The organism is Nocardiopsis halotolerans DSM 44410, assembly GCF_000341065.1.
GTDB lineage: Bacteria > Actinomycetota > Actinomycetes > Streptosporangiales > Streptosporangiaceae > Nocardiopsis > Nocardiopsis halotolerans.
The window spans coordinates 1-57,346 of sequence record NZ_ANAX01000027.1; the positions used below are offsets into that span (position 1 = coordinate 1).

At 71.4% G+C, this 57,346-nt stretch carries 56 protein-coding genes and 2 pseudogenes; 39 read left to right on the top strand and 19 right to left on the bottom strand.

What is annotated here, in order from left to right:
* Both D455_RS28900 and D455_RS0101690 read left to right on the top strand, forming a co-directional pair.
* Positions 1–938, top strand: a 938-nt coding sequence (locus D455_RS28900) for an NAD-dependent epimerase/dehydratase family protein (protein ID WP_017569028.1), incomplete at its 5' end; no start/stop codon positions are given.
* A gap of 67 nt (positions 939–1,005) precedes the next feature.
* Positions 1,006–2,037 carry a LacI family DNA-binding transcriptional regulator gene (locus D455_RS0101690; RefSeq protein ID WP_017569029.1) on the top strand — a complete coding sequence of 344 codons (1,032 nt, stop codon included), beginning with the start codon at positions 1,006–1,008 and terminating at the stop codon, positions 2,035–2,037.
* 167 nt (positions 2,038–2,204) lie between these two features.
* Here D455_RS0101690 and D455_RS0101695 read toward each other — a convergent pair whose 3' ends face one another.
* Positions 2,205–2,624 (bottom strand): DUF6069 family protein, encoded by a 420-nt coding sequence (locus D455_RS0101695; protein WP_017569030.1) that lies wholly within the window; start codon positions 2,622–2,624, stop codon positions 2,205–2,207.
* 323 nt (positions 2,625–2,947) lie between these two features.
* On the opposite strand from D455_RS0101695, the gene D455_RS0101700 reads away from it, so the two are divergent.
* The 3 genes from D455_RS0101700 (at position 2,948) to D455_RS0101710 (ending at position 5,464) form a co-directional block, all read left to right on the top strand.
* Positions 2,948–4,114 carry a sensor histidine kinase gene (locus D455_RS0101700; RefSeq protein ID WP_017569031.1) on the top strand — a complete coding sequence of 389 codons (1,167 nt, stop codon included), beginning with the start codon at positions 2,948–2,950 and terminating at the stop codon, positions 4,112–4,114.
* The gene (locus tag D455_RS0101705; RefSeq protein WP_017569032.1) at positions 4,102–4,764 is read left to right on the top strand and encodes a response regulator transcription factor; all 663 of its coding nucleotides are present in this window, start codon (positions 4,102–4,104) and stop codon (positions 4,762–4,764) included. The genes D455_RS0101700 and D455_RS0101705 overlap by 13 nt, the downstream gene beginning before the upstream one ends.
* 118 nt (positions 4,765–4,882) lie before the next feature.
* Positions 4,883–5,464, top strand: coding sequence for a class I SAM-dependent methyltransferase (locus D455_RS0101710; RefSeq protein ID WP_017569033.1), 582 nt, complete (start codon positions 4,883–4,885; stop codon positions 5,462–5,464).
* 145 nt (positions 5,465–5,609) lie between these two features.
* Here D455_RS0101710 and D455_RS0101715 read toward each other — a convergent pair whose 3' ends face one another.
* From D455_RS0101715 to D455_RS0101740, 6 genes are all read right to left on the bottom strand, one after another.
* Complete coding sequence (locus D455_RS0101715; protein WP_017569034.1) at positions 5,610–5,999, bottom strand: DUF2784 domain-containing protein; 390 nt, start codon at positions 5,997–5,999, stop codon at positions 5,610–5,612.
* A 137-nt stretch (positions 6,000–6,136) separates the two neighbouring features.
* On the bottom strand, positions 6,137–7,225 hold the full coding sequence (locus D455_RS0101720) for a mandelate racemase/muconate lactonizing enzyme family protein (protein ID WP_017569035.1): 1,089 nt from the start codon (positions 7,223–7,225) through the stop codon (positions 6,137–6,139).
* Positions 7,226–7,227: 2 nt separating this feature from the next.
* Positions 7,228–8,133, bottom strand: a complete 906-nt coding sequence (locus D455_RS0101725) for a 5-dehydro-4-deoxyglucarate dehydratase (protein ID WP_017569036.1) — start codon at positions 8,131–8,133, stop codon at positions 7,228–7,230.
* Positions 8,134–8,185: 52 nt separating this feature from the next.
* Positions 8,186–9,154, bottom strand: coding sequence for a sugar phosphate isomerase/epimerase family protein (locus D455_RS0101730; protein WP_017569037.1), 969 nt, complete (start codon positions 9,152–9,154; stop codon positions 8,186–8,188).
* Complete coding sequence (locus D455_RS0101735; RefSeq protein ID WP_017569038.1) at positions 9,151–10,311, bottom strand: dihydrodipicolinate synthase family protein; 1,161 nt, start codon at positions 10,309–10,311, stop codon at positions 9,151–9,153. The genes D455_RS0101730 and D455_RS0101735 overlap by 4 nt, the downstream gene beginning before the upstream one ends.
* Positions 10,308–11,462 carry a Gfo/Idh/MocA family protein gene (locus tag D455_RS0101740; RefSeq protein ID WP_017569039.1) on the bottom strand — a complete coding sequence of 385 codons (1,155 nt, stop codon included), beginning with the start codon at positions 11,460–11,462 and terminating at the stop codon, positions 10,308–10,310. Before D455_RS0101740 ends, D455_RS0101735 begins: the two co-directional genes overlap by 4 nt.
* Before the next feature lie 424 nt (positions 11,463–11,886).
* Here D455_RS0101740 and D455_RS28905 point away from each other — a divergent pair.
* Positions 11,887–17,369, top strand: a pseudogene (locus tag D455_RS28905) (ATP-binding protein).
* Between the two features lie 70 nt (positions 17,370–17,439).
* On the opposite strand, the gene D455_RS0101750 reads toward D455_RS28905, so the two are convergent.
* On the bottom strand, positions 17,440–17,895 hold the full coding sequence (locus D455_RS0101750) for an HIT family protein (RefSeq protein ID WP_017569040.1): 456 nt from the start codon (positions 17,893–17,895) through the stop codon (positions 17,440–17,442).
* A 111-nt stretch (positions 17,896–18,006) separates the two neighbouring features.
* On the opposite strand from D455_RS0101750, the gene D455_RS0101755 reads away from it, so the two are divergent.
* The 5 genes and pseudogenes from D455_RS0101755 (at position 18,007) to D455_RS32415 (ending at position 22,365) form a co-directional block, all read left to right on the top strand.
* Entirely contained in the window at positions 18,007–19,011 is a 1,005-nt protein-coding gene (locus tag D455_RS0101755) for a DUF2804 domain-containing protein (RefSeq protein WP_026122218.1), read from the top strand.
* 65 nt (positions 19,012–19,076) lie between these two features.
* Entirely contained in the window at positions 19,077–20,123 is a 1,047-nt protein-coding gene (locus D455_RS0101760) for a pirin family protein (RefSeq protein WP_017569042.1), read from the top strand.
* 132 nt (positions 20,124–20,255) lie between these two features.
* Positions 20,256–20,570: pseudogene (locus D455_RS32410) on the top strand (helix-turn-helix domain-containing protein); the annotation flags it as partial.
* Positions 20,571–20,704: 134 nt separating this feature from the next.
* The gene (locus tag D455_RS0101765) at positions 20,705–22,252 is read left to right on the top strand and encodes a sodium-dependent transporter (RefSeq protein ID WP_017569043.1); all 1,548 of its coding nucleotides are present in this window, start codon (positions 20,705–20,707) and stop codon (positions 22,250–22,252) included.
* Complete coding sequence (locus D455_RS32415; RefSeq protein ID WP_017569044.1) at positions 22,252–22,365, top strand: methionine/alanine import family NSS transporter small subunit; 114 nt, start codon at positions 22,252–22,254, stop codon at positions 22,363–22,365. The genes D455_RS0101765 and D455_RS32415 overlap by 1 nt, the downstream gene beginning before the upstream one ends.
* Positions 22,366–22,455: 90 nt before the next feature.
* Here D455_RS32415 and D455_RS0101775 read toward each other — a convergent pair whose 3' ends face one another.
* Positions 22,456–23,001 carry a type 1 glutamine amidotransferase domain-containing protein gene (locus D455_RS0101775; RefSeq protein WP_017569045.1) on the bottom strand — a complete coding sequence of 182 codons (546 nt, stop codon included), beginning with the start codon at positions 22,999–23,001 and terminating at the stop codon, positions 22,456–22,458.
* Positions 23,002–23,148: 147 nt separating this feature from the next.
* On the opposite strand from D455_RS0101775, the gene D455_RS0101780 reads away from it, so the two are divergent.
* Entirely contained in the window at positions 23,149–23,775 is a 627-nt protein-coding gene (locus tag D455_RS0101780; RefSeq protein WP_017569046.1) for a histidine phosphatase family protein, read from the top strand.
* 100 nt (positions 23,776–23,875) lie between these two features.
* Here the strand turns inward: D455_RS0101780 and D455_RS0101785 are convergent, their stop codons facing one another.
* Positions 23,876–25,258 carry an FAD-binding oxidoreductase gene (locus D455_RS0101785; protein WP_017569047.1) on the bottom strand — a complete coding sequence of 461 codons (1,383 nt, stop codon included), beginning with the start codon at positions 25,256–25,258 and terminating at the stop codon, positions 23,876–23,878.
* Between the two features lie 143 nt (positions 25,259–25,401).
* On the opposite strand from D455_RS0101785, the gene D455_RS0101790 reads away from it, so the two are divergent.
* Positions 25,402–26,166 carry an SDR family oxidoreductase gene (locus D455_RS0101790; RefSeq protein ID WP_017569048.1) on the top strand — a complete coding sequence of 255 codons (765 nt, stop codon included), beginning with the start codon at positions 25,402–25,404 and terminating at the stop codon, positions 26,164–26,166.
* A 46-nt stretch (positions 26,167–26,212) separates the two neighbouring features.
* On the top strand, positions 26,213–26,638 hold the full coding sequence (locus tag D455_RS0101795; protein ID WP_026122219.1) for a hypothetical protein: 426 nt from the start codon (positions 26,213–26,215) through the stop codon (positions 26,636–26,638).
* Between the two features lie 77 nt (positions 26,639–26,715).
* Here the strand turns inward: D455_RS0101795 and D455_RS0101800 are convergent, their stop codons facing one another.
* Positions 26,716–27,258: an MOSC domain-containing protein gene (locus D455_RS0101800; protein WP_017569050.1), complete on the bottom strand. Its 543-nt coding sequence runs from the start codon at positions 27,256–27,258 to the stop codon at positions 26,716–26,718.
* A 107-nt stretch (positions 27,259–27,365) separates the two neighbouring features.
* Positions 27,366–28,214, bottom strand: coding sequence for a helix-turn-helix transcriptional regulator (locus D455_RS0101805; protein ID WP_026122220.1), 849 nt, complete (start codon positions 28,212–28,214; stop codon positions 27,366–27,368).
* Between D455_RS0101805 and D455_RS34060 the strand changes: the two genes are divergently transcribed.
* From D455_RS34060 to D455_RS0101815, 3 genes are all read left to right on the top strand, one after another.
* Complete coding sequence (locus D455_RS34060) at positions 28,213–28,428, top strand: hypothetical protein (protein WP_160167826.1); 216 nt, start codon at positions 28,213–28,215, stop codon at positions 28,426–28,428. The two genes, D455_RS0101805 and D455_RS34060, sit on opposite strands and share 2 nt — an antisense overlap.
* Positions 28,428–29,438: an aldo/keto reductase gene (locus tag D455_RS0101810; protein WP_017569052.1), complete on the top strand. Its 1,011-nt coding sequence runs from the start codon at positions 28,428–28,430 to the stop codon at positions 29,436–29,438. The genes D455_RS34060 and D455_RS0101810 overlap by 1 nt, the downstream gene beginning before the upstream one ends.
* Positions 29,439–29,555: 117 nt before the next feature.
* Complete coding sequence (locus D455_RS0101815) at positions 29,556–30,281, top strand: Mut7-C RNAse domain-containing protein (RefSeq protein WP_026122221.1); 726 nt, start codon at positions 29,556–29,558, stop codon at positions 30,279–30,281.
* A 47-nt stretch (positions 30,282–30,328) separates the two neighbouring features.
* Here D455_RS0101815 and D455_RS0101820 read toward each other — a convergent pair whose 3' ends face one another.
* On the bottom strand, positions 30,329–30,925 hold the full coding sequence (locus tag D455_RS0101820) for a helix-turn-helix domain-containing protein (protein WP_017569054.1): 597 nt from the start codon (positions 30,923–30,925) through the stop codon (positions 30,329–30,331).
* 80 nt (positions 30,926–31,005) lie between these two features.
* On the opposite strand from D455_RS0101820, the gene D455_RS0101825 reads away from it, so the two are divergent.
* From D455_RS0101825 to D455_RS0101850, 6 genes are all read left to right on the top strand, one after another.
* Positions 31,006–32,031 (top strand): NAD(P)/FAD-dependent oxidoreductase, encoded by a 1,026-nt coding sequence (locus tag D455_RS0101825; RefSeq protein WP_026122222.1) that lies wholly within the window; start codon positions 31,006–31,008, stop codon positions 32,029–32,031.
* Between the two features lie 17 nt (positions 32,032–32,048).
* Positions 32,049–32,678, top strand: a complete 630-nt coding sequence (locus D455_RS0101830) for a class I SAM-dependent methyltransferase (RefSeq protein ID WP_026122223.1) — start codon at positions 32,049–32,051, stop codon at positions 32,676–32,678.
* Positions 32,679–33,055: 377 nt separating this feature from the next.
* Entirely contained in the window at positions 33,056–33,463 is a 408-nt protein-coding gene (locus D455_RS0101835) for a YciI family protein (protein ID WP_017569057.1), read from the top strand.
* A 6-nt stretch (positions 33,464–33,469) separates the two neighbouring features.
* Positions 33,470–34,615 (top strand): RNA polymerase sigma factor, encoded by a 1,146-nt coding sequence (locus D455_RS0101840; protein ID WP_017569058.1) that lies wholly within the window; start codon positions 33,470–33,472, stop codon positions 34,613–34,615.
* A gap of 70 nt (positions 34,616–34,685) precedes the next feature.
* The gene (locus D455_RS0101845; protein ID WP_017569059.1) at positions 34,686–35,699 is read left to right on the top strand and encodes a MerR family transcriptional regulator; all 1,014 of its coding nucleotides are present in this window, start codon (positions 34,686–34,688) and stop codon (positions 35,697–35,699) included.
* 250 nt (positions 35,700–35,949) lie between these two features.
* Positions 35,950–37,179: a serine hydrolase domain-containing protein gene (locus D455_RS0101850; protein WP_017569060.1), complete on the top strand. Its 1,230-nt coding sequence runs from the start codon at positions 35,950–35,952 to the stop codon at positions 37,177–37,179.
* 20 nt (positions 37,180–37,199) lie between these two features.
* On the opposite strand, the gene D455_RS28910 is transcribed toward D455_RS0101850, so the two are convergent.
* Positions 37,200–38,063: a helix-turn-helix domain-containing protein gene (locus D455_RS28910; protein ID WP_051064562.1), complete on the bottom strand. Its 864-nt coding sequence runs from the start codon at positions 38,061–38,063 to the stop codon at positions 37,200–37,202.
* Positions 38,064–38,258: 195 nt separating this feature from the next.
* Between D455_RS28910 and D455_RS0101860 the strand changes: the two genes are divergently transcribed.
* Positions 38,259–39,035: an SDR family NAD(P)-dependent oxidoreductase gene (locus tag D455_RS0101860; protein ID WP_017569062.1), complete on the top strand. Its 777-nt coding sequence runs from the start codon at positions 38,259–38,261 to the stop codon at positions 39,033–39,035.
* Between the two features lie 362 nt (positions 39,036–39,397).
* On the top strand, positions 39,398–39,958 hold the full coding sequence (locus D455_RS0101865; RefSeq protein WP_026122224.1) for a DUF1062 domain-containing protein: 561 nt from the start codon (positions 39,398–39,400) through the stop codon (positions 39,956–39,958).
* Between the two features lie 728 nt (positions 39,959–40,686).
* Here D455_RS0101865 and D455_RS0101870 read toward each other — a convergent pair.
* The 3 genes from D455_RS0101870 to D455_RS35765 all read right to left on the bottom strand — a co-directional run bounded on the left by D455_RS0101870 (position 40,687) and on the right by D455_RS35765 (position 42,669).
* Entirely contained in the window at positions 40,687–40,878 is a 192-nt protein-coding gene (locus tag D455_RS0101870) for a hypothetical protein (protein ID WP_017569064.1), read from the bottom strand.
* Between the two features lie 354 nt (positions 40,879–41,232).
* A complete protein-coding gene (locus D455_RS0101875) occupies positions 41,233–42,009 on the bottom strand; it encodes an SDR family oxidoreductase (protein WP_017569065.1) in 777 nt (258 codons plus the stop codon).
* An 81-nt stretch (positions 42,010–42,090) separates the two neighbouring features.
* A complete protein-coding gene (locus tag D455_RS35765; protein ID WP_017569066.1) occupies positions 42,091–42,669 on the bottom strand; it encodes a TetR/AcrR family transcriptional regulator in 579 nt (192 codons plus the stop codon).
* Between the two features lie 564 nt (positions 42,670–43,233).
* Between D455_RS35765 and D455_RS0101885 the strand changes: the two genes are divergently transcribed.
* The 6 genes from D455_RS0101885 (at position 43,234) to D455_RS0101910 (ending at position 48,598) form a co-directional block, all read left to right on the top strand.
* Positions 43,234–44,379 (top strand): hypothetical protein, encoded by a 1,146-nt coding sequence (locus D455_RS0101885; protein ID WP_017569067.1) that lies wholly within the window; start codon positions 43,234–43,236, stop codon positions 44,377–44,379.
* Positions 44,376–45,125, top strand: a complete 750-nt coding sequence (locus tag D455_RS28915; RefSeq protein WP_017569068.1) for an L-threonylcarbamoyladenylate synthase — start codon at positions 44,376–44,378, stop codon at positions 45,123–45,125. The genes D455_RS0101885 and D455_RS28915 overlap by 4 nt, the downstream gene beginning before the upstream one ends.
* A gap of 206 nt (positions 45,126–45,331) precedes the next feature.
* The gene (locus tag D455_RS0101895) at positions 45,332–45,637 is read left to right on the top strand and encodes an inositol monophosphatase family protein (RefSeq protein WP_241480135.1); all 306 of its coding nucleotides are present in this window, start codon (positions 45,332–45,334) and stop codon (positions 45,635–45,637) included.
* Positions 45,638–45,994: 357 nt separating this feature from the next.
* The gene (locus tag D455_RS0101900) at positions 45,995–46,924 is read left to right on the top strand and encodes a ribonuclease Z (protein WP_017569070.1); all 930 of its coding nucleotides are present in this window, start codon (positions 45,995–45,997) and stop codon (positions 46,922–46,924) included.
* Positions 46,925–47,072: 148 nt separating this feature from the next.
* Positions 47,073–47,846 carry a putative protein N(5)-glutamine methyltransferase gene (locus tag D455_RS0101905; protein ID WP_017569071.1) on the top strand — a complete coding sequence of 258 codons (774 nt, stop codon included), beginning with the start codon at positions 47,073–47,075 and terminating at the stop codon, positions 47,844–47,846.
* A gap of 44 nt (positions 47,847–47,890) precedes the next feature.
* Positions 47,891–48,598: an ArsR/SmtB family transcription factor gene (locus D455_RS0101910; RefSeq protein ID WP_017569072.1), complete on the top strand. Its 708-nt coding sequence runs from the start codon at positions 47,891–47,893 to the stop codon at positions 48,596–48,598.
* 60 nt (positions 48,599–48,658) lie between these two features.
* Here the strand turns inward: D455_RS0101910 and D455_RS28920 are convergent, their stop codons facing one another.
* On the bottom strand, positions 48,659–49,759 hold the full coding sequence (locus tag D455_RS28920) for an FUSC family protein (protein ID WP_241480136.1): 1,101 nt from the start codon (positions 49,757–49,759) through the stop codon (positions 48,659–48,661).
* 162 nt (positions 49,760–49,921) lie between these two features.
* Between D455_RS28920 and D455_RS35010 the strand changes: the two genes are divergently transcribed.
* The 8 genes from D455_RS35010 to D455_RS0101950 all read left to right on the top strand — a co-directional run bounded on the left by D455_RS35010 (position 49,922) and on the right by D455_RS0101950 (position 56,288).
* The gene (locus D455_RS35010; protein WP_241480137.1) at positions 49,922–50,062 is read left to right on the top strand and encodes a hypothetical protein; all 141 of its coding nucleotides are present in this window, start codon (positions 49,922–49,924) and stop codon (positions 50,060–50,062) included.
* 311 nt (positions 50,063–50,373) lie between these two features.
* Positions 50,374–50,859, top strand: coding sequence for a MarR family winged helix-turn-helix transcriptional regulator (locus D455_RS0101920; protein WP_017569074.1), 486 nt, complete (start codon positions 50,374–50,376; stop codon positions 50,857–50,859).
* Positions 50,860–51,196: 337 nt separating this feature from the next.
* A complete protein-coding gene (locus D455_RS0101925; RefSeq protein ID WP_017569075.1) occupies positions 51,197–52,231 on the top strand; it encodes an aminotransferase class V-fold PLP-dependent enzyme in 1,035 nt (344 codons plus the stop codon).
* 95 nt (positions 52,232–52,326) lie between these two features.
* On the top strand, positions 52,327–53,061 hold the full coding sequence (locus D455_RS0101930; RefSeq protein ID WP_017569076.1) for a class I SAM-dependent methyltransferase: 735 nt from the start codon (positions 52,327–52,329) through the stop codon (positions 53,059–53,061).
* Positions 53,062–53,328: 267 nt separating this feature from the next.
* A complete protein-coding gene (locus D455_RS0101935; protein ID WP_017569077.1) occupies positions 53,329–53,760 on the top strand; it encodes an Rrf2 family transcriptional regulator in 432 nt (143 codons plus the stop codon).
* 260 nt (positions 53,761–54,020) lie between these two features.
* A complete protein-coding gene (locus D455_RS0101940) occupies positions 54,021–54,437 on the top strand; it encodes a nuclear transport factor 2 family protein (protein WP_017569078.1) in 417 nt (138 codons plus the stop codon).
* 109 nt (positions 54,438–54,546) lie between these two features.
* Positions 54,547–55,113, top strand: a complete 567-nt coding sequence (locus D455_RS0101945) for a TetR/AcrR family transcriptional regulator (protein ID WP_017569079.1) — start codon at positions 54,547–54,549, stop codon at positions 55,111–55,113.
* A complete protein-coding gene (locus D455_RS0101950; RefSeq protein ID WP_017569080.1) occupies positions 55,110–56,288 on the top strand; it encodes an FAD-dependent oxidoreductase in 1,179 nt (392 codons plus the stop codon). Before D455_RS0101945 ends, D455_RS0101950 begins: the two co-directional genes overlap by 4 nt.
* A gap of 119 nt (positions 56,289–56,407) precedes the next feature.
* On the opposite strand, the gene D455_RS28925 is transcribed toward D455_RS0101950, so the two are convergent.
* Positions 56,408–57,133: a transglutaminase domain-containing protein gene (locus tag D455_RS28925; RefSeq protein ID WP_017569081.1), complete on the bottom strand. Its 726-nt coding sequence runs from the start codon at positions 57,131–57,133 to the stop codon at positions 56,408–56,410.
* Positions 57,134–57,346: the final 213 nt, after the last annotated feature.

Sequence of the window (57,346 nt, forward strand, 5' to 3'; positions counted from 1 at the left end):
GACGACTCGGCCGCAGCGTCGTGACCGTCCTGGCCGACCGCGGACACCAGGTGACCTCCGCCGACACCGCCACGGCCGACCTCCCCGAAGGCGTCGAGGCGATCACCGCCGACCTGCTGGACCCCGCCGCGCTGGAGGAGACCTTCACCCGGGCCCGCCCCGAGGCCGTCATCCACCTGGCCGGAATCGCCGTACCCTTCGCCCGCCCCGACGTGGAGACCCTCCAGGTCAACACCGGCCTGGCCTGGGCCGTGCTCTCCGCCGCCGTCGCCCACGGCGCCCACTCGGCCGTGGCCGCCTCCAGCCCCACCGTCTACGGGTACAACACCCCCTCCTGGGCCCCCCGCTACCTGCCGCTGGACGAGGACCACCCGGTCGCGCCCTGGCACGCCTACGGCCTGAGCAAGGCCATCATCGAGGACACCGTGCGCGCCCTGGCACGCACCAGCTCCACCTGCGTCCTGTCATGCCTGCGCCCCGGATACGTGGTCGCCCCCGAGGAGTGGGAGGGCGCCCCCACCCAGCTGGGACACACCATGGCCGAGCGTCTGGCCGACCCGTCCCTGGCCGCCACCTCCCTGTTCAACTACGTCGACGCGCGCGACGCCGCCGAACTGTTCGCCCTGGTCGTCGAGAACCCCGCCAAGGTCAGCGGCGGCCAGGTGTTCAACGCCATGGCCCCCGACCCCCTGGCCCCCGGCCCGGTCGACACCCTGCTGCCCCAGCACCACCCCACCACCGCCCCGGTGGCCGCCGCCCTGGCCGACGGCCGCGCCGTCTTCTCCTCCCAGGCCGCCCGCACCGCCCTGGGCTGGACCCCCACCCGAACCTGGCGTGAACAGCTGCGCACCCAGGGCGACCCCACCAACGACCACGCCACCGAGCCCACCGCCCGGACCGGTACCGACGACACCCGTGAGGCGTCCGGGCGTCCGTGAACGGACCCGCGACTCCGCTAGGCTAGGAAAGAGTTTTCCCATGGGCCGAGGCAGACGAGGGAGCGGTGTGGAGTCCGGTTACGTGACGCTGGAACAGGTCGCCGAGCACGCCGGGGTGTCCCTGGCCACGGCGTCCAGGGTGATCAACGGCAGCACCCGCCAGGTCAGCCAGCGCCTACGCGACAAGGTCACCGCCAGCGCCCAGGAACTCGGCTACCTGGCCAACGCCTCGGCCCAGACCCTGGCCCGCAACAGCAGCTCCCTGGTCGGACTGATCGTCCACGACATCTCCGACCCCTACTTCTCCTCCATCGCCTCGGGGGTCACCCGCCACACCGAGGAACAGGGACTGGTCCTGGTCCTGGGCACCACCAGCCGCTTCGCGCAGAGGGAGGGCCGCATCCTGGCCACCCTGCGCGCCCACCGGGCCCGCGCGGTGGTACTGGTCGGCTCACGCTCCACCGACGAGGAGAGCAACCGGCGCCTGTCCGAGGAGATCCGCATGTTCCGCCGCCAGGGCGGACGGGTGGCGTGCGTGTCCCAGGAGGGACTACCCGCTGACACGGTCACCCCCGACAACCACACCGGAGCCGCCGACCTGGCCCGACGCCTCATCGCCCAGGGCCACCGGGAGTTCGCCATCCTGGCCGGACCCACCGACCTGCGAACGGCACGCGAACGCCTGGACGGGTTCCACTCCGCCCTCTCGGGCGCGGGCCTGGAACTGGCCCACCACAATGTGGTGCACGGCGCCTTCACCCGCGACGGCGGCTACGAGTCCACCCGCCGCCTGATGGCGGTGGGCACCGACGCCACCTGCCTGTTCGCCGTCAACGACGTCATGGCCACGGGCGCGATGGCCGCCCTGCGCGACCTGGGGCTACGTGTGCCCACCGACCTGTCGGTGGCCGGGTTCGACGACATCCCCACCCTGCGCGACCTCACCCCCGCGCTGACCACGGTGCGCCTTCCCCTGGAGGACATGGGCGAACAGGCCGCCGCGCTCGCCCTGGACGGCGAACCCAGCGACCAGCCACGCGTGGTCACCGTGCGCGGCGAGGTCGTCGAACGCGAGAGCACCGCGCCGCCCACCCGCTGAGCACCCGACCCGGAACGAGGAGCCGGTCACCGTGCCCCCCCCCGGGGGGGCGTTCCGGGATCGCCACGGCACCAGCGACCGATGACTCGCTTCGAACACCTCACGCGGGCACCCGACGGGGTGAACGGCCGCCACCCTCACGGGGCCCGCTTCCGAGGAACACGTGCTCAGGAACGGGCCGAACGGCCCAACCCCACGATCAGCACCACCCCGACCAACACGTGCATCCCCTCCAGCACCAGCAGAACCACCGGACCGCCCCCGGCGGTGGCCGGACCGGCCAGGGACAGCACCAACACCACGCACGCGATGACCGTCCACACCCGCCCGGGCCTGCGCACCGTACGCTCCAACACCACGAGCAACAACCAACCCGCCACAGCACCGACCAGGCCCGCCACCGCCACCGCAACCGGCCCCACGGTCCGGGCCCGCCCGCCGGGGAAGGCGGTCAGATCCACACCCAGCAGCGGAACCGCCAGAGCCCACAGGGCCAAAGGCGCCAGCACCGCGGCGGCCACGGTCAGGGCCCGCCGCGGCGCGGTACGGGAGGAGGTGCTGGGAACGCGGCTTTGGGTGGGGGCCATGAGGTTCTCCGTAAGGTGTGAGGCGGCCCAGGAGGGCCGGACGTGGCCGCCGAGGCCCGCTTCGGGTGGCTCGGAAGGAACGGCGGCCGGATTCGCCGGGGCGCGGCGCGGGCGTCGCCCGACCAGACCCCGGGGCCCGAACCCGCCGCCGGGGACACCGTGACCCGCCCCTCGGCGCGTTCTCCGGCGTCCCACCCCCACACTCCCCGCCCGGACCCGGCCGCCGCATCGGTCCCACGGCGACGCCCCGACCAACCGGAGACGGGGCCGTGTCCGACTTTGGTCGGTGTCGGCCCCACACCTGACGCGGCTAGGCTGACCGGATGCCAAGCCGGACCGACGACACCACCCCGTCCGCGCGCAGGACCTCCCCCTGGGCCCCGGCCCTCGTGGTCGCCCTGGTCTGCGCCCAGGTCGCGGCGACGGTCTGGGCCCGCTGGGACGCCCACACCGTCCCCTGGCAACACTGGACGGACCTGGTCGCGGGCATCGTGGTCTGCGCGCTCTCCCCCACCCTGCTGCGCTGGCCGCTCCCCGCGGCACTGGGCGCGTCCGCACTCGCCGCCCTCTTCCCCACCGCCACCCCGGCGGCAGCGGTGGGCGCCCTCCAGGTCGCCCACCAGCGACCCCTCCCCCTCGCCGTGACCGTCGCCGCGACCGGGATCGCCGCCCACACCGTTCAGGGACTCCTCCACCCCAGCACCCCCATCCCCCACATCTGGTGGCTGGTCCTGGTCACCATCGCCTACGCCGCGCTGGTGGGCTGGGGCGCCCTGGCCAGGGCCCGCCGCGCACTGGTGATATCACTGCACGAACGCGCCCGCCGCGCCGAGGCCGAACAGGGACGCCGGGTGGCCGAGGCACGCATGCTGGAACGCACCCGCATCGCCCGCGAGATGCACGACGTGCTCGCCCACCGCCTGTCCCTGCTGGCCACCTACGCCGGAGCCCTGGAATACCGCCCCGACGCCCCGCCCCAACAGCTCTCCCGCGCCGCCGGGGTGGTGCGCACCGGCGTCCACCAGGCCCTCGACGAGCTGCGCGAGGTCATCGGCGTCCTTCGCGAGGAGGACACCGAGACCGACAGGCGCCCCCAACCGGTCCTGGCCGACCTTCCCCGACTGGTGGAGGAGGCACGCGCGGCAGGGGAACACGTCGACCTCCACGACACGGTGGTCGCCCCCGCCGCCCTGCCCGCCGCCACCGGCCGCACCGCCTACCGGCTGGGGCAGGAAGGGCTGACCAACGCCCGCAAACACGCCCCCGGCCAACCGGTCCGGGTCCGGGCCGGGGGCGGACCCGGCGACGGCCTGACCATCGACCTGCACAACCCCCCGCCCCGAAACCCCCCACGAAGGACACCCCCGCCCGGCAGCGGAACCGGCCTGGTCGGACTGACCGAACGGGTACGCCTGGCCGGGGGACGGCTCGACCACGAGCTCACACACGAGGGCTTCCACCTGAAAGCCTGGCTACCATGGCCGCCATGAACCCTGCGCCGCGCGTGCTCATCGTCGACGACGACGCCCTCGTCCGAGGCGGACTGACCATGATGCTCGACGGAGTCCGGGGCATCACCGTGGTCGGCGAGGCCAGCGACGGCGACGAGGTCCTGGCCGCCGCCGACACCCACCACCCCGACATCGTCCTGATGGACCTGCGCATGCCCCGCGTGGACGGCATCACCGCCACCCGCAGGCTGCGCGCGCGCACGCCCCCGCCCGAGGTCGTCGTGCTCACCACCTTCGACACCGACGACAACATCGTGTACGCGCTGCGCGCCGGAGCCAGCGGCTTCCTGCTCAAGGACACCCCGCCCGCGCGGATCGTGGACGCGGTCCTTCGGGTGGCCGAGGGCGAACCCATCCTGTCCGCGTCCGTCACCCGGCGCCTGATGGACCGCACCGCCACCCAGGCGGACACGCACCAACGCGCCCGCGCCGCGCTGGACCGGCTCAGCCCCCGCGAACACGAGGTCGTCCTGGCCGTGGCCCGGGGCTCCAGCAACGCCGAGATCGCCGCCCAGCTGTACATGAGCGTGGCCACCGTCAAGGCCCACGTCTCCAACGTCCTCACCAAACTCGACCTGGACAACCGCACCCAGATCGCACTGCTGTCCCACGACGCCGGACAGACCTGACCCCGAACACACCACCCCCCGCACGTGCGGCGATGCCGCCCCGGCGACGGTCGACGGGGGCCGACCGGCACCCGCCCAGAGGCCGACCTACCGTGAGGCCATGACGAAATACGCGTGGATGTACCGTCTGGGCCTCACCCCCTGGGAACGCTACGGCCCCGCCGTCGGGGCGCAGCTCGGCGCCCTGCTCGACCGCGAGACCCGGGAGCGTCCGGGCACCCCCGGGCGGGCCCTGGACATCGGCTGCGGACGCGGACAGTTCACCCCCGAACTGGCCCGCCGCGGGTGGGAGGCGGTGGGCGTCGACGTCGTACCGCAGGCGGTCGAGGCCGCCCGCCGCAAGGGACCAGCCGAGGTCACCTACGCCGTGGGCGACGCCACCGACCTGGAGTCAGCAGGCCTGGGCACCTTCGACCTCCTGCTCGACATCGGCTGCTTCCAGGGCCTGGACCCGGACCAGCGGGCCGCCGAGGGGCGCGGCGCGACGGCCCTGGCCGCGCCCGGGGCCACCCTGCTCCTGCTCGCCTTCGGACCCTCGCGCTACCAGCGCCTCGTCGAGGGCGTCACGCAGGCCCAGATCGAGGCCGCCCTCCCCGCATGGGAACTCCTCACGGTCCAGGCCGCCGTCACCGACGGCCTGGGATGGCCGATGAACCGGACCGCACCCCAGTGGTACCGGTTCCGCCGCACCACCGGATGACACGGCCCCACACACGCCGGTGGTCCCGCCCGACACGGTCCAAGGGGTGGCCACCGGCACCGGCGAGGGCGCAAGGACCTCACGGCCCCCACCCAACGGAGCCTCAAACGCGGCTCCGCGGGATGGCCACACACCCGAACCGCTTCTACGAAGCGCCCACCACCGCGGCCCGCTCCCGCGGGCGGCGCCGCACACGCAACCACCCCGCGCCCGCCCAGGAGAGCGCGACGACCCCCGCCATGACCACGCGCGACGTCAACAGGTGCTCGGGCGGATACAGGGTCCCGGTCAGGTAGAAGTCGATGAAACCGTTCTCCATCACCGCGCGCCCGGTCACCGACCGCGACCAGTTCTCGACCTCGGTCAACAGGCACGGCCAGTCGACGATCACGATGCCCAGCGCGTAGGCGGCCACGCACAGGTGCACCCAGAACACGCGCGGCCAGCGCCAGGCCAGGAAACCACCGAAGACGACGAAACCGAGGAAGACGAAGTGCAGGGCCATCGCCGTGTGGCCCACCAGGAGGGAGAACATGCCCCCGAACCTAGGGACCGCGCCCCACCGCGCACATCGGTACGCACACCCACCCCGCCCTGAGTACCCGTACTCAGGACGGGGCCGGAGCGCCACAGCCACGAGACGCCCCGGCCCCCACCGATCGCGTCCCGGTGCTAGGGGGAAGCGTCCGCGACCGGCGTGAGCGTGTCGGCGAACACCAGGCCGTGACCTAGCCCGGTGTCGGCGCGCACCCGCCCCCCGTCGAACTCCACCCCGCTGGGGCGGGCCAACGCCCCCAGCGCGGCGAAGGAGGCCCGGTCGATGTCCTCGACCATGGCCACCCGGGGCAGGCACAGCGCCAGCTGCCCCGACAGCTCGGGCAACAGGTGCGGAGCCACCGGCACACCCCGGCGCGCCATCGACTCCGCGATCCGCAGGAACGGGGTGACGCCCCCCACCCGCACCACGTTGGGCTGGGCGACGTCACACACCCCCAGCTCAACGGCCCTTTCGAACTCGGCGACCGTACGCAGGTTCTCCCCCAGGGCGAACGCCACCCGCGTACGCCCACGCAGACGAACGTGCGCCTCCAGGTCCTCCGCCGGAAGGGGCTCCTCCACGAAGTGCGGATCCCACTCCTCCAGGGCCGCCAACGCGCGAGCGGCCCCGGCCACGTCCCAGCGCTGGTTGGCGTCCACCATCAGCAACCGGTCCGGCCCGACCAGCTCACGCACCGCCCCCACCCGCTCCACGTCACGGGCCGGATCGGGCGAACCCACCTTCATCTTGACCGCCGTGTGCCCGGCCTCCACCCACCCGCGCACCTGCTCCAGCAGGTCGGGCAGGGAGTAGTCCAGGTTCACCCCGCTGCCGTAGGCGGGCACCGAGTCCCGGCGCCGCCCCACCAGCTCCACCAGGCTCGACCCCGCCGCGCGGGCGCACAGGTCCCACAGGGCGATGTCCACCCCCGCCAGCGCCATCAGGGTGAGCCCGCTGGTCCCCGCCTCACGCAGGTGCCAACGCAGCTCGTCCCACCGGGACGGGTGGGCCGCACCACCCACCAGCACGGGCCGCAGGTCGTCGTTGACCAGCGCCTCCACCGACCGGGCCCCGATCAACGGGGTCCAGGCGAACCCCGTACCGACCAGCCCCGCGTCGGTGGCCACCCGCACCACCACGACGTCGTTGCGGTCCACACCCCCGTCCCAGGACCGGTGCAGCGGCAACCGGAAGGCCCGGGCGCCGACCTCGGTGACCCGCACGCTCAGGCCCCCTTGACCAGGGCCAGGCCGGTCTCGATCAGCTCGGCCAACGTCGTCTCCTCCTCCGCGGTGGGATCCACGAACGGGGCCCGCACCCCGCCCACGTCCACCCCGCGCAACCGGGCGCCCGCCTTGACCAGCGACACCGCGTACCCCGGCGTCCGATCACGCAACCGCACCAGCGGCTCGAAGAACTCGCGCGTCAACGTGTCGGCCAGCGGGTCACCGGAGTGGAAGGCGGTGTAGAAGGCCGTGGCGACCTCGGGCACGAACGCGAACGCCGCCGAGGAGTACAACGGCACCCCCACCGCCCGGTAGGCCGCCACCGTCAGCTCCGCCGTGGGCAGGCCGTTGAAGAAGGTGAACTCCCCGCCCCGGCTCTCGCGCACCGCCAACACGATCTGGTGCATCCGCCCCAGATCACCCACCCCGTCCTTGATCCCCACCACCGTCGGGATCCGGGCCAGCTCCGCCGCGCTCTGGGGGGTGAAGACCATCGACCCGCGCTGGTAGACCACCACCGGAACGTCCACGGCCGAGGTCACCGTGCGCACGTACTCCACCAGCCCCCGCTGCGGGGCACCCACCAGGTAGGGCGGCAGCAACAGCACCGCGTCCGCCCCCAGCTCCCTGGCCGTGCGCGCCTGCTCGATGGCGGTGCCCACACTGCCGCCAGCACCGGCCACCACCGGCACCCGACCCGCGGTGACCTCCACCGACCGCCGCACCACGGCGGCGTGCTCGGCCGCCGACAGGGCGTGCACCTCACCGGTACCGCAGGCCGCGAACACCCCGCCCGCGCCGTGCTCCACACCCGAGGCCACGTGCTCGGCCAGCACCGCCTCGTTCACCCCTCCCCCGGAATCGAAGGGGGTCAGGGGAAAGAACAGGATTCCGTCGAAGTTCATGCTCACTCCTTGAGCTCCGGGCCCGGGGGCGTCCTCACGCCCCCGGGACACCTCACAGGACGTACTGGACGTGGCGGCGGGCCAGGGTGGCGATGACGTCGTCGCCGTCGGCCGCCCAGACCCGCTCGTTGAAGATCTCCACCTCGATGTCGCCGTCGTAGCCCGCCGCGTCCACCGCACGGCGCAGGGCCCGCACGTCGGCGTGGCCGTCACCGACCATGCCCCGCCCCAGCAGGGCGTCGGCGGGGATCGGCAGCTCCCAGTCACAGGCCTGGAAGGAGGCGATGCGCCCGCCCGCGCCGGCGCGGGCGATCTGCTCCCACACCTGCGGGTCCCACCACACGTGGTAGGCGTCCACCACCACGCCGACGGCCGCCGCGTCGAAGCGTTCGGCCAGGTCCAGGGCCTGACCCAGCGTGGAGAGCACTGCGCGGTCGGCGCAGAACATCGGGTGCAGGGGCTCCAACGCGAGCCGGATCCCGCGCTGGAGGGCGTAGGGCACCAGTTCGGCGAGGGCGTCCGCCGCCCGCTCACGGATCCCGACCAGGTCGCGGTCACCGTCGGGCATACCGCCCAGGACCATGACCAGGCAGGGCGCACCCAGTTCGGCGGCCTCGTCGATGGCGCGCCGGTTGTCCTCCAGGGCCGCGGCCCGGTCAGGCCTGGTCAGGAACCCGGCACGGCAGTGGGAGGACACGCGCAGACCGGATCGGCGCAGCAGGCTGGCGGCCCTGGCCAGGCCCATCTCGGCGACCGGCTCGCGCCACACCCCGATGGCGGGCACTCCGGCGCGCAGACAGCCGTCCACGGCCTGGGTCAGGCTCCAGTACTTGACGGTGGCCTGGTTGAGCGAGAGCCGCGCCAGCCCCGGGTCGCCCGGCTCGGGCGTGGGTACCGCGGCGGGCCGCCCGGAGGGCACGTCCACGGCCCCGGGCACGACCGGCTCCACGGGCGAGGAGGAGGCGGGGGAGGCCGACGCCCGCGAGGCGGGCACGTCGGCGTCGTCGGGGATCGTGCTCACTGCTTCACTCCAGACACCTCGAGGAGCGCCCGCATGCGGGCCGCCGCCAGGTCGGGGTCGGTCAGGACCCCGGCGGCGTCGGCCAGGCACAGGGCCCGGGCCAGGTGGGGCAGATCGCGGGCGCTGTGCAGCCCGCCCACCATGTGGAACCCCGGTTGGTGGCCGTTGAGCCAGGCCAGGAAGGCCACACCGGTCTTGTAGTAGAAGGTGGGCGCCGCGAACAGGTGCCGGGCCAGGGGGACCGTGGGGTCCATCAGGGACCGGTAGCGCCCGGTGTCGCCCTCGTCCAGGGCGACCAGGGCGCGTGCGGCGGCCGGGGCGATCGCGGCGAAGATCCCGAGCAGGGCGTCGGAGTGGCCCCGCTCGTCACCCAGGACCAGATCGGGGTAGTCGAAGTCGTCGCCGGTGTACAGGCGCACCCCCTCGGGCAGCAGACGCCGCAGCCGCACCTCCAACGCGGCGTCGAGCAGGGAGACCTTGATGCCCTCCACCCTCGCCGCGTGCTCGGCGATCAGGGCCGCCACCGGCTCGATCGCCTCGGCCGGGTCGGCGAAGCCCCAGTACCCCTCCAGGGCGGGGTCGAAGGCGGTGCCCAACCAGTGCAGGATGACCGGCTGGTCGGCCTGGCGCAGCAGGTGGCCGTAGACCTTGGCGTAGTCGTCGGGTCCCGAGGCGATCGCGGCCAGGGCACGTGAGGCCATCAGGATGGGGGTGGCACCGGCGCCCTGGACGACGTCGAGCTGCTCCCCGTACGCGGTGATAACGCTTTCCAAGGTGGCATGCGAAGGATCGAGTTGGTCGGTGCCCACCCCACAGGCCAGGGCGGCGCCGCGCGCGGCGGCCTCCGCCCCCGACCTGCGGATCAGCTCGGCGGTGGCCGCCCAGTCCAGGCCCATGCCGCGCTGGGCGGTGTCCATGGCGTCGGCCACGCCCAGGCCCTGGTCCCACAGGTGGTGGCGGAAGGCCAACGTGGCCTCCCAGTCCAGGCGGGCCGGGGCGCCGGGGGCGTTGGGCGCCAGGGGGTCGGCGACCACGTGGGCCGCCGCGTAGGCGGTGCGTGAGCGGGCGGGGGCGAGTGGGGAGGTGTCGACGGGGGTGCCGCTCAGGGTGTGGGGGGCGATCCCGCCGTCGGCGGTGGGTAGCAGGAGTGTGTTCATGCGAGGGTGACCTCGTCCAGTTCGATCGTGCGTCCGGTGCGCGCCGACTGAAGTCCGGCCTCGGCCATCTGCAGGCCGCGCGCACCCGAGAGCAGGTCGTGCGGGAAGGGGGCGCCGGTGACCACGTGACGCAGGAAGTCCTCCCACTGGGCGCGGAAGCCGTTGGGGAACTCGGTGTTGTCGGGCACCGGCTCCCACTGCTCGCGGTAGCGGCCCAGATCCTCCAGGTCGGGGTTCCACACCGCCTTGGGCGTGGCCGAACGGTGCTGGGCGCGGCAGGAGCGCAAGCCCGCCACGGCGCTGCCGTGGGTGCCGTCGACCTGGAACTCCACGAGTTCGTCACGGGCCACGCGCACGTTCCAGGAGGAGTTGATCTGGGCGATGACGCCGCCGTCCAGCTCGAAGATGCCGTAGGCGGAGTCGTCGGCCGTGGCGTCGTAGGGCTGGCCGCTCTCGTCCCAGCGGCGCGGGATGTGGGTGGCCACCTTGGCGGTGACCGCCCGAACCGGACCGAACAGGTGCTCCAGGATGTAGTGCCAGTGCGGGAACATGTCCAGCACCATGCCGCCGCCCTCCTCGGCGCGGTAGTTCCAGCTGGGGCGCTGCGCGGGCTGCCAGTCGCCCTCGAAGACCCAGTAGCCGAACTCGCCGCGCACCGACAGGATCCGCCCGAAGAAGCCGCTCTCGATCAGCCTGCGCAGTTTGAGCAGGCCGGGCAGGAACAGCTTGTCCTGGACCACGCCGTTGCGCACGCCCGCGTCGCGGGCCAGCTTGGCCAGCTCCAGGGCGGCGCTGAGCGTGCTCGCGGTGGGCTTCTCGACGTAGACGTGCTTGCCCGCGGCGATGGCGGCGCGTACGGCGGCCTCGCGGGCGTGGGTGATCTGTGAGTCGAAGTAGATCGTGATGTCGTCGTCGGAGAGCACGGTGTCCAGGTCGGTGGACCACCGCTCGATTCCGTGGTGTTCGGCGATCTCGCGCAGCTTGTGCTCGGAGCGCCCGACCAGGATGGGCTCGGGGACGATCCGGGAGCCGTCGGGCAGGCGTAGCCCGCCCGCCTCGCGGATGGCCAGGACCGACCGGGTCAGGTGTTGCCGGTACCCCATGCGTCCGGTGACGCCGTTCATGGCGACACCCAGCACGTGATCACCCATTGGTTGTTACCGCCTTTCCGTGTGAAAGCGCTTTCCAGCCTACGGCAAACCCACCCTCCACACCAGAGGCACCCCCGGACCTGGCACGACGTGACACGAATCGACGCCACCCGAGGCCACGTCACACTCCGTGGACGACCCGCCACGACCACGCACCGTCGGCTCCGGGTACCGGCACGAACCGGAAGGGACAAGTGTCACAGTCCACACACGCCCCACACGCCCGAAAACGCCGCCACACGCCCCGACACGCCCTGGTCACACGTGAGGAGCCACCGCCTTTTGGACGTTTCCCACAACAGGAACCGTGTAGCGTCCGTTGACTGCGACATGGCGCCGCCAGCCTGTGGACGAAAGGGTGGACACTACAGGGGGCCGCGTCGTCGCGGCACACATCGTCGGTTCGCAGAAGGGGCTCTGCCGGGTGTTCAGTCGTATCGCCATCGTCAACCGTGGTGAGGCCGCCATGCGGCTCATCCACGCCGTACGGGACATCGTCGCGGAGACGGGGACACCGATCGAGACGGTCGCCCTGCACACCGACGTCGACCGCACCGCGGCCTTCGTCCGCGAGGCGGACCTGTCCTACGACCTGGGGCCCGCGTCCGCACGCCCCTACCTCGACCTCAAGGCGCTCGAACGCGCACTGGTGGAGACCAGGGCCGACGCCGCCTGGGTCGGATGGGGCTTCGTCGCCGAGGACCCGGCGTTCGCGCAGCTGTGCGAGGACATCGGCGTCACCTTCGTCGGCCCCAGCGCCGACGCCATGCGCCAACTCGGCGACAAGATCGGCGCGAAGCTGATCGCCGAGGAGGTCGGCGTGCCGGTCGCACCGTGGAGCCGCGGAGCGGTCGAGAGCCTGGACGCCGCCCTGACCGCGGCCACCGAGATCGGCTAACCCCCGATNNNGGCTACCCGCTGATGCTCAAGGCGACCGCGGGCGGCGGCGGACGCGGCATCCGCGTGGTCACCAACGACACCGAACTGACCGACGCCTACGAACGCACCAGCCAGGAAGCCGCACGCGCCTTCGGCAGCGGCGTCGTGTTCCTGGAACGCCTGGTCACCGGCGCCCGCCACGTCGAGGTCCAGGTCATCGCCGACGGCGAGGGCACCGCATGGGCACTGGGCGTACGCGACTGCTCGGTACAGCGACGCAACCAGAAGATCATCGAGGAGTCGGCCTCACCGGTACTCGCCCCCGACCAGACCGCCGAACTCAAGGCCTCCGCCGAACGCCTGGCCGTCGCGGTCGGCTACCGCGGCGCCGCGACCGTGGAGTTCCTCTACCACCCCGGCGAGAAGATGTTCGCGTTCCTGGAGGTCAACACCCGCCTCCAGGTCGAACACCCCATCACCGAATCCACCACCGGCTTCGACCTGGTCAGGGCCCAGCTGTGGGTGGCCTCCGGCCACCGCCTGGAGGGCGAGCGGCCGGTGGAGCGCGGACACGCCGTCGAGGCCCGCCTCAACGCCGAGGACCCCGACCGCGACTTCGCACCCTCCCCGGGCCGCATCGAACGCCTGGACCTGCCCGCCGGGCCGGGCATCCGCGTGGACACCGGCGTCAGCGAGGGCGACACCATCCCCGCCGACTTCGACTCCATGATCGCCAAGATCATCGCCTACGGCCGCGACCGCGACCAGGCCCTGGGCCGCCTGCGCCGGGCCATGGCACAGACCACCGTGATCATCGAGGGCGGCGCCACCAACAAGAGCTTCGTGCTCGACCTGCTCGACCAGCCCGAGGTCATCGACGCCAGCGCCGACACCGGCTGGATCGACCGCGTGCGCGCCGAGGGCGGACTCGTCTCCCACCGCCACTCCGCCATCGCACTGGCCGCCGCCGCCGTCGAGGCCTACGAGGACGAAGAGCGCGTCGAACGCCAGCGACTGCTGTCCACGGCCTTCGGCGGACGCCCCCAGGTCCAGCACCAGAGCGGCCGACCCCTGGACCTCAAACTGCGCGGCGTCGGATACCGCGTGCGCGTCGCCCGCGTCAGCGCCCACCGGTTCCGCGTCGGCCTCCAGACGGGCGAGGACGTCCACACCGCCGACGTCGAACTCGACCGCTTCGACGCCCACACCGGACGCATCACCGTCAACGGCGCCCGCTACCGGCTCCTGACCGCCACCCACGGCCCCGTCCACCTGGTCGAGGTCGAGGGCGTCACCCACCGCGTCAGCCGCGACGAGGGCGGCGTCATGCGCTCCCCCGCACCCGCCCTGGTCGTCGCCACACCGCTGGAGATCGGTGCCGAGGTCGAGGCGGGCGCACCGGTCCTGGTCTTGGAGAGCATGAAGATGGAAACGGTGCTGCGGGCACCGTTCAGGGCACGCCTGAAGGAATGCGTGGTCTCCGTCGGCAGCCAGGTCGAGACCGGCGCCCCGCTGCTGCGCCTGGAACCCCTCGCCGACGACGACTCCGCCACCGAGGACACCCCCGGCGCCAACACCGTCGAACTGGACCTGCCCGCCGCGACCGCGGACACCCCGACCAGCACGCGACTCACCCGCGGCCAGGAGGACCTGCGCGGCCTGCTGCTGGGCTTCGACGTCGACCCGCACGACGAGCACCGCGCCCTCAACGACTACCTCGCCGCACGCGAGGCCGCCACCGACAACGGCCACCGCCCGCTGGAGGCCGAACTCACGCTCGTCAACGTCTTCGCCGACCTGGCCGAACTGAGCCGCAACCGGCCCGCGGGCGAGGACGGCGTCGACGGCAGCCACGTGCACAGCGCCCGCGAGTACTTCCACACCTACATGCAAAGCCTCGACGTCGAGCGCGCCGGACTCCCCGAGGCCTTCCAGACCAAACTCGCCAAGGCCCTGGGCCACTACGGCGTCACCGACCTGGAACGCACCCCCGAGCTCGAAGCCGCGGTGTTCAGGATCTTCCTCGCCCAACAGCGCGTGTCCGCCGACGCCACCGTCATGACCACACTGCTGCGCACGTGGCTGCGCGAACCCGTACCGGACGAAACGCTGCGCGAACCCGTCGGCCTCGCACTGGAGCGGCTCGTGGCCGCCACCCAGGTCCGCTTCCCCGTGGTCGCCGACCTCGCACGCGGCGTGGTCTTCGCCTGGTTCGGCCAGCCGACCCTGCGCCGCAACCGCGCCCGCGTCTACGCCGAGGTCCGCAAACACCTGCGCCACCTGGACACCCACCCCGACGCGCCCGACCGCGCCGAACGCATCGCCGCGATGGTACGCAGCACCGAACCACTGGTACGCCTGCTCGGCCAGCGACTGGTCCGCGACGACCTGGACAACACCGTCATGCTGGAGGTGCTGACCCGGCGCTACTACGGCAACAAGGGCCTCACCAGCGTCCACACCAGCCAGGTCGACGACCACACGTTCGTCGTCGCCCAACGCGAGGGCACACACCTGGTCTCCACAGCGGTGAGCTTCGACGCGCTGGGCGGCGCCCTGCGCGGACTCGCCCAGCTGGCCAACGGCGAGCAGAGCATCGACGCCGACGTCTACCTGTCCTGGGAGAAGCAGCCCGAGGACTCCGACGCGATGGCCACAGCCCTGCACGAGGCGCTGAGCGTGTACCCGCTCCCGGACCAGGTCCGCCGCCTCACCGCCACCGTCGCGGGCAGGAACGGCGCGGTCATGCACCACCACTTCACCTTCCGCCCCTCACCCACCGGGATGGCCGAGGAGCGCCTCATCCGCGGCCTGCACCCCCACATCGCGCAGCGCATGCAGCTGGAGCGGCTCAACGGGTTCGACCTCACCCGGCTGCCCTCCTCCGACGAGGAGGTCTACCTCTTCCAGTGCGTGGCCAAGGACAACCCCTCCGACGACCGCCTCGTCGCCTTCGCCCAGGTACGCGACCTGACCGAACTGCGTGAGCACGACGGCCGCCTGGTCGCGCTGCCCACGGCCGAGGACACCATCGCCACCTGCCTGGACTCGATCCGCCGCGCGCAGGCGCAACGACCCTCCAAGAAGCGCTTCAACACCAACCGGATCGTGGTCTACGTCTGGCCGCCGATCGACCTCACCCGCGCCGAACTGGAGACGATCGGCGCACGCGTGCTGCCTACGACCGCGGGCGCGGGACTGGAGGAGATCCTGTTCATCGCGCGTCAGCGCGACCGCGAGACCGGCGAACTGACCAAGGTCGCCATCCGCGCCTCCTTCGACGCCACCGGCGGCACCCAGCTGACCATCGAAGAACCCTCCGACGCCCCCGTCGAGCCGATCGACGGCTACCGGCAGAAGGTGCTGCGCGCCAGCAGCCGCAACACCGTCTACCCCTACGAGCTGACCGGCCTGCTCGGCGAGTTCGTCGAACACGACCTCGACGACGACCACACGCTGGTGCCGGTCGACCGGCCCAAGGGCCGCAACACCGCGGCGATCGTCGCGGGCGTGGTCACCACACCGACCGAACGACACCCCCAGGGCGTCACCAGGGTCGTACTGCTCGGCGACCCGACCAAGTCGCTCGGCGCGCTCTCCGAACCCGAGTGCCGCCGCGTCATCGCCGCCCTGGACCTGGCCGAGCGGATGCGGGTACCCCTGGAGTGGTACGCGCTGTCCGCCGGAGCCCGCATCTCCATGGAGTCGGGCACCGAGAACATGGACTGGGTGGCCGCCGCACTCAAGCGGATCGTGGAGTTCACCCAGGACGGCGGCGAGATCAACATCGTCGTCGCGGGCATCAACGTCGGCGCGCAACCGTACTGGAACGCCGAGGCGACGATGCTCATGCACACCAAGGGCATCCTGGTGATGACGCCGGACTCGGCGATGGTGCTCACCGGCAAGCAGTCACTCGACTTCTCCGGCGGCGTCTCGGCCGAGGACAACTTCGGCATCGGCGGCTACGACCGGGTGATGGGCCCCAACGGCCAAGCCCAGTACTGGGCGCCGAACCTGACGGCCGCCCGGGACGTGCTGATGGCACACTACGACCACGCCTACATCGCGCCGGGAGAGCAGACGCCCAGGCGGGCGAGCACCACCGACCCCGTCGACCGCGACGTCTCCGACTTCCCGCACACCGTGCCGGGCAACGACTTCACCACCGTCGGCGAGATCTTCTCCGCCCAGGCCAACCCCGACCGCAAGAAGCCCTTCGACATCCGCACCGTGATGCGGGCACTCTCCGACCAGGACCACCCGGTACTGGAACGCTGGGCGGGCATGGCCGACGCCGAGACCGCGGCGGTGCAGGACGTGCACCTGGGCGGCATGCCGGTGTGCCTGCTGGGCATCGAGTCGCAGTCGGTGGCCAGGCGGGGCTTCCCGCCCACCGACGGCCCCGACGCCTACACCGCGGGCACGCTGTTCCCGCGCTCGTCCAAGAAGGCCGCCCGGGCGATCAACGCGGCCAGCGGCAACCGGCCGCTGGTGGTGCTGGCCAACCTGTCGGGCTTCGACGGCTCACCCGAGTCGATGCGCAAACTCCAACTGGAGTACGGCGCCGAGATCGGCCGCGCGATCGTGAACTTCCGCGGCCCCATCGTGTTCTGCGTGATCTCGCGCTACCACGGCGGCGCGTTCGTGGTCTTCTCCAAGGCGCTGAACCCGAACATGACCGTGCTCGCCCTGGAGGGCTCCTACGCCTCGGTGCTGGGCGGCGCCCCGGCGGCCGCGGTGGTCTTCTCCAACGACGTCAACGCCCGCACCGCGGCCGACCCGCGCGTACGGGGCCTGGAGGAGCGCGTCGCCGCCGCCTCCGGCACCGACCGCGCCACGCTGACCGCCGAACTCGACGAACTGCGCTCCTCGGTCCGCGCCGAGAAGCTCGGCGAGGTGGCCGCGGAGTTCGACCGCGTGCACAACATCCAGCGCGCGGTCGAGGTCGGCTCCGTCGACGCCGTCATCAGCGCCGCGGAGATGCGCCCGCGCATCATCGAGGCCATCGAGAAGCACATGCGCTGACCCGGCCGTCGATCGAGCCCGGTGGCGCCGGCCCCCTCGGGGACCGGCGCCACCGGCGTATCCGGGGATCTCAGGGCAGCAGGGCGCGCAACCGGGCCGCGTGGCCGTCGAGCCGCGCACGCTCGGCCTCCTCCCAGTGCGCGTGCACCGAGAAGGCATCACCCGCAAAACGCGGGAAGACGTGCAGGTGCACGTGGAAGACCTCCTGGCCCGCCGCCTCACCGTCGGCCAGGAACAGGTTGACGCCCTCACAGCGCACCAACCCGCCGGAACCTTCGTCCGCGTTCCCCGTGTCCAGGGCGGCTCGGCGCAGGGCCTCACCCACACGGCGGGCCACACTCCACATCCGCCCGCCCAGCTCGTCGCCGACCTCACCCAACCCCACCAGGTGCTCGCGCGGAACCACCAGCACGTGCCCTGGCGTGACCGGGTACAGGTCCATGAACGCCAACACCCACTCGTCGCGGTACACGAGACTGTTCTCGGCCTCACCGTCCCGGATCGAACAGAACACACACGCGTCCACGGGGCCTCCCCTCCTTGGGAGGACCCAGCGTGACACGGCCCGCGCCGAGCGTCACCCGGTTTTCCCGGCCGGGCGCCCCCACGTGCGGCCACGCGCCCTATGCTGCCGCCCATGCCGACACACGAGCCGGAGATCACCGCACCCGTCGACCTGTGCACCCCCGACGGCCGCCTCAACCCCGAGGCCGTGGGCTGGTCCCGCCACCCGCTGCACCGCTGCGCACTGCCCGGCTGGGGCCGCTGCAAGAAGTGGGAGTACTGGTGCGTCACCACCCCCACCCACCTGATCGCGCTCACCCTCGCCGACATCGACTACCTCGGCCTGACCAGCGTCTACCTGCTGGAGTACGGCGGGCGGGAGGTCAGCCGCACCGCACTGCGCCCGCTCGCGCACGGCGTCCGCCTCCCCGACGGCCTCGGCACGGGCACCAGCGCCGCACTCGATCCGGTACGCGCCCTCATCCAGGAGGTCGACGGCGGCACCCGGCTCCGCTTCTCCTGCGACACATCCGAGGGGCGGCTCTTCGCCGACCTGACCGTCGACCTGCCCGAGAACCACGAGACCATGAGCGTGGTCATCCCCTGGGGCACCGACCGCTTCCAGTACACCTCCAAGCACACCGCCCGCCCCGCCCGGGGATCGGTGCGCCTGGGTGCGAGGACCCTGGACCTCACCGACGCCTGGGGCGTACTCGACCACGGCCGCGGCAAATGGCCCTACGACACCCGGTGGAACTGGGGCGCCGCCTCGGGCCGCACCGACGGCCGCACCGTGGGACTCCAGTTCGGCGGCCAGTGGACGAAGGGCACCGGCCTGACCGAGAACGCCCTGTGCGTGGACGGGCGCCTGTCCAAGATCGGCGAGGAACTGGAGTGGACCTACGACCCCACCAACCAGGACGAACCCTGGTGGGTGCGCACCCCCGACTCCGACCAGGTCGACGTGGTCTTCACCCCCTTCCACGAACGCGCCGACCGCACCAACGCCGGGCTGATCGTCAACGACATCCACCAGCTCTTCGGCCACTACACCGGCACGATCCGCACCGACCAGGGCGAGACCGTCTCCGTGGACGGCCTGCTCGGCTTCGCCGAACACGTCCACATGCGCTGGTGAGCCGCCCCGCTCCCCGGCGCGTCAGGGGCGTGCCGGGGCCAGAAGCCTCGACTATCTTCGCGAGGGTGAGCAACCTCGACACCCACCCCGCCGAAGCGCGCGTCTGCGGCGGGCGGATCACCCCGACCGACCACACGGACACCTCCGACACCGAACTCCTCACGCCGCGCGAGGTGCCGCTCGGCGGCCCGCGCGCGATGCTGGTCCGCCGCGCCCTCCCGGGTAAGAACCGCCGCATGATCGGCGCGTGGTGCTTCGCCGACGTCTACGGCCCCACCGACATCACCGCCGGTGCGGGCATGCAGGTGCCGCCCCACCCCCACATCGGCCTACAGACCGTGAGCTGGCTGGTCAGCGGAGCGGTCCACCACCTGGACAGCCTCGGCTCGGACCAGAGGGTACGGCCCGGCCAACTCAACCTCATGACCGCCGGACACGGCATCGCCCACTCCGAGCGCACCCCCGCAGACGCGCCGCCGACCCTGCACGGCGCGCAGCTGTGGATCGCCCTGCCCGAAGGCGACCGGGAGGGCCCGGCCCGCTTCGAACACCACGCCGACCTGCCCGTCCTCGACCTGCCCGGGGTGGACGCGCCGGGCGCCCGGGTGACGGTGATCGCCGGGCAGGTCAACGACGGGCGGGTTCACCGCTCCCCCGCACGCACCCACACCCCGCTAATGGGCGCCGAGGTCGTGCTGGAGGCCGGATCCAGGGTGCGGCTGCCGTTGGAGGAGTCCTTCGAACACGGTGTGCTGGCGCTGGACGCGCCCGTGCACGCCCTCGGACACCGCGTCGAGGCCGGTTCGCTGCTCTACGTGGGCGAGGGGCGCACACAGGTGGAACTGTACGCCGAGGAGGCCGCGCACCTGCTGGTCATCGGCGGCGAACCCTTCACCGAGGACCTGCTCATGTGGTGGAACTTCGTCGGCCGCGACCACGACGAGATCGTCCGGGCCCGCCACTCCTGGGAGCAGGACCGGACCAGCCCACACCAAGGCACAACAGGCGAGGGGGCACGGTTCCCCCTCGTCAGGGGCGACAGCGAGGAGTCACTGCCCGCTCCGGCGCTGCCCAACGCACGCCTGCGCGCGCGCCCGCGCCACCGCCCCTGAAGAGCACCCCTACCGGCCGCCGAACCGGGCGGATGCGCGCGTGCCCCTGATCAGGCCTTCGTCTGCTCGGGAGAGGATGTCGACACGTCCGCCCCTCCCACTCCGGCCGAACTCGGCAGACGGGGTGGAGCGGACGAACGGACCCTGTCCCGGCTCTTCCGCGACACCGTCGGAACGGGTTTTCCCGTCCGGCGCAACCAACTCCGACTCCCTCGGACCACACTGCCGCTGGCGCGGGGCCGGACCGTGACACAGGCCGCGGACGCGTGCGGGTCCTCCTCGTCGAGCGCGCCCATCGTCGCCTTCCACGCGGCCTTCGGCCCCACCCCGGCTCGCCGTACCGGTGAGTTCCGGCCCGACCTGGGCCGCCGCTGCCGCCACGCGCGTGCGCAAGCCCTCCTGAAGGTTTCCGGTAAGAGAGCCTTGAGTCTTTTGTCCGCCATGTAAGCCTAGACAAAAGGAGCTACAGGGCGCATGGTTGGGCGACAGAACGTGTAGCCAGCCCGCCCCACGATGCCGACCAGGCCAACTCCTGCTACCGTGCGGATCGCGAACTACGGGATGATTTAGGAGACCTGAACATGGTCCAACAGACTCGCGAGCAGTGGGGGACGCGCGCGGGCTTCCTGATGGCGGCGATCGGATCCGCCGTCGGACTGGGCAACATCTGGCGATTCCCCTACGTCGCCTACGAGAACGGTGGTGGCGCCTTCCTGCTGCCCTACCTCGTCGCCCTACTCACCGCCGGTATCCCTCTGCTGATCCTCGCCTACAGCATCGGGCACCGCTACCGCTCCTCCGCACCCCTGTCCTACCGGCGCATCGCCCGACCCGCCGAGGCCATCGGCTGGGGGCAGGGNTGGCAGGTGGCCATCTGCTTCGTGATCGCGATCTACTACGCCGTGATCGTGGCATGGGGAATCATGTTCGTCTGGTTCTCCGTCGGACAGCAGTGGGGAGAGGACCCCAACGCCTTCTTCTTCGAGGACTTCATCCAGGCCAGCGAGGGACCCGGAATGGTCTCGGGCTACATCCCCGGTGTGGCCTGGCCACTCATCGCCGTGTGGGTCGTGGTGCTCGCCATCCTCGCGCTCGGCGTCCGCAACGGCATCGAGAAGGCCAACAAGGTCTTCATCCCGCTGCTGGTGGTGCTGTTCCTGGTCCTGGTCGGACAGGCACTCACCCTGGACGGAGCCACGGCCGGCCTGAACGCCCTGTTCACCCCGGACTGGAGCAAGATGCTCAACGGCGAGGTCTGGATCGCCGCCTACGGACAGATCTTCTTCTCCCTGTCCATCGGCTTCGGCATCATGGTCACCTACGCCTCCTACCTGCGCCGCAAGGCCGACCTGACCGGCTCGGCGATGGTGGCGGGCTTCGCCAACAGCTCCTTCGAACTGCTCGCCGGCATCGGCGTGTTCGCGGCCCTGGGCTTCATGGCCACCGCCTCCGGCGTGGGAGTCGAACAGGTCGCCACCGACGGCCTGGGACTGGCCTTCATCGCCTTCCCACAGATCATCTCCACCCTGCCCTTCGGCGGCGCCCTGTTCGGGGTGCTCTTCTTCGGCTCCCTGGTGATCGCGGGCCTGACCTCGCTGATCAGCATCGTCCAGGTGATCGTCTCCGCGGTACAGGACCGCACCGGCCTGGGCCGCGTCCAGGCCGTGGCGATCGTGGGCGGCGCCACCGCGCTGATCTCGATCCTGCTCTTCCCCACCCCCGAGGGACTGCACTTCCTGGACGTGTTCGACCACTTCATCAACCAGTACGGCATCGTGTTGGCCGGATTCGCCATGATCGTGGTGTTCGGCTGGATCCTGCGCAAACTGCCGCTGCTCCAACAGCACGTCAACGCCGTCTCCTCGATCCGGCTCGGCCTGTGGTGGAGGATCACCCTGGGCGCCATCACGCCCGTCCTGCTCGGCTTCATGATGTACAGCAGCCTGCGCACGGAGCTGACGGAGAACTACGGGGAATACCCGGGCGGCTTCCTGCTGGCCGCCGGATGGGGCGTGGCCGTCGGCGCGATCGCCTTCGGCGTCATCGTCTCGCTCATCCCCTGGAAGCGCGCTGACGCCCTGGAACGTCAGGTCGAGGAGAACGAAGCCGCCAAGGAAGGAGACCGCTGATGAACACCAGCGCGATCATCATGATGGCCATCTCCATCATCCTGCTGTGGGGCGGCCTCGTCACGGCCGTCGTCCACCTGCGCCGCCACCCCGAGGAACCCGAGTCGGAGTAACCGGCGCGGCGGGTCACCGACACACGGGGCGGTGGGCACCAACCGGTGCCCACCGCCCCGTCCACGTGTACGCGCCCCCGACGGGCCCGCTCACCTCACGGCGATCTCCCTCACCACGCGCTCACAGAACGCGGGCAGATCATCCGGTTTACGGCTGGTGGTCAGGTTCTGGTCGGTGACCACCTCCTCATCCACCACGTTCCCGCCCGCGTTGCGCAGGTCGGTGCGCAGACTGGGGTAGGAGGTCACCGTGCGGCCCCGCACCACGTCGGCCTCCACCAGGATCCACGGCCCGTGGCAGATCGCCGCCACGGGCTTGCCCGAGGCGACGAAGTTGCGCACGAAATCCACCGCGTTCTCGTCCGAGCGCAGGTTGTCCGGGTTGACGGTCCCGCCCGGAACCACCAGGGCGTCGTAGTCGGCCACCCCGACCTCGGACACCACCCGGTCCACGTCGAAGGTGTCCGCCGGCGTGATGTCGCCGTTCATCGCCTGGATACTCCCGGACGCGAGCGAGACCAGGTCGATGTCGGCGCCCTCCTCTCCCAGCGCCTCCCGCGGTTGGACGAGCTCCACCTGCTCGACCCCGTCCGCCGCCAGAATCGCCACCCGGCGTCCGTTGAGCGTGTTGGCCATCGCTGCCCCCTCAGCTCGGCTTTCCGGCACCTGCGTGTGCCGCGTTGGCGCCCCTACCCGCGCGGGCCGCCATCTCACACGAACGGGCCCCGAACCGGGCCCGGCGGCCGGGGATCGGACCGACCACGTCCACCATGAGGAGAGCCCATGCCCGCCACCCGCCACCTGTACCTGGCCCGGCACGCCGAGGCCGACCGCGAACACGCAAGCCTGAACGCGCGGGGCCGCCGCCAGGCCCTCCGCCTCGGTCAGCTCCTACGCCAGCAGGGAGTGGAAACGCTCCACCACGGGCCCGCCCCACGCACCGCCCAGACCGCCCACCTGGCGGCCCGGGAGGTGGGGGTCGCACCGGTGGTCGCCCCCGAGGCGGGCGACTACGCGCCCCACCTGCCCACCCGCGCGGAGCTGCCACCCCAGTACGCCGACACGGTCATGGACTTCGTCGACTCCCTCCCCGCACACGAGCGGGCCCAGGGCCCCGAGCTGGGGCTCCGGGCACTGGAACGCTTCACCGGCCCGGCCCGGGGCGACCGGGAACGGCGCGAGGCGGTCATCACCCACGCCCACCCGGCCGCGTGGCTGCTGTGCGCCGCGCTGGAGGCCCCCGCATGGCGGTGGGTGACCCTCGCCCCCGCCAACGCGGCACTGACCGTGGTGCGCTACACCCCGGGGCGTCCGGCGTCGGTGCTGGCGTTCAACGACACCTCCCACCTGGCTGACGAACACCCCCGCCCCGCGGTGCCCCAACACCACCCCTGCACCACGACCAGGTGAGGTGGGCGGGCCGCCGCCGGGCCGGGGGCGTGCCCCGCTCCCACACGTCCCCGGTGCGAAGGAGGGGGCCGCTCCCCGCCCGCCCCGGGCGGGGAGTCCACTACGACGCGGCGAAGACCTTGCCCGGGTTGAAGATGCCCGCCGGATCCAGGGCGTCCTTGACCGCCCGGTGCATCCCCAGCACCTGCGGCCCCATCTCCCGCGCGGCGCCGCGCATCTTCAACAGGCCCACACCGTGCTCACCGGTGACCGTGCCTCCCAGGGCGATCGCCTCGTCCACGATCACCTCGAAGGCCTCCTGCGCCCGCTTCCTGGCGTCCTCGTCACCGGCCGGCACGATGAACAGGGGGTGGAGGTTGCCGTCACCGGCGTGCGCCACATTGCCGATACGGGTGTCGAAACGCTCCCCGATCGCCTCGATGCGCTCCAGCATCAAAGGCACCTTCGCCTTGGGCAGACACATGTCCTCGGTCAACAGCGGCCCCAACCGCTCCAACGCCGGGTAGGCTAGACGCCGCGCCTCGAACAGCGCCTCGGCCTCCTCCGCGTCGGTGGAACGCACCGAGTAGACCGCGCCCTCGGCCCGGAAGCACTCCAGGATGCGGTCGGCCTCCTCCCCACCCGAGGCCCCCGGCTGGTCACTGCGCGCCAGCAGCAGCACCTCCCCCTCGGCGGACAGACCCATGTTCTTCCACTCGTCCACCGCCTGGAGGCAGAACCGGTCGATCAACTCCATCGCCGAGGGCACCACCCCGGCGGCCGAGACCGCCGCGACCGCACGCCCGGCCTCCGCCAGGGAGTCGAAATACCCCACCACGGTGTGCTCGGTACCGGTGCGCAGCGGACGCATCCGCAGCGTCACCTCGGTGACCATGCCCAGCGTCCCCTCCGAACCCACCATGAGCCCGCACAGGTCGTAGCCGGTCACACCCTTGGCGGTCCCTCGACCCAACCGCACCACCTCTCCCGAGCCCACGACCGCCTCCATCCCCAGCACGTAGTCGCGGGTGACCCCGTACTTGACGCAGCACAGCCCGCCCGCGTTGGTGGCCACGTTCCCGCCGATGGTCGACCAGGGAGCCGACGCCGGATCGGGCGGGTACCACAGGCCCTCGCGCGCCACCCGCTCACGCAACGCGTCGTTGACCACCCCGGGCTGCACGGTGGCCGTCTGCTGGACCGGGTCGACCTCCAGCACCCGGTCCATCCGCTCGAAGGAGACCACCACCCAGCCGTCCGCCGCGTTGGCCGCCCCCGACAGTCCCGTACCCGCCCCGCGCGCGACCACCGGAACGCCCAACTCCGCGCACACACCCACCACGGCCGCCACGTCCCCGGTCCCGCGCGGGCGCACCAGCGCGGCCGGAAGCCCGTGGGGAGCCCACTCCGCCTCGTCGTGGGAGTAACCCCCCAGGACGGCCGGGTCGGTGACCACCTGCTCCGCGCCGACCGCTGCCGTCAACCTCTCGGCGATCTGGGACATGGGCACACTCCTCATCACTGCGTTCGGTCGCCCTGTCGCGCCGACACCGCCAGCACTCTAACCGGACACCCCGGCACCATCCACCCACCTCCTCGGGCGTACGCGCCGTAGCATGAGTCCTCCAGCCTTGCGAAGGAGGGCCCATGAAGACAGTCCTGGTCACCGGCGGCACGGGAACCCTGGGACGGCCCGTCGTACGACGTCTGCGCCAGGCCGGACACCAGGTACGCCACCTGAGCCGCCACCCCGACCCCCAGGACCCCGCCTCCTTCGCCGTCGACCTGCGCGAGGGCACCGGGCTGGCCGACGCCGTCCGAGGCGTGGACACCGTCGTGCACTGCGCCAGCTCACCCACCGGCGGCGACATCGAGTCCGCCACCCACCTGGTCCGCGCCGTCCGCGAGGCGGGCGTGGCGCACCTGGTCTACGTCTCCATCGTCGGCGTGGACCGGATACCGCTGGGCTACTACCTGACCAAGCACACCGTGGAGATGGCCCTGGCCGCCTCCGACCTGGGGTGGACGATCCTGCGCACCACCCAGTTCCACGACCTGGTACGCGACCTGTGCGCGAGCGCGGCCCGCCCACCGTTCATGCCCGTCCCGGACGTGGACGTGCAACCCATCGACACCGGCGAGGTCGCCTCCCGCCTAGCCCACCTGGCCGCCCAGCCCCCGGCCGGGCGCGTGGCGGACATGGGCGGCCCGCGCGTGGAGTCCTTCCGCGACCTGGCCGCCGCCTACCTGGCCCGGGCCCGAACCCCGCGGACGGTGCTGCCGGTGCGCCTGCCCGGCGCCACCTTCGCCGCCTACCGCCGGGGCCACCACCTGGCCCCGGGCCGGGCGGTGGGCCAGGTGACCTTCGAGGAGTTCCTGGACCGACAGAACAACGATGAAACAATCCGTTGAAAACAAGCTGTTGACAACATCTGTCGTGTCTCCCATGCTGGGAAACATGACCGAACACCCGCGCGAGGACGCCTTCACCCAACCCGACCCCCAAAACGCCCGCCGCACACGCACCCACGAGGCGCTCCTGCGCCTCACCGAACGGCACGCCACCGGCGAACACCGCCAGCGCTGGGACGAACAACGCATGCCCATGGCGCCCCTGGACGCCCTACGGCGCGTCGCCGACCTGGCCGCGGGCAGCGCCCAACCCGACCCCGACGCCCCGCCCGTGGACACCAACGACCTCACCGCCGCACTGACCCTGGTGCCCTGGGCACGCGCGGAGTTCGACCAACTCGAATCCGGGCTGCTCCAGATGTCCAAGGGACGCGGCATGACCTGGCAGGAGATCGCCTTCGGCCTGGGCCTGGGCTCGGCCCAGGCCGCCCGCCAACGCCACGAACGCCTCAGCCAACGCGCCGACACCTGAACGATCCCGCGCCCCCCGACAACCGGCCAGCCGGGCACGGCGCCGGCCGCGCCGGTGTGACGGGCCCCGGGCCGGGATCAGACCCGTTCCAGGGGCACGTGGGGACCCCGCGGCGCCTCCACCCGGATGGGCGCGCCCGGTTCGACCACGCCACTGACCAGCACCACACCCATGACCCCGGCCCTGCGCACCACACCGCCGTCCGCGCCCCGGTACAGGACCTGCTTGAGCAACCCCTGGGAGAAACCGTCGATCTGCGCGCACGGGTTACGCAGGCCCGTGACGCGGACACGGGCCCGCTCACCCAGACGCAGGACGGTACCGGTGGACAGGGACAGAAGATCCAGGCCACGGGTGGTGACGTTCTCACCCAACTGCCCCGGGGCGACCTCGAAACCGGCCCCGGCCAGCTCCTCCAGAAGCTCGGCCTGCACCAGGTGAACCTGGCGCAGGTTGGGCTGGGCGGGATCCGCGGCCACCCGGGACAGGTGCTGGACGGTGGTACCCAGATGCGCGTCACCCTCCACACCCAACCCCGCCAACAGACGGATACGCGGCAACGCGGCCTTGCTGAAGGTGTGTTCGGGATTGCTGCTGACCGATACCACCACCGGGTCCATGGACACCGTCCCCTCACGCGCGGATGTACCGCGCCACAGCCTAACCAGCCCGCCACCGGACCAACCGACCCGCTCCCCGCATCCGGGCCCCGTACCGCGCGAGACCCTCAGCCCGACACCGCACGCAGACCACCCCCATGAGACCGGACCAGATCCTCCAACGCGACCTCGGTGGCCTCATCCGAAGGCAGATAGACCACCAACTGCTGGCCTCCCGCGTCCAGGACCTCATAGGACAGGCGTAACTCCCCCGCCCGCGGATGGACCAGCCGCTCCACACCCGTGCGCCGGGGCACCACCGGCGCGTCCCCCATCCGGTCGACGAACGCGGCACCGGCCACCACCTCCAACTCCTCCACCAGACGGACCAGGTGCGGATCCTCGCGCGAGGACCCCGCCCTGAGCACGGCCACCCACTCGTCGGCCACCCGCTCCCAGTCCGGGTAGGCCCTGCGCGCCCGCTCGTCGGTGAACAGGAACCAGACCCGGTTGGGCGCCCCACCCTCCACCAACCCCACCGGGCCGGCCAGGCACGCGTAGGCGCGGGTGTGGGCCACCACGTCACCAACCCGGTTCAACAACACCGCCGGGGTGTCCGCCAACCGCTCCAACAGCGCCCGCATCGTGGGAGCCACCTCCCACTCGGGCGGTTGCCCACCCGGGCACAGCGCACCCATCCCCGCAGCCGCTTTGGACAGATTGCGCAACTGCACGCGCTCACCCACCGACAACAACAGGGCGTCCGCCAACGCCGCCAGGACCTGCGGCGACGGATTACGGTCACGCCCCTGCTCCAACCGGGTCAGATAATCCACGCTCACCCCCGACAGGGTGGCCACCTCCGCCCGCCGCAGCCCGGGCGTGCGACGACGCGGCCCCACGGGCAACCCCACCCGATCCGGAGTCAGCCCCTCCCTGCGGGCACGCAAAAACGCCCCCAACTCGCTCTCGCTCATGGGCGGTGAGTCTACGGCCGGGCGCCCCCCGGATCCTGGCCCCACCAAGGCCAGGATCACCACGGCCTTCCCCACGACCACCCCGCCCCCCACACTGGCCACCATGACCCTCACCACCAACGAGACCACCCGCGCCCACCAACAGGGCCGACCCCGCGCCGTACCGGTCAACACGGCCAACGCCCCCACCTCCCCTGTCGGGGGTGGACTCTGATGCGCTACCGGCTCCTGGGCCCCACGGGCCTGCGCGTCTCCCAGCTGTTCCTGGGCGCGATGGCCCTCACCGACACCGACCAGGCCCGCCGAATGCTCGACCTGTACGCCGACGCCGGAGGCAACGTCATCGACACCGCCTCGGCCTACGGCGACAGCGAACAGATCCTGGGCACACTGCTGCGCCAGCGCCGGGACCGGTTCGTGCTCGCCACCAAGTACACGCTCTCGCGCGACCGCTTTGACCCCAACGCGGGCGGCAACCACCGCAAGAACCTCACCCTGTCCCTGGAACGGAGCCTGCGCAGACTGGGCACCGACCACGTCGACCTCCTGTGGGTGCACGTGTGGGACGAGCACACGCCCGTGGAGGAGACCATGCGGGCCCTGGACGACGCCGTCCGCGCGGGAAAGGTCCTGTACGTGGGCGCCTCCAACCTGCCCGCATGGGTCGTGTCCCGGGCCAACACCCTGGCCCAGTGGCGCGACTGGACCCCCTTCGCCGGTGTGCAGGTGCCCTACAACCCACTCTCACGCGACATCGAACGCGAACTACTGCCCATGTCCGAGGCCCTCGGCCTGAGCGTGGCCACCTACGCGGGCCTGGCCGGGGGCGTGCTCTCGGGCAAGTACACCCGGCCGGGCGGGACACCACCAGGTTCACGCATCGACCCAGCATCACTGACCGAACGCGACCACCGGGCCGCGCGCACCATGGACCAGATCGCCCAGGAACTGGGGGCCACCCCCTCCCAGGTCGCGATCGCCTGGAACCTGGCGCGCTCACACGCGGTGCATCCCATCATCGGTGCGCGCGACGCCGCCCAGCTGGCCGACAACCTGGCGGCGGTCCAGGTGTCCCTGCCCCCGCGAGCCCTGGAACGCCTGAACGAGCTGGCCGGATCCGACCCCGGGTACCCCACGAGCGACATCACCGCCTCACGCCCCTGGATCAGCGGAGAGGCCGAACCCCGCCTGGAGGGCCGTCCGGTGCTGCGCGGCGGCCCCTGACACACCATGCGCACCCGCTCCCCCCAACACGAACGCCACCCGACGGGCACGCCCACTCCTCCACCGAACGAGGCCGTACCGTCCCCCACCCATGGCATGCTCAGGAACATGGAACGGATGCTGGCCCTGCACTTCGCGCCCGAACTGCGCTTCTTCCTGCCCCCGCGGCACCGGCACGAGACGGTACACCTGAAGGCGGACTCCACCTCCACCCTCGGCCACCACGTCCAGTCGCTGGGCGTACCCCTGACCGAGGTCGGCACCCTGCGCGTCGACGGCCACGACACCCCGCCCTCCCACATCCCCGCACCCGGCGAGACCGTCGACGTGCTACCCGTCCCCCACCCCCAACCCCTGCCCTTCGACCACACACGGTTCCTCCTCGACGTCCACCTGGGCACCCTGGCCCGCCGCCTGCGCCTGCTGGGCGTGGACACCGCCTACGACAACGACCGCGACGACCCCTCCCTGTACCGCCAGGCCAACGCCGAGGAACGCGTACTACTCACCCGCGACCGCGGGCTCCTCAGCCGCAGCGGCCTGCTCGCGGGCGGCCACGTACGCCAGGACAAACCCGCCGACCAGCTGCGCGAGGTACTACAGCGCTTCGCTCCGCCCCTGCGCCCCTGGACACGCTGCCTGGCCTGCAACGGCGAACTCTCCCACGTGTCCAAGGAGGAGGTGCGCGAAGGACTGGAACCGGGCACCCGCGCCAACTACGACGCGTTCGCGCGCTGCGACTCCTGCGGCCGGGTGTACTGGCCCGGCGCCCACCACTCCCGCCTGGCCCAGATCGTCCGCCAGGCCCAGGACATGGTCTCCTCCCGCCCCGACCCCACCTGAAACCAACCCCTGGTGCGGTGACCGAGCGGCCACCACACCAGGGGCACTCACCCGGGCGGGCGCCGCTCCCCGGGACGCGCACGCAGGTGCGCCCGCTCACCCTGCCTACCGAACAGGCTGAGGATCTCCACCGGTTCGGCGTCGGCGGAACCGAACCAGTGCGGCACACGGGTGTCGAACTCGGCCGCCTCCCCAGGAGAGAGCACCAGGTCGTGCTCCCCCAGAACGACCCGCAGCCGCCCGTTGAGGACGTAGAGCCACTCGTACCCCTCGTGGGTCTGCGGATCGGGCTCGGCCCGACCACCGCCGCCCGCGATCACCAGCTTGTAGGCCTGGATCCCCCCGGCCCGACGGGTCAGGGGAATCATGGTCATGCCGTGGCGGGTGACCGGACGCATGTGCACGCGCGGATCCCCGGTGGGAGGGGCGTCCACGAGCTCGTCCAGGGTGACACCATGCGCCCTGGCCAAGGGAAGCAGCAGTTCCAGAGTCGGCCGGCGAGCCCCCGACTCCAACCGGGACAGGGTGCTCACCGAGATACCGGTCACCGACGACAGGGCCACCAGCGTGGTCTCACGCCGCTGCCGCAACGCACGCAACCGGGGCCCCACCGCGTCGAGCGCCTGATCGAGATCACCATCCATACCTCCCACTTTGCCATAGCGGCAAAGAAGTTTGCGGCACTGAGGGAGAGGTTCGCATAGTGGTCGCGGAGGTGATCGAGGTGAGCGATCAACTGAAGGACGACTACGACGTGGTGGTCATCGGCGGTGGCGCCGCAGGCCTGAACGGGGCGCTGATGCTGGCCCGGGCACGACGCTCGGTGGCGGTGATCGACGCGGGCACCCCGCGCAACGCCCCCGCCGCGGCCGTACACGGACTCCTGGGACGCGAGGGCACACCACCGGACGAACTGCTCCGCCGCGGCCAGCAGGAGGTCCACGGCTACGGCGGCCACCTGGTCACCGGACAGGTCCAGGCCGCCTCCCGCGACAACGACCGCGACGGATTCACGGTGACCCTGACCGACGGGCGCCACACCCGCGCACGCCGCCTGCTGGTGACCACCGGACTGGTGGACGAACTGCCCGACATCCCCGGACTACGCCAACAGTGGGGCCGCGGCGTGGTGCACTGTCCCTACTGCCACGGCTGGGAGATCCGCGACCAGGCCATCGGCGTCCTGGCCAGCTCACCGATGTCGGTGCACCAGGCGCTGCTGTTTCGCCAGTGGAGCGACGACGTCACACTCTTCACCCACACCATGGCACCACCCACCAAGGAGGAGGCCGAACAACTGGCCGCACGCGGCATCACCGTGGTCGACGGCCAGGTGAGCGCCCTGGAGACCACCGACGACCACATCACCGGACTACGCCTGGCCAACGGCACGATCATCCACCGCCAGGCGGTGGCCGTGGCCCCACGCATGGTGGCCCGCGCCGCGTTCCTGGCCCCACTCGGGCTCACACCCGTCCCACACCCGTCCGGCATGGGCGAACACCTCCCCTGCGACGCGACCGGCCGCACCGACGCGCCCGGAGTCTGGGCCGCGGGCAACGTCACCGACCTGGCCGCCCAGGTCGGCGCCGCGGCCTCCTCGGGCGCGAACGCGGGAGCCCAGATCAACGCCGACCTGATCACCGAGGAGACCCGCCTGGCGGTCGCCGCCCACCGGGACCCGTTCTCGGCCGCCTCCGAGGCACGCGTGAGCGCGCGTGTGACCCACCCGGGCCGCCACGGCCTGTGAACGACAGGGAGACCACCATGTCCCACACCTTCGACCGGCACTTCTGGGAGGAGCGCTACCACGGCCACGGCGGCGCCCACACACGCCAACCCCACACCCACCTGATGGACGCGGCCCGGAACCTGACACCCGGCACGGCACTGGACGCGGGCTGCGGCGAGGGCGCCGACACCCTCTGGCTCGCCTCCCACGGCTGGCGGGTCAAAGCGGTCGACATCGCCTCGTCCGCACTGGAACGCGCCCGCGCCCACGCCCGCGACCTGGGAACCGAGGTCGCGGACCGGGTGGAGTGGGAACGCGCCGACCTGGCCGCGTGGGAACCGCCCGCAGCACGCTTCGACCTGGTCTGCTCCCACTACGTACACACCCACGGATCGGACCAGGCACTGTTCCAACGCCTGGCGGAGGCGGTCGCACCCGGCGGCACACTGCTCATCGTGGGCCACCAACCCACCCGGGAGGAGAACGCGGACCCGCACGGCCCGATACCCGGATCCCACGTACGGGCCGAGGAGACCGCCGCGCACCTGGACCCCGACCGGTGGGAGGTCATCGTGGCCGAACCCAGGACCCGCACGGTCGCCGCCTCCGACGGCCGCGAGGTCGTCCTGCACGACTCCGTCCTGTGGGCCCGCCGACACCGGTGAACACCACCAGCCCGTCCCGCGCCACCCGTACACCACGGCGCGGGACGGGCCCCTCCACCCCCAGCACCGCGCCCCCACGGCCAGCCGTCCTCACACGAGCGCTGCCGGACCACCCCCCAGTCGGCGACCACCACACCCACCCGTGACAGCGCCGACCAACCCTTGCGGGGACGCGGGGCCAACACCGACCATGGAAGGTCCCACGGCCGGACGAAGACGCCACCCCGCCACCAGGCACCGGGCCACACCCGGCAGCGGGACGAGCCCCGGAAAAAGTCCGCCGGAAAAATCCCGGAAGGACGTCGAGAACCCGCACTCGGCTCCGTCCCCGCAGTGAACACGGCCACGAGGGGCCGTACCGCACCGAGGAGAACACGATGGCCAAGTACCTGCTGCTCAAGCACTACCGGGGCGCGCCGACACCGGACAACGACGTGCCGATGGACCAGTGGACACCACAGGAGATCTCGGCACACGTGCAGTACATGCAGGACTTCGCCGACCGGCTCCAGGGCACCGGCGAGTTCGTCGACAGCCAGGCGCTCTCCCCGGAGGGCACCTTCGTCCGCTACGACGGCGAGGGGCGGCCGCCGGTCACCGACGGCCCCTTCGCCGAGACCAAGGACCTCATCGCCGGCTGGATGGTGATCGACGTCGACACCCACGAGCGGGCGCTCGAACTGGCCGGTGAACTGTCCGCGGCTCCGGGCGCGGGCGGACGACCGGTCCACGAATGGCTCGAGGTACGCCCGTTCCTGACCCAGCCCCCGACCATCACGGAGTGACACACGGTGGACGAAGCCCTGCCGCGGGCCCTCACCCCCACGGTGATCGGCGTCCTCGTCCGCCGCGGAGCCGACTTCGCGACGGCCGAGGACGCCGTGCAGGACGCCCTGCTCGAAGCCGTGCGCACCTGGCCCCACGACCCGCCACGAGACCCCCAGGGCTGGCTCGTCACCGTGGCCTGGCGCAGGTTCCTCGACGCCACCCGCGCCGACACCTCCCGACGACAGCGCGAGATACGCGTCGAAAGCGAACCCGCACCCGGCCCGGGCCAGACGGTGGACGACACACTCCAGCTGTACTTCCTGTGCGCACACCCGTCCCTGACCCCGACCTCGGCCGTCGCGCTCACACTGCGCGCCCTCGGCGGCCTGACCACACGCCAGATCGCACACGCCTACCTCGTACCGGAGGCGACCATGGCCCAGCGCATCAGCCGGGCCAAACGGACCCTCTCCGGCGTCCGGTTCCACCAACCCGGCGACGCCGCCACCGTGCTGCGCGTCCTCTACCTGGTCTTCAACGAGGGTTACTCCGGTGACGTCGACCTCGCCAGCGAGGCGATCCGGCTCACCCGCCAACTGGCGGCAGGGATCGACCACGAGGAGGTCGCGGGCCTGCTCGCACTGATGCTGCTCCACCACGCACGCCGCCCGGCCCGGACCGGCCCCGACGGCGGAATCATCCCCCTGGCCGAGCAGGACCGAGGCCTGTGGGACACCCGCATGATCACCGAGGGCGTCGACGTGCTCCAAAGGGCCCTCACGCGTGACCGCCTGGGCCAGTTCCAGGCCCAGGCCGCCATCGCCGCGCTCCACGCCGACGCCCCAACGGCCGAGGAGACCGACTGGACGCAGATCGTCGAATGGTACGACGAACTGGTGCGGCTCACCGACAACCCGGTGGCCCGACTCAACCGGGCCGTCGCGGTCGGCGAGGCCGACGGCCCGCGGGTCGGCCTGGCCGCCCTGGCGGAACTGGACCCCTCCCTACCCCGACACACCGCCGCCGCTGCCTACCTGCACGAACGTGACGGCGACCCGGTCACCGCGGCGCGGCTCTACGCCGAGGCCGCCCGGTCCGCGCCCAACCTCGCCGAACGCGACCACCTCACCCGGCAGGCCGCACGACTCAACACGCGACTGCGCGGCTGAGCGTTCCGTCCACGGACCCCGAGCCCACCGGTTTGCGTCTCAAGCGGCTTGAGGCACCACAGTGGCTCCCATGCACAACCAGGAGCTGTACCCCATCGGAGACGCCGCGCGCCGCAGCGGCCTGAGCGTCAGCGCCGTCCGGTTCTACGCCGACGAAGGGCTCGTCGAACCCACGCGCCTGAACGAGGCGGGCCACCGCCTCTACGACATCGACACCATCGCCCGACTGGAACTCGTCCGCACCCTGCGCGAGCTGGACACCGACCTGGGCGAGATCCGCCGACTGCTCGAAGGGGGAACGACCCTGCACGAGCTGCTCACCACCCACCTGGAGATCGTCGAACGCCAGGAGCGCACCCTGCGGGCCAGGAGGGCGGTGCTCAGGACCCTGATCACCCAGGGCGGCACGACCGCCCAAGCCGACCTGATGCACAAACTCGTCTCGATGACCGACGAGGAACGCGAGCAGACCATCGACGACTTCTGGAACGACGTCGGCGAGGGCCTCGACGTCCCCGACGGCTTCGTCGACCGGCTGCGCACGATGCGGCCGGTCCTGCCCGCGGACCCCACCGCCGCCCAACTGGAGGCGTGGATCGAACTGGGCGACCTGGTACGGGACCCGGCGTTTCGCGACGCGGTCCGCACCTACCTGTACCAGACCTACTCCACGGACGTGGGAAGGGAGGTGGCGAGCGCGCGGTTCCAGGACTTCATGTACGAGAGCGGGGTCCCGCTCGTGGAGGAGGTCCTGGCCGTCTACCGGGCCGGTGAACCCCCTCGTTCCCCCCGGGCGCAGCACACCGTCACGCGTTTCATGGAGGCGGCCGCGGCGGTGTCCGACACACCGCTCACCCCCCGACTCCGCGACCGGATGGCCGACGCCTACCGGCGGATCCCCGACCTCACGCGCCAGATCGCCGAGGAGGAGGCCGCTTCCGAGGACCCCGTGTACGGCCACACCCACGGCCGGTACCTGTCCCTGGTGGCGGCGATCAACGGTACCGAGTACGAGGAGCACGTGGAGGACTCCCTCTACGCCTGGATGGCCGACGCCATGCGCGCCCCGGCCACCGACTCCTGAACCCCTCCCCGGTGGGGCCGCCGTAGCGTTAACTCCAACTCAATGCAACGAATGAGGCGCCCTCCGTTGCGTTAGATTCACACCCTTCGCAACAAAACTGCCACTCTTGCCTGCGGAAACGCAGTTGATTCGCAGAGAACAAGTTGTGAGATCACTGAACACAACGTAGCGTTTCCAGCCTCGGAAACACCAGGTGTTCGGGGAGGACGCACCCCAGCGGCCACCACCCCCACACCGAAGGAGACGCACGATGGACCACGGCAACAACGGACTCCCCACCTCGGGACTGCGCAGAATACGCGACGTGCTCGCACGTCACGTCGACTCCGGAAGGATCCCCGGACTCGTCGCCCTCATCGACCGGGGCGGCCGGACACACGTCGAGACGATGGGAACGATGCGCCATGACGGCGGCCCCCCGATGCGCCGGGACACACTCTTTCGGATGGCCTCGACCTCCAAACCGGTCACGACCGCGGCGGCGATGATCCTGCTCGACGAGTGCAGGCTACGACTGGACGACCCGGTGCAACAGTGGCTGCCCGAACTCGCCGACCGACGGGTGCTCAAGCGGACCGACGGCCCACTGGACGACACCGTCCCGGCCCGACGACCGATCACCGTGCGGGACGTACTGACCTCCACCTTCGGGCTCGGCATCGACAGGACGCTGCTGGGCACCCCCATCATGGACGCGCTCCTCGAACAGGGACTCACACCCGACCTGCCCGAACCGATGCCCGAACCAGACGAGTGGATGCGCCGCCTGGGCACGCTCCCGCTGACGCACCAGCCCGGAGAACGCTGGCAGTACCACATCAGCAACGACCTACTCGGCGTGCTCGTCGCCAGGGTCACCGACCAACCGTTCGAGACCTTCCTACACGAACGCCTCTTCGCACCCCTGGGCATGAAGGACACCGGCTTCCACGTACCCGCCGACAGGACGGACCGGCTGCCGCCCCTGTACGCCCCCGACCCGCGGACCGGAGAGTTCCTCGTGTGGGACGAGGCCCAAACAGGACGCCACAGCACACCCCCCGCGTTCCAGGGCGGCGGCGGAGGATTGGTCTCCACCGCAGACGACTACCACGCCTACTTCCGCATGCTGCTGAACCAGGGGACGCACGGAACCGAGCGGATCCTGTCCCGCCCCGCCGTCCAACTGATGACCACCAACCGCCTCACCCCCCAACAGCAGACCCTCCGCAACACCATGGCCGCCGACAACGTCCACGTGTCGTTCGGCCAGGGACAGCACGGCGGCTGGGGCTTCGGAATGGCGGTACGCACCTACCGCGGCGACTACGCGCCCATCGGCCAGTTCGGTTGGGACGGCGGAAGCGGCACCTCGACCTACGCCGACCCCAACCACCAACTCACCGGACTCCTCCTCACCCAGGTCGGAATGTCCGTCCCGGACTCGGCACGACTCATCCACGACTTCTGGACCACCCTCTACCAGGCGATCGACCACTGACACCACGTCGGCCGGGCCGCTCACCAACGGCCCGGCGCGCCATCCTGGCCGGAGCGCTCATGCACGGGAAGGGCGAACGACGCCAGGAGGGCGAACCTGTCGGCGCCGTCGGTCCCGGGTTCGGGGTGGTAGATCGTCAGCAGCTGTCCATCCGTGCCGGCGATCGCGAGCTTCTCACGGTTCAGGGTGAGCGGGCCCACCTGGGGATGGGCGAGGGTCACGGCGGCACCCTCATGCTTGTGAACGTCGTGGCGGGCCCAGAGCTCACGAAACCGGGGACTGGCCAGACAGAGCCGACCGACGAGCTCCACGACGTGGGGATCGTCGACGTCGGCGCCCACCGACTCCCGAAACCCCGCCACCAGCTGCCGGGTCGACTCCTCCCAGTCCGGATACAGATCCCGCTCCGCGGGATCGAGGAAGACGTCGCGAAGCCGGTTGCCGCCCGCAACGAGCCGCGGGGACACGGCCGCGGCGAGCTCGTTCGCAGCGAGGACGTCGAACGCACGCCCCTCCACGAACGCGGGCAGGCCGAGCGTCCGCAACAGCACACGAACCCCGTGCGACACGACCTCCCGACGGGGACGCCGCCGGGCCGGCCTCGACCGGCCGGCACCCAGGGACATCAGATAGGCGGTGCCGTCCTCGTCGAGCCGCAGCACCCGGGCCAGGGCCGCGAGGACCTGCCGTGACGGACCGCGATCCCGGCCCTGCTCCAGACGGACGTAGTAGTCGGAGCTGATCCCGGCGAGCATGGCGACCTCCTCACGCCGCAACCCGGGCACCCGCCGCACTCCCAAAGGCGTCAACCCCGCCGACTCCGGGGTCACGAGCGCACGACGCGCCCTGAGGTAGTCGCCGAGAAGATTCGGTTCGTCGGACATACCACGACCGTACAGACGGACGCCCGGTCCGTGCCTGGCCCTGCCACCCCCAGGAAGACGAGGGCACTGGCCGACACCGACCCTCCCCCCGATGATCGATGACGGCTCGCCGAACCGGGCGGGCCGTCATCGACCACCCGACGGGGGACAGCACCCAGACCGTCGTACGGACGACCACGAAAAGAGGACACACCCATGAGCGCACTCGCACTCGTCACCGGCGCCACCTCCGGCATCGGCCACGCCTTCGCCCAGCGCCTGGCCACCGACGGATACGACCTCGTGGCCGTGGGACGCGACGAGAACCGGCTCAAGGAACTGGACCAGACCCACCCCGAGGCGGCGATCCGCCCCCTGGTCGCGGACCTGTCCACCGAGGCCGGCATCGACACGGTCGCCGACGTCGCCGCGACCGAGCCACTGGACCTGCTCGTCAACAACGCCGGCGTCGCCCACTACATGCCCCTGACCGACCTGCCCGCGGACAAGGCCCGTGAGCTGCTCCACGTCAAGACCGTGGCACCCGCGATGCTCGCCCGCGCGGCGGTGGGCGGCATGCACGAGCGCCGCAGGGGCACCATCGTCAACGTCGCCGGGATGATCGCGTTCAGCGGGCCCGCCCCGAACCCGGTGATGCCGCGCCGCGCCCTCTACGCCGGCGCGCTGGCGGGCCTGGTCACCATGTCCCAGACCCTGGCCGCCGAACTGGAGGACTCCGGTGTGCGCGTCCAAGCCCTGGTCCCCGGTGTGGTCGCCACCGAGTTCCACACACGTCAGGGCATGGACCTGAGCACCGTGCCGCGCATGAGCGCCCAGGACGTGGTCACCGCCAGCCTGCGCGGACTGGAACTCGGCGAGGTCGTCGTCGCGCCGGGCGTGGACGACCCAACCCTGCTCGACACGGTCTTCGAAGCCCACCTGGCCGCCTTCCACGCACAGGGCCCCGAACTCGCCACCCGCTACCGCAACTGACCGGCACCGCCCAACGTCGCTGGCCACGGGAGTGGTCCGCCTCAGCGACCTCCCGACGGGGAGTGAACCAGGCCAGGAAGCGCGATGTGCTCACGGTCCGGGTGCGCGTCCCGGGGATGAGGGGCGCCGCCGCCGGAAAACCTTTTGAGTTCTCCCCTCGCCTTCCCGTAGGTTGCCCACGGCCCCAGCACAGTGAGGACGAAGGACACAACCGCGTGACCCCGCCTGCTCTTTAGACCTGACACCTTTCGCTCACCCCCAAGCCGACCCTGACGTCGGCTCTGCCGGGCTGCCCATGCGCGCCCGGTCACCCAGCGTCTGAGGCCGCGCGCAATCGGCCTCGTGTCAGGTCCAGAGAGATCATGTCTTCACAACCCCATACCGTGCTGCCCTGGGTCGTTCGCCAGACCAGGCTGCCTCTGCTGTCGTCGCGGTGCGTGGACTGCCGGTCAGAGGCGGCCACCACCGGCGAGGGCAGGTTCCGCGTCAACGCCAACGGCAAACTGTTGGACGTGTGGCTGCTGGTTCACTGCGTGTCCTGCGGGCGGACGAGCAAACTCACCGTGCACGAGCGAGTGCCGGTCAGGTCCCTCGATCCGTGCGAGCTCGACGGCTACCACGCCAACGATCCGCAGTTGGTGGCGTCCACGTTGCTGGATCCGCTGCTCGCCCGGCGTAACCGTTTCACCCTGGACTGGAGGGGGGCCTGGCGGCTGGACGCCCCGCCGGTAGCGCTCGACGAGGTGTGGCCGACCCGGATGGAGGTCCTCTTCGAGGCTCCGGTGCCGGTGCGCCCGGAGCGGCTCATCGCGCGGGGGCTCGGCCTCAGCAGGAGCGAGGTGTCGCGCCGGGTCAAGTGCGACATCTCGCTGCGCCGCCCGGTGAGCACCGGCTTCACCTTCACCGTGTTGGCCGGGGACTGACGGGAACGCGGCCGCGGTGGTCCTCGCCCCGGGGGTGAGGACCACCGACACGGTGCCGCCCTTCAGACCAGCACGGCCTGGAGGGCGGCACCGCCGGTCCGGCGCCGGGGCGCGATCCCCCCGCCTCAGCTCGGGCAGGGGCCCGCTCCGCCCGAGAACCACCCCACCCCCGAATAACGTTTGAGAATTACGTTACTAAATAACGTAACAGGATGAGCGCCAACGAAATACCGCACCGAGACCCCCCAATCCTGACCTCCGATAAGTGGGCCTTACCGGCGGTGAGGCCGAGAGGGGTGCCCCACGCGCCCTCACCGGGCAGCGAGAAGCCACAACGTTATTCGCCCCAGGTCAGCGGCGGGCGAAAANGTCAGCGGCGGTCGAAAACGAGACGGGTACAGCCATGGCTGTACCCACTCTGTGCCCACCACCGGAAGGCCCCCGTTCCCCACCCGCGATGAGGCGCGGTGTGCCCTCCCCTCAACCTGTTGCTCCCACACCCGGCCGGGCTCGACGTCCAGGGCGACCAGTTCCCCCACGCGCAGCCCGGAGCACAACAGCAACCGTCCGATCGCCCGACCCCGCGCGATCAAGCGCTTCCCCACGGCGTGCGGGAACCGCTTCCGCTCGCGCGGGGCCAGCACACGGGTGCGGTGACCTCAGGTTCGTCGCGCCTGAAGGGGGTCGAGGAGGATCACTACAGGATTCAGCGCTGGACCCTCCCCGGCTCACCGGCCGGTGGTGAGCGCCTCCGGGGCGCAAGCCTTGTCGGCGTCGGTGGGCAGGGCCGAGCGGCGAATGGTGTTGAGGTCGGCGTGGCCCACCAGACCGGCCACCAGGACCACGTCGACCGGCTCGGTGGCCACCTCACCCCATGAGGGAGAGCGCACCGAGGTCGACACCAACGGCGACCGTGTCATGGACGAACATCCTCGGCGAAGAGCCCCGTCAGCTCTCTGTGAGCCGGTCAGCATCCGTATACGCCCAGCTCGCCCCGTATTCGTCCCCCCACGGACAAGAGCCCCTGGTCCTCAGGTCCACACGGTCCAGGTCGCGAGCACGTCCGGGGCGGTGCGGCACGCACCGCCCCGGACGCCCTTCGCCGCGTCCGTGGTGAGGGGAGAACGAGTCGGAACGGCCCCCGTGCTCGGCGGCGGATTCCGTCCCGACGTTCACCGGAAGGGATGAGCAGGAGGACCTACCCGCCGCACGCCTTCCCGCTGTCGGGTCCTCGAGACCCCCGGACCCAACTCGTCCCCCCTCGACACCGGGGGTCAGATCTGCGAGCCGCCACCGTCGACCGCCAGTTCGGCTCCGGTGGTGTAGGTGGCTTCGAAGGCCAGGAACACCATCGCCCTGGCGACCTCGGCCGGGGTGCCCATACGCGACATGGGGTTGTCCGCCGCCATCTGCGCCTTGGTCTGCTCGGCGGCTTCCCGTGGCATCGACTTGTCGAGGATGCCGGAGTCGATCGGGCCGGGGCTGACCGCGTTGACGCGGACCCCGCGCGGGAGCAGTTCGCGGGCCAGACCGCGGGTCATCGAGCGCAGCGCCGCCTTGCTGGCCGCATACGCGCTGAGCGTCGGCAGGCCCAGCACGTTCGCCACCGACGTGGTGAGCACGATCCCGCTGCCGCCAGTCAGCAACGGGGTCAGCTTCTGCACGGTGAAGTAGGGGCCCTTGGCGTTGACGGTCAGCATCTGGTCGAACAGTTCCTCACCCGTCGCCTCGAAGGGCGCGAAACCGTTGACGCCGGCGTTGGCGAACAGGGCGTCGACCGTGCCGAACTCGGTCTTGACCCGGTCGGCCAGCGCATCGATGTCGGCCAGCGACGCGGCATCGCTGCGGACGGCGATCGCGTTGTCGCCGAGTTGGTCGCGGGCGGCGTCCAGGGTGGCCCGGGTGCGCCCCGTGATCAGCACGCGTGCTCCTCCGTCCACGAGCAGGCGCGCGGTGGCCAGGCCGAACCCGCTGCTGCCTCCCGTGATCACGACCTTCTTGCCCTCGTACTTCCCGGTGACGCCAGGGGTCGTGGTGAGTGGGGTGTTCATGGTCTTTCCTCCAGTTTTTGAACTCAAGGTACAGAACTAAGGCAGGCAAAAGCCCGCACGGAACATGTGCTGCGGTTCAGGTCAAAGGGAGTCGATCGTCGCGTCGACCACCCGGTCGAGCCGACCCGCGTCCTCGGTGACACGTGCCACCAGGCGCATCCCCACAACGGTGTTCATGAGCAGGCTCCCCAGGGCGGCGGAGTCACGCCCGGGAGCGATCTCTCCCGCCCGCTGCCCCTCCTCGACCAGCCCCCGAAAGGCGTCCTCGGTGAGGTCGAGCATGCGACGGACGAGTTCGGTCGCCTCCCCGTCGACTCCCGCGAGCTCTGCGGTGGTGTTCACCGCCATGCAGCCACGGCGGTCCGGATCGGCCAAATCCATCTCGGCGAGGGCCGTCAACGCCTCGCGGAGGCGGACCTTGACCGGACCGGGCCGCTCGAGCATCTCCACCAGAGCGGCGGTCTGACTGTCGCGATACCTGCGCAGCGCCCGCCGGAAGAGCTCCTGCTTGCTGCCGAACGCGTTGTAGAGACTTCCCTTCCCGATGCCGAGCGCGTCCACGAGGTCCTGGGGAGTGGTGGCGGCGTATCCCTGCCTCCAGAACACCTCCATGGCCTGGTCGACGGCGGTCTCCGGATCGAACTGCTTGGGCCTTGCCATGGGACAGACACTAGCTTTTTCTGTACCTATAAGTCAATAACTGATGTGCCGACCTCGGGAACCGGGGGCGCCGAAGCCGACCTCTGAGAGGTGTGGCGCTGCTTGCGGGGCGCGTCCAGATCGGTGTGCGGCATCGCCTCGACCAACGGTTGATGGGGATCAGGCCTGGCCGGACGCCCCGACCACGGCCGCACCGCCGCAACCCCACTGGGTCCGCGCGCCACCGACCCGGAACCCTCCAGACCCGGTGCGCGCACGGCCGGGGGCGGAACACCTTCGACGCGGTAGCCGGACCAGCCGCACGGCTCCGGCGCTCCGAACCGGGTGGCGGGCTGCGCGGAGTCGCACGATGACGCGGGGTGTTCCACCGCTGGTCGCGCCCGCTCATACCGGCGAAAGCTATGCGTTCACACGGGCGGACGATCGTTTTCCGCTGAAGGCACGGTAAGCATGATGCAGAAAACGATTGGAGTGACGTCCGTGGACGTGGTTCGGGAGTCTGCGCTGGCGGGTCGTGTGGTGTTGTGGGAGGAGTCGGCCCGAGACGGAGCCCAGGCCAAAACCTTGATCCCGCCCGCGGCCAGGGTGCGGTTGGCCCAGGAGACCGGCCAGACCTTCGGTGCCGACGGCCCGCGTCAAGTCGTCTTCGCGGCCGGCTTCCCGGCCGTGTGCGATGAGGAGTTCGAAACCGTACGCCGGGTCGCGTCGGAGGCCCAGGACGCGGTGAGCGTGGCGGCGGTGTGCCGAGGAGCCCGCCGGGACGTGGAGCAGGCGGTCGCCTCGGTGGAAGGCAGCCGTCACGCCCGGGTGATGGTGGTGGTACCCGCCTCGGAGGCCATGGCCCAGGTGATGGTCCATCGCACTGCGGCGGAGGCACTCGCGGCCGGAGTGGACCTGGTCAAGCATGCCCGTGACCTCGACGACGGGGTCGCGGTGGACGTGTGCCTGGCGGATGCCTCCCGTGCCGACCACGCCTTGATGGCGCACTCCGCGCAGGAGCTCACGGGAGCCGGGGCCGGGCTGGTCGTTCTGGCCGACACGGTGGGAGCACAGCTACCCCATGACTGCCGGGAGATGTTCTCCCGGGTACGGGCGGGCGCCGGCGACGAGGTGGTCCTCGCCTCGCACCTACACAACGACCTCGGACTCGGGCTGACCAACACCCTGCAGGCGATGGCCACCGGGGTGCGGGTGGTGTCCAGCTCGTGGCTGGGCATCGCCGAACGGGCGGGCATGGTCGCCACCGAGCAACTGCTGTTCCTCCTCGCCCGCCACGGCACGGAGCTGCTCGGCGCGGACGCCGAACTGTGGTGGAGGAAACCGGAACTGACCCGTCTGCCGGGGATCGCGCGACTGGTGGTCGAGGAGACCGGGGTCCCGCTGAGCGTCACCACGCCCGTCGTCGGCACCGGGGTGGGCACGATCTCCACCGGCACCCCCTTCGTCCACCCGCGGCTCTTCCAGCCCTACGACCCCCAACAGCTCCTCGGCATCGAACCGACCGTCGTCCTCACCCACCTGGCCAGCGCCCGCGTGGTGACCGCCGTGGCCTCCCGCCTGGGCAGGACCCTCAACCGCGAACAGACCTCCGCGGCGATGGCATGGGTGAAGTCCCGTGCCTTCCGCACCGGGCGGGCCGTGGTCGACGACCACGCGTTCACCGACTACCTCGACGGCCTCACCCACACCACCGCCGGGAGCGCCTCGTGAGCCCTGACGACGGCACCCGGCCCCGCACACCGGTGACCCTGGCCGAGGCCCGGCAGGCCCTGGGCCGCGACACGGCGATCGTGCTGCCGAACCCCGCGCCCCTCACCCACGTGATCACCGCCACCACCGCGTCCGCCGTCAACCGCGCCAAGGGCCGTGCCCCCCAACAGCCCGTCGCCCTGTGGGCACACCACCCCGACACCCTGCGCACCCTCGACGGCGTCTGGGCCCTCACCTACGAGGACCGTATGCTGGCGCGACGCCTGCTGACCGAGGAACACCTCACCGTCCTGCTACCGCTGCACGCGCAAACCGAGCGGCCGGCCTGGCTGGAACCGGCCGTCAAGGACGGGTGGGTTCTACTGTTCGGCACCCGCTGGCAACCGCTCCGCCCGCTCCTGGACGACCATCCGGTGCTCTACGTCAGCAGTGCCAACCGCACCGGCCACCCGCCCGCCGCCACCACAGGTGAGGCCCTGGCCATGTTCCCCGCCGCCGTACCCGTCCTGGAACGGCCGGGCCCCGGGTGGGCGAACCCTGCCGTCGGGGAAACGCGCAGGCGGGCCACCACCACGGTCCGAATCACCGGCGAAGGACAGCTACGTCTGCACCGGCATGGCGCACAGGACCGGCGCCACCTCTGCGCCGACGCCTACCTGCGCCATCTGCGCGCCCGGTACACGGCCGCGGGCGGCAGGACCACCGCCGGTTCGAGCACCGGGGACGATCCTGGTGGAGGCCGGTGACCGAGTAGTCGGTGTCCTCCTCTCCCCGGGTAGTCACCCCTCGGCACCGCTGGGAGCGTAGCGGTTCCAGGCCCCTTCCGCCTGAGCGATCATCGGAGCAGGGCCCCGAGTACGAAGCGACGCGGCGCAGGTGAAAACCGCTAGCCCCACGAGACGAGGAGGGGTCGGTCTGTGAGGCCATGAACGAAAACGTGTGGAACACCCAGGTGGCACAGACCATCCCCACCCTCGACTGGTCGAGGACCGACCCCGGTACACCGCTCCCACGCAAACCATCCGCCGGATCCGGCACCTGCCACGGCGGCCTGCTCGTCGCGACGGGCCAGGTGGACGCCTTCCTCCTGATGGGAGCAGGCCCCTGGGACATCGCCGCGCTGGTTCCCATCGTCGAGGAGGCCAAAGGGGTCTTCAGCGACCTGACCGGCCAACGGCGCATCGACACGGGCACCGCCCTGTTCGCAGGACCCGGTCTCCACGACCAACTCCTGAACCTGGCCGCGTCCGCCCACTGACTCGATCGCCCACCCACAGGAAAGCACCGACACCCTGCCACGCCGCGACCTCACCCCGCTCCCTGCTCCCTCAGCAGCGCACGGACCGCCGTTCGGACGTCCCCCCTCCTCCAGACCGCGCAAGGCGGCCACCGCAGAAGTATCCACACGACACGGCCACCAACACGGGGACCGCCAACCGGGCACAACGGGCCCCACCCCCCAGAACACGGCACCTCCAGACCCGGCGACCACCCACACACACCGGCACGAACCCCTCCACCCAACGCAAGCGAAACCCCCTCGCCGAGGCACCCCCCACCACGCCCGGCCCGCACGGCCGCGCCCACACCCCGCACCTGTGGCAGGATCCCCCTCATGTCCGTACGCGAACTCGTCGTCCTGGGCACCTCCAGCGCCGTGCCCACCCGCCGCCGCAACCACAACGGCTACTTCCTGCGGTGGGACACCCACGGCGTCCTGTTCGACCCCGGCGAAGGCACCCAACGACAAATGCGCCTGGCGGGCCTGGCCGCCACCGACATCACCCGCATCTGCATCACCCACTTCCACGGCGACCACTGCCTGGGCCTACCCGGCACCATCCAACGCATCGCCCGCGACCAGGTCCCCCACACCGTGCGCGCCGCCTACCCCCACCAGGGCCACCACTACTGGCAGCGCCTGCGCCACGCCACCGCCTTCCACGACACCGACGTCGTCCTGCCCCAACCCGTCGGCGGCACCGGAACCTGCCTCCTGGGAGAACAGGACCTACACATCACCGCACTCCCACTACGCCACTCCACCCCCACCTACGGCTACCGGCTCACCGAACCGGACGGCTGGCGGATGCTGCCCGACCAACTGGCCGCCCACGAAATCCACGGCCCCCTCATCGGCCGCCTCCAACGCGAGGGCTCGGTCACCACCGACGACGGACGCCAGGTCACACTGGCCCAGTGCGCACGACCCCGCCGAGGCCAGGTCATGGCCTTCGTCATGGACACCGCCGAATGCGAGCAGGCGGTGGAACTGGCCCGCGGAGCCGACATGCTGGTGATCGAATCGACCTACCTGGACACCGAACAGCACCTGGCCCACGCCCACGGCCACCTGACCGCACGCCAGGCCGGACGCATCGCCCACCACGCCCAGGTCCGCAGCCTGGTCCTGACCCACCTGTCCGAACGCTACGAACACCACGACGACACCCACTTCCTCACCCAGGCCGCCGCCGAGTTCGACGGCCCCCTCACCCTGGCCCAGGACCTGCAACGCATCCCGGTACCGGCCCGCGACTCCTGACCCGCATGGGATAGAGTGACCGGGCACAAGGCAGCACCGACCGAGGAGGTGAGAACGATCCCCCTGCCAGTACCCGGGCGTTCCCACCACACAGGACACACCACCACGTCCTGACCACAACGCCCGACGGTTCACCCGAAAGGCTTCCGTGGCATCCCCACACTCCCCGGTCCCCGCCCTCATCGACCGTCTGCGCCAGGCGGGCTGCGTCTTCGCCGAGCAGGAAGCGCACCTGATCACCACCACCGCGCGCACCCCCACCGAACAGGACCACATGGTCGCGCGCCGCTGCGCGGGCCAACCCCTGGAACACGTCCTGGGCTGGGCACTCTTTCGCGGACTACGCGTGCAGGTGGACGAGGGCGTGTTCGTCCCCCGCCCCCGCACCGAGTTCCTCGCCCAACGCGCCGCCGCCCTACTCACCCCCGGCGCCCTGGCCGTGGACCTGTGCTGCGGCTCCGGCGCCCTGGGCGCGGCCCTGGCCCACACCCGCCACGACATCACCCTGCACGCCGCCGACATCGACGCCGCCAGCGTGGCCTGCGCCCGACGCAACCTGCCCGGCCACACCGTCCACCACGGCGACCTCTACCACGCCCTGCCCACCCGGTTGCGCGGCCGCATCCAGGTCCTGGTCGCCAACGTGCCCTACGTCCCCACCGACCGCATCGCCCTGCTACCCGCGGAGGCGCGCGTGCACGAACACCGCCGCGCCCTGGACGGCGGCACGGACGGCCTGGACCTACTACGCCGCGTCACCGACCAGGCCCGGCACTGGCTCGCACCCGGCGGACACCTCCTGGTCGAAGTCGAACAGCAACAGATCCCCGCCGCCCGCCACGCCTTCACCCGAGGCGGCCTGTCCTGCACGGTCGCCACCTGCCCCGACAGGGAAGCCACCGTACTCACCGGCACCCGCTGACACGTCGGCCACCACCGCACCGCGGCCAGGCCATCCTGGAGGGTATGCACACGCCACACGCCACCCACCTGGCCTCCCTGGCCGCCCTGCTGGCCGACCCCACCCGCGCCCAGGTGTGCCTGGCCCTACTGGACGGGCGCGCCTGGACCGCCGGTGAACTGGCCCGCCACACCGGTGTGGGACCCTCCACCATCAGCGAGCACCTGACCCGCCTGGTCCAGGGCGGACTACTCACCCAACAACGCCAGGGCCGCCACCGCTACCTACGTCTGGCCGACCAGACGACGGCACACCTGGTGGAAACCCTGGCCGCGCACACCCCACCCCCGCCTCAGCACCAACGCCCACGCACCCTGCGCGCCGCCCGCGCCGACCAGGCCCTGGCCAGGGCACGCACCTGCTACGACCACCTGGCCGGAGAACTGGGATGCGCCATCACCGAAGCCATGACCGCACAAGGCCTACTGACCCAGGAGAGCGGATTCGCCCTCACCCCAGCCGGACGATCCTGGTTCACCGACCACCGCATACCACTCCCGCACACGAGCACACGCCCCCTGGTCCGCTCCTGCCTGGACTGGACCCAACGCCGCCCCCACCTGGCCGGAGCGGCCGGAGCCGCACTGTGCCACCACGCCCTCAACGAACACTGGTGTGAACGCGTGGGCTCGGGCCGGGCACTGCGCGTCACCGAGCAAGGCCACCGGGCCTGGCGCGAACTCCTGGGCCTGGACACCACCACACCCCACTGACACCCCCCGCATGAAGGCCGACACGAAACCAACCCCCACCCCACAAGCCCCGCGACACCACTAGGCCAAGGCGCCGTCCAACAAGGCACGGGCACGACGACGGACGCCCTCGACCTCCTCAAGGCCCGGCCCCCGCGCCCAGGGCTCCCCCGCGGCCAGAGCATGGGACTCACCCAACGCCACCAGAGTGCACGCGAGCCGCTGACGCGCGGCCGCGTCGGCGCCCCCACACGCCCACACCTCCCGACCGGCCCGCTCACACGCCGCCAGGGCGGCCCGCACATGCTCACCGGCACGACGGTTGGCCACCACCACGCACACCACGAACCCGACCACGGCTCCCAGCACCGTCGCCCACAACCGTTCGGCCGCCAACCCCTGCGCACCCGCACCGGGGTGGGCCAGACCCGACAACGCCAGGGTGAGCGGAGTGACGAACACGATGGCGTAGGAGTAGTTGGTGGCCACCACCAACTCCGCCGCCACCTGACACACCACGACCAACGCGATGACACCCACGGGGGAGTAGCCCAGGAACGACAGGGCGAGGGCCAACACCACCCCCACGACCGTGCCCGCACCGCGTTGCAGGGCGCGATGCCAGGTGGTGGTGACGTTGACCGCCTGCAACACCGACCCGGCCGACACGGCCGCCCAGTACCCGTGCCCCATACCAAGAACCCAGGCCAACACGCCGGCCAGCACACAGGCCAGGGCGATACGCACCACCGACACCGGAGTGGGCGAGGGCGGGCGCAGCGCGGCGCCCAGACGCTGACCCGGTCCCGGCACGGTGTGGTGGCGGCGCAGGTGCGCGACCTCGCGGGCCAACGCGTCGCGTTCATGCTCCTCGACCAGGGGCTCAACCAGGCGTTCGGTGCGCACACGCCGAGCCAACTCGCCCATCTGCGCGGCCACCCGGGCATCCCCCACCCTGCTCCCGGTACCGGTGAGCAGGCTCTGGGCGCGGGCGGTGAGGACCTCCAACCCCTGGTGCGCCGGGGTGCGCCCAGGGCCGGACAGCAACGTGCGCCAGGCGTGCTGGAGGGCGCCCTCGGCCCCAACCCGGTGGGCGGGGGAGGGTGTGCGCAGATGACGGGCCAGGGCGTGCAGGGCGCGCGACCGCCAAACGCTCGGGCGCGCTGGGGTGGAACACGACACCGACCAGGGCCAGGGCCCAGCACAGGGCGGCCGCGGCGGCGGTGGTGGCCACCACCACGGGCACCGCCTCCAGCGTCTGGGGGGGCGTAGGAGGCCACACCCGCGGCGAAGACGAACATCAACCCCGCCGGAGCGCCGAAGCCCAGGGCGTCGGAGAGGTACTTGGCCACGGCGGCCACCAACGCCACGACGGTGATGGCCGCCAGGGGGTGGCCCAACACCGCCGAGGTCAGCGCGCCCAGGCCCACGGCCAGGGTCAGGCAGGCACCGACCAGGGCCAGGATCCGCGCGCGACGGGCGTAGGTGTCATCACGCGCGTACAGGGCGGTGAAGCAACCCATGGCGGCGTAGGGGGCCAGATCGGCGCGCCCGAGGGCGTGCAACGCCAGCAGGGGCAGGGCCACGCACACCCCGGCGCGCACCGCGGTGACGACGATGTTGCCCCGCACGGGCCTGGGCGCGAAGACCCCACGCACACCGAGGGTGGGACGCAACGACACCAACAACGAATAAAAGTAATTCACAAGTAAACTATCTTAGGGTGGTCCCCAGACCCCACACAACACCGCCAACAGCAAGAACACCCACCACCCACCACCCACCCCAAGGACACCATGAGCGACGCCGTCTCCCGCTTCCTCGACAGCTGGTCACACCTTCACCCCGACTTGGACCTGACCAGCATGGCCGCCATGGGCCGCATCCTGCGCCTGGCCGCCCTGGCCAACAACATCACCGAGAACGCACTCGCCGACGCCGAGGTCACCCGACCCGAATTCGAGGTCCTGGCCGCCCTACGCCGCTCCCCCCAAGGACTACGCCCCCGCCAACTCACCCGCGAGACCATCTCCTCCGGCGCCGCCACCACCAAACGCCTCGCCCGCCTGGAAGCCGCCGGACTCCTCACCCGCACCCCCCTCGAACGCGACCGCCGCGAAATCCAGGTCCACCTCACCCCACGCGGCAAGGCCCTGGCCGACACCCTCTTCACCCACCAACTCGACCGCGAAGCCGACCTCCTACACCCCCTGACCGCCGACGAACGCACCCACCTGGCCACCCTGCTCTCCCGCGTCCTGACCCCCATCGACCACGCCTGACGACCACACCCCAACCAGCCACGACACGAATCAGCTCCCGCGCAGCGCCTCAACGACCGCACGTTCGACCGGGCAGGGCCGCTGCGCGTGGAGACCGAACCCACCCACGGGCAACAACGGCGGCTGAGCCATGAAACGCGCAACCGTACCCGGTGCGACTGCGCGGAGCGCACAAGGAAGGGATGACACGAGAAGACGTCCCCGACCGCACCGGTGACCAACACCTCCGGACGGACCTCCCCGCCCCACACCGGCCACACGGAACCCCACGCCCACCGGCCCCCCTCACCACCTCCACACCACCCCGGGCCACCGCCCTGTGACACACTTCCACGCTATGAACACGATCCCCGACCTGTGGCACACCGACACCGTCTGGCTCAACACCGCCCAGTACGGCATCCCGCCCACACCCACCCACCAGGCCCTGACCCAGACCCTGCACACCTGGCACACCGCCACCGGCGACCCCGCCGCCTGGGGCCAGGAACTGGAACAGGCCCGCACCAACCTCGCCGCCCTGGTGGACGCACCCGCCCACGACCTCACCCTGGGCACCAGCACCTCCCAGATCGCGGGCACCATCGCCGCCAGCCTCCCCGACGGCGCCCGCGTCCTGGTCCCCGAGGGCGACTTCGCCTCGATCGTCTTCCCCTGGCACGCCCAGGCCGACCGCGGCGTCACCGTACGCGCCGTCCCCCTGGACGAACTGGCCCAGGCCGTGGACGAACACACCGACCTGGTCGCCTTCAGCCCCGTCCAGTCAGCGAACGGCCGCCTGGCCCCCACCAGCCAGATCGTGGCCGCCGCCCGCGCGGCAGGCGCCCTGGTCGTGGCCGACGCCACCCAGGCCGCCGGATGGACCCCGCTGCGCGCCACCGACTTCGACGCCCTGATCGCCTCCGCCTACAAGTGGCTCATGGCACCCCGCGGCCTGGCCCTGGCCTACCTGTCCCCCACCCTGCGACCGCGACTACGCCCCAACAACGCCGGCCCCGCCGCCGCCCGCGAGGTGGCCACGGCCATGTACGCCACCGACATGGACCTGACCGACACCGCCCGCGCCTTCGACACCTCACCCAACTGGTTCGCGGCCGTGGCCGCGGCCACCTCCACCCGGGTCCTGCTGGAGGTGGGAGTGGAACACATCCACCACCACAACACCACCCTGACCGACCACTTCCGCGCCCTGCTGGGCCAGGAACCGGGACATTCGGCCATCACCAGCGTCGACTCCCCCGACGCCGCCGACCGCCTGGCCCGGGCCGGAGTGGCCACCACCCAGCGCGAAGGACGCACCCGACTGTCCTTCCACCTGTACAACACCATCGACGACGCCGAACACGCCGCCAAGGCCCTCCTGGCGCCCTGACCGGCCGGGTGCGGGGCCCCGGGCCGGAGCCCCCGCACCCCACACGGGCGAAAACCAGATGACCACCCCCGGCGCCGCTGGCACACTCACCCCCCATGAGCGACTCCCCCTACGACTCCCCGGACGTGGCCGCCCTCTACGACGCCCTCAACGCCTGGGCGCCCAGCGACGACTTCTACCTGAACCTGGTCATGGGCGCCCACGCGGTGCTGGACGTGGGATGTGGCACCGGACAGCTACTGCACCACGCCCGCGCCCGTGGCCACACCGGCCGCCTGGTCGGCCTGGACCCGGCCAGGGCCATGCTGGAGGTGGCCCGCACCCGCACCGACATCACCTGGGTCCACGGTGACCTGCGCACCCACACCTGGCACGGGGAGTTCGACCTGGTCACCATGACCGGGCACGCCTTCCAGGAGTTGCGCGCCGACGCCGAGGTCACCGCCGCGCTGAGCGCGATGCGCCGCGCCCTGGCCCCAGGAGGGCTGGTGGCCTTCGAAACCCGCAACCCCGCCGTCCGCCCGTGGGAGAAGTGGACCCCCGTCCACCCTCAACACGCCACCACCGCCCGGGGCGTGCGTATCACCGACGTCAACGATGCCGCCCCACCCACCCCCGAGGGTCTGGTCTCCTTCACCAGCACGACCAGCAGTCCCGACTGGGACAGGACACTGGTCACCCACAGCACCCTGCGCTTCATGGACGCCGCCCACCTGGACACGCTGTTGGCGCGGGCCGGCCTGGCCGCCACCGAGCGGTTCGGGGACTGGGACCGCTCACCCCTGAGCGCGGACAGCCGAGAGATCATCACCCTGGCCCGCGCCCGCTGACCCCCGCGGCCGCGAGACTCCACACCGGCCAGACGCGCCACCCCGCTCGCGCGCCCGTCGCCGCCGACGGCCCCGGTGGCCTCCTCACCGCGGCCACGCGATCGGACGCCGAGGGTGCCCGCGCCCACACCGCCGTGGGAGGGAAAGGTCGGGTACACGCGCCAGGCGGGTTGGCGAGGCCGGTCCGGCCCACCCCACAAGGTCTTGCCGCACGCAGTCGTAACAACTATGGTTACGACCAGGGTCGAGGGGAAGGCGCAGTCCCACATGAGTGCCAACAGCAGGCTGACCATCGCGGCGCACGCCCTGACCTGGATCGGGCTGTATCAGCGGCGTGGCCACGAGGTCGCCACCTCCGAGCAGATCGCCACCAGCGTCAACACCAACCCGGTGGTGATCCGCCGTCTGCTGGCCAAGCTGGGCAAGGCCGGCCTGGCCGATTCGCGGCGGGGGGCGGGGGCGGGCTGGACGCTCGCGCGGGATTTGGCGGCGATCACCCTGCTCGACGTCTACCAGGCCCTCGAACCGGGGCCGGTCTTCGCCCTGCATCGCGCGGCACCGGACCCCGAGTGCGTCGTGGGCCACGGCATCGGACCGGCGCTGACCGCCGTGTACGACGGCGTGGAGGCCGCCCTGCGCCGGGAACTGGCCAGGACCACGCTGGAGGACGTGCTGCGCGACGTCCTGAAGGCCGCCTGACCCGGAACCATCGACTTCCCTGACCGAGGAGGCCGCACCCCACACCCAACGATGTAACAAAAACGGTTACATCAAAGTTCTGGGAAACCCCACGAAACAGCCAAGCCACGAAACCACCCTCACACGGCCGCCGACCGCACCCGGGTTCTCCCCGAACGACCTCGACGCGCCACGCGAGGGCACACCACTGAGCGGCGAGCACCCCCGCCCCAGGAACGACACCCCACCGAAGCACCCCACACGAACGAAGGACGAGGACGATGGCGACGAACACCCACACCTCGCGGACCGTGGCCGAGAAGTTCGTGGAACGCCTCGCCGGGCAGGACCCCGACGGCATCCAGGAACTGTTCGCCCAGGAGATCGACTGGCACGTCCCCGGCAGTGACGCGCTGCCCTGGACCGGGCGCCGCACCCGCCGGGAACAGGTCGCACCGTACTTCACCACGATGTGGCCCCACTTCGCGCACGACCAAAGCAGGGTCGCACTGGAGCGCGTCATTGTCGACGGCGGTGACGTCGTACTACTGGCCGTCTTCACGCACACCGTCGCGGCCACCGGAAAGGAGTTCACCACACCGGCGGCCATGCACCTGGGGATCGAGGACAACCGGATCGTCCGCATGCACCTGTACGAGGACACGCTGACCGTCGCGGAGGCGTTCAACGCCGACTGATCCCCGCGACGGGCACTTGCCAGGGGGTCGGGCACTGTGCCATCCTCGAAATTGGGCGAACGACCAAGGCAAACGCCCAAGGCATTCGACCAAGAAAGGGTGGGAGGGCATGCCACCACGCGGCGCCAACGTCAAGGACCGCCTCACACAGGCAGCAGTCGAACTCATCAGCGAACGCGGCTGGTCAGCGGTGAGCACCCGCACCCTCGCCGAACGCGCTGGAGTCGGCCCCGGCCTGGTCCACTACCACTTCCCCTCCCTCCAGGCCCTGCGCATCCACGCCGCCACCCAGACCCTGCACACCGTCGTCGAACAGGCCGCCGAACTCCTCCAACCCACCACCACACCCCGCCAGGGCCTCACCCTGATCCTGGGCGAACTGGACCGCTACCCCGGCGACGACCCCGCCTCCCGCCTGGTCCACGAGGCCTACCTCGCCGCCACCCGCGACCCCGACCTACGCCAGGCCATCACCGACGTCCTGAACCTGATGCGCCACCACCTCACCCACTGGCTCACCGCCAACGACGTCCCCAACCCCCACCAGACCGCCACCGTCCTGGCCGCCACCCTCGACGGCATCCTGCTCCACCGCGCACTCACACCCGACCTGGCCTCCACCGACATCGAACCCATCCTGGCCCGACTCCTCACCCACCAGGGAGCACACCGATGAGAGCCCTCGTCTGCGGCGCCGGAATCGCCGGACTCGCCGCCGCCCACCGCCTACACGCCCACGGCTGGCAGGTCACCGTCCTCGAACAGGCCCCCGGACCCCGCACCCAGGGCTACATGATCGACTTCTTCGGCCCCGGCTACCAGGCCGCCCACCTCATGGGCCTCCTCCCCCACCTACGCGAGGTCGGCTACCACATCGACCACGCCACCTTCGTCAACCACCAGGGCAAAACCCGCGCCACACTGGGCATCCAACAGTTCTCCCACATGGGCGTGGTCTCCCTCATGCGCCCCGACCTCGAACGCGTCCTACGCCAAACCCTGCCCCAGGACGTCCACCTGCGCTACGACGCGCACCTACACCAGGTCCACGACCACGACGACACCGTCCAGGTCACCCTCGCCGACGGCCACACCCTCCACGGCGACCTGCTCGTGGGCGCCGACGGCATCCACTCCACCGTGCGCACCCAACTCTTCGGCCCCGAAACCGACCACCTGCGCTACCTGGGCCTGCACACCGCCGCCTACATCTTCGACGACCCCCACATCCACGCCCAGGTCACCGGCGGCTTCTACCTCACCGACACCATCGGCGCCCAGATGGGCCTGTACGGACTCCGCGACGGCCGCGTGGCCGCCTTCACCGTGCACCGCGCCCCCACCCCCGACCTGCCCACCGACCCACGCGCCGAACTCCAACGCACCCACGCCGACCTGGGCTGGCTGGTCCCCCGAGCCCTCCACCACTGCCCCGACCCCACACACCTCTACTACGACCAGGTCGCCCAGACCATCGCCCCCCGCTGGAGCCGCGGACGCACCGTCCTGATCGGCGACGCCTGCGGCGCGGTCTCCCTCCTGGCCGGCCAGGGCGCCTCCCTGGGCGTGGGCGGCGCCTTCGTCCTGGCCGAACACCTGGCCTCCGCACCCACCATCGAGGAGGGACTGGGCAACTACGAACGGCAGTGGCGCCCCGAGGTCGAACAACGCCAGCGCGCCGCCCGCCGCACCGCCCACTGGTTCCTGCCCACCAACCGCACCCAACTACTCACGCGCCGCGCCGCACTACACCTGACCCGCCTGCCGGGACTGAGCCGTCTGCTGGCCGGCTCCCTCACCGGCAAACCCACCCCCCTCGTACGCGAACACACACCCCTGACCCACCCCTGACCCGGAACCAGACGCCCAGGGTCGGCAACGGGCCCTGAACCGCCCCCCGGCCAGACCACCCACCAACTCCACGAGAGGACGTCGGCGCCACCGAACCCGACGACCCCCGGCGGCGGCGCTCACACCCACGGCTCACCCACCCGCCGCACCAGATCCACCCGCTCCCGACGACCCGACGGCGACCGACACACCACCCAACCCCCCGGATTCAACCTGTCGTCCCGGGCGTACCAGGCGGCCAACTCCCGCTCAGCCGCCCCATCCCCCTCATCAGCCGCCACCAACAAACGGGCCACCCCGTCGAACACACCATCACCAGCCTCCTCCATGCCCGCCCAGGTGTCCCACAGCAACACCTCATCCCCCTGACGGTGCGCCAACTCCAACAACACATAGGAACGCACGAACCGCTCACCCCGCCACGGCGACTCCGGCGCCACCCCGTAACGCCAAACGTCCACCACCCCCGCACGGTGGGCCAACCACACCTGTGCCGCACTGGCGAAAGGCGCCCCCACCACACCGTCACGGCGTCCGATGTCGCCCACCCGCATCGGCCACACACCCGCCGGATCCAACTGGGTGTCCGCCCACACCCACCGGCCACCGTCCCAGTACTCAGCCACCACGTGATCGACCCCGAACCCGCCCGCGAGATAGGACGCGAACCCCACCCGGGTACGCGCCGCCACCCCACGAGCACGCAACGCCGCCACCGTCACCAACGCGAAGTCCCGACAGCACCCCACCAACGGCTGATCCCTGCCCACCGACCACGGGCCCGGGCAGCGGGCCTGATCGGTGGCCAGCATCGACTCCACCCACCGGTGGTCGATCTCGGCCAACCGGCCACCGGTGAACTCCCGCCCCCGGCCCGGTAGTGGGTGAACACCCCCCGCACCGCGCGCCCGATACCCTCCACGTCCCCCGGCAGCCCCTCCAGCACCGCCGCATACCGGCCAGGATCGGTGTAGGGAGTGTGCCTGGCCCAACGCCGCACCCGCTCCACACCGCTCATCCCCGACCCGCCCCCGCCACACACGGCAGCCGGACCGGCC

Bases quoted from the DNA above. Each gene is read 5' to 3' on its own strand.
- D455_RS0101695 (WP_017569030.1), bottom strand. From the start codon at position 2,624: ATGGCCCCCACCCAAAGCCGCGTTCCCAGCACCTCCTCCCGTACCGCG.
- D455_RS0101700 (WP_017569031.1), top strand. From the start codon at position 2,948: ATGCCAAGCCGGACCGACGACACCACCCCGTCCGCGCGCAGGACCTCC.
- D455_RS0101705 (WP_017569032.1), top strand. From the start codon at position 4,102: ATGGCCGCCATGAACCCTGCGCCGCGCGTGCTCATCGTCGACGACGAC.
- D455_RS0101710 (WP_017569033.1), top strand. From the start codon at position 4,883: ATGTACCGTCTGGGCCTCACCCCCTGGGAACGCTACGGCCCCGCCGTC.
- D455_RS0101715 (WP_017569034.1), bottom strand. From the start codon at position 5,999: ATGTTCTCCCTCCTGGTGGGCCACACGGCGATGGCCCTGCACTTCGTC.
- D455_RS0101725 (WP_017569036.1), bottom strand. From the start codon at position 8,133: ATGAACTTCGACGGAATCCTGTTCTTTCCCCTGACCCCCTTCGATTCC.
- D455_RS0101735 (WP_017569038.1), bottom strand. From the start codon at position 10,311: ATGAACACACTCCTGCTACCCACCGCCGACGGCGGGATCGCCCCCCAC.
- D455_RS0101740 (WP_017569039.1), bottom strand. From the start codon at position 11,462: ATGGGTGATCACGTGCTGGGTGTCGCCATGAACGGCGTCACCGGACGC.
- D455_RS0101755 (WP_026122218.1), top strand. From the start codon at position 18,007: ATGCCGACACACGAGCCGGAGATCACCGCACCCGTCGACCTGTGCACC.
- D455_RS32415 (WP_017569044.1), top strand. From the start codon at position 22,252: ATGAACACCAGCGCGATCATCATGATGGCCATCTCCATCATCCTGCTG.
- D455_RS0101775 (WP_017569045.1), bottom strand. From the start codon at position 23,001: ATGGCCAACACGCTCAACGGACGCCGGGTGGCGATTCTGGCGGCGGAC.
- D455_RS0101780 (WP_017569046.1), top strand. From the start codon at position 23,149: ATGCCCGCCACCCGCCACCTGTACCTGGCCCGGCACGCCGAGGCCGAC.
- D455_RS0101785 (WP_017569047.1), bottom strand. From the start codon at position 25,258: ATGTCCCAGATCGCCGAGAGGTTGACGGCAGCGGTCGGCGCGGAGCAG.
- D455_RS0101790 (WP_017569048.1), top strand. From the start codon at position 25,402: ATGAAGACAGTCCTGGTCACCGGCGGCACGGGAACCCTGGGACGGCCC.
- D455_RS0101795 (WP_026122219.1), top strand. From the start codon at position 26,213: ATGACCGAACACCCGCGCGAGGACGCCTTCACCCAACCCGACCCCCAA.
- D455_RS0101800 (WP_017569050.1), bottom strand. From the start codon at position 27,258: ATGGACCCGGTGGTGGTATCGGTCAGCAGCAATCCCGAACACACCTTC.
- D455_RS34060 (WP_160167826.1), top strand. From the start codon at position 28,213: ATGGGCGGTGAGTCTACGGCCGGGCGCCCCCCGGATCCTGGCCCCACC.
- D455_RS0101805 (WP_026122220.1), bottom strand. From the start codon at position 28,214: ATGAGCGAGAGCGAGTTGGGGGCGTTTTTGCGTGCCCGCAGGGAGGGG.
- D455_RS0101810 (WP_017569052.1), top strand. From the start codon at position 28,428: ATGCGCTACCGGCTCCTGGGCCCCACGGGCCTGCGCGTCTCCCAGCTG.
- D455_RS0101815 (WP_026122221.1), top strand. From the start codon at position 29,556: ATGCTGGCCCTGCACTTCGCGCCCGAACTGCGCTTCTTCCTGCCCCCG.
- D455_RS0101820 (WP_017569054.1), bottom strand. From the start codon at position 30,925: ATGGATGGTGATCTCGATCAGGCGCTCGACGCGGTGGGGCCCCGGTTG.
- D455_RS0101830 (WP_026122223.1), top strand. From the start codon at position 32,049: ATGTCCCACACCTTCGACCGGCACTTCTGGGAGGAGCGCTACCACGGC.
- D455_RS0101835 (WP_017569057.1), top strand. From the start codon at position 33,056: ATGGCCAAGTACCTGCTGCTCAAGCACTACCGGGGCGCGCCGACACCG.
- D455_RS0101845 (WP_017569059.1), top strand. From the start codon at position 34,686: ATGCACAACCAGGAGCTGTACCCCATCGGAGACGCCGCGCGCCGCAGC.
- D455_RS0101850 (WP_017569060.1), top strand. From the start codon at position 35,950: ATGGACCACGGCAACAACGGACTCCCCACCTCGGGACTGCGCAGAATA.
- D455_RS28910 (WP_051064562.1), bottom strand. From the start codon at position 38,063: ATGTCCGACGAACCGAATCTTCTCGGCGACTACCTCAGGGCGCGTCGT.
- D455_RS0101860 (WP_017569062.1), top strand. From the start codon at position 38,259: ATGAGCGCACTCGCACTCGTCACCGGCGCCACCTCCGGCATCGGCCAC.
- D455_RS0101865 (WP_026122224.1), top strand. From the start codon at position 39,398: ATGTCTTCACAACCCCATACCGTGCTGCCCTGGGTCGTTCGCCAGACC.
- D455_RS0101870 (WP_017569064.1), bottom strand. From the start codon at position 40,878: ATGACACGGTCGCCGTTGGTGTCGACCTCGGTGCGCTCTCCCTCATGG.
- D455_RS0101875 (WP_017569065.1), bottom strand. From the start codon at position 42,009: ATGAACACCCCACTCACCACGACCCCTGGCGTCACCGGGAAGTACGAG.
- D455_RS35765 (WP_017569066.1), bottom strand. From the start codon at position 42,669: ATGGCAAGGCCCAAGCAGTTCGATCCGGAGACCGCCGTCGACCAGGCC.
- D455_RS0101900 (WP_017569070.1), top strand. From the start codon at position 45,995: ATGTCCGTACGCGAACTCGTCGTCCTGGGCACCTCCAGCGCCGTGCCC.
- D455_RS0101910 (WP_017569072.1), top strand. From the start codon at position 47,891: ATGCACACGCCACACGCCACCCACCTGGCCTCCCTGGCCGCCCTGCTG.
- D455_RS0101920 (WP_017569074.1), top strand. From the start codon at position 50,374: ATGAGCGACGCCGTCTCCCGCTTCCTCGACAGCTGGTCACACCTTCAC.
- D455_RS0101925 (WP_017569075.1), top strand. From the start codon at position 51,197: ATGAACACGATCCCCGACCTGTGGCACACCGACACCGTCTGGCTCAAC.
- D455_RS0101930 (WP_017569076.1), top strand. From the start codon at position 52,327: ATGAGCGACTCCCCCTACGACTCCCCGGACGTGGCCGCCCTCTACGAC.
- D455_RS0101935 (WP_017569077.1), top strand. From the start codon at position 53,329: ATGAGTGCCAACAGCAGGCTGACCATCGCGGCGCACGCCCTGACCTGG.
- D455_RS0101940 (WP_017569078.1), top strand. From the start codon at position 54,021: ATGGCGACGAACACCCACACCTCGCGGACCGTGGCCGAGAAGTTCGTG.
- D455_RS0101945 (WP_017569079.1), top strand. From the start codon at position 54,547: ATGCCACCACGCGGCGCCAACGTCAAGGACCGCCTCACACAGGCAGCA.
- D455_RS0101950 (WP_017569080.1), top strand. From the start codon at position 55,110: ATGAGAGCCCTCGTCTGCGGCGCCGGAATCGCCGGACTCGCCGCCGCC.